Source organism: Ruegeria sp. L12 (assembly GCF_056531745.1).
Map to the genome: position 1 here is coordinate 56,314 of NZ_JBQFMH010000003.1, position 55,630 is coordinate 111,943.

The window sequence follows — 55,630 nt, forward strand, 5'->3', positions numbered from 1 at the left end:
CATCAACAGGCTGGTGATCAGGCGTTTCTGAAAGATATCCGGCCCATCCGGCGGCAGAGGGGTCAGCATCAACTGACACCGGTCGCTGCGCAGCAGATCCGGGTCGGGAACGCCCGAGGGGATGAATTCCAGCCGCAACCGGACGCCCTCGGTACGCGCCTCGCGCAGCAGTTCAGGAAAGATCAGCTCGCGCGGCATGTCGTTTGTGGCGATCTGGATGTCCATCTGTTCGGACAGCGGATCAAACGGGCGGCCCTCGGTCAGGGCGCGCATGTTGTCCAGCACCTGTTGCACGGGCTCTTTCAGCGATAGCGCGCGCTCGGTCGGGGTCAGCCCCTGACCGGACCTGACAAACAGCGGATCACCCAACACCTGCCGCAATTTGCTCAGCGTATGGCTAATGGCCGATTGCGTCACCCCCAGCCGGTCGGCAGCTTTCGAGACCGAGCTTTCTTCGAGTATCGTCAGAAATACCCGCAGGACCTTGCCGTCCAGATCAGTGAAATCGATATTGCTCATATCATCTATGATTATTCATGAATGGTTTTGGTGTCTATGCCGGGGTAGGGGGATGGGCAGCAAGCAGGAGGCGCGCAATGGGGATCCGCTTTTTCTCGGACAAGAACCGACCTGTTCATATGGGTCCTTACCCGCTGGAACGGTTGGCGCGGCAGGACCGGATGCCTGATCTGGCGCAGGTTGGGCCGATGCGCGCGCTCAGCTTTCACCGGCCCGAACAGCCCGAGAGCATCGTCAATGCGATGGGTGAGTTTCAGGCGATGTTAGACGCGATCCGGGATGGGTTTGTGAATCCGATTGCCTCGGAGATCCCTGCCGACTCAGTGGAGCGTGCCAATCATCTGAAGGCATTCGGTTATTTCAACGATGCCTCAATGATGGGTTGTGGGCCGCTGCCGCCCGATGCGATGCTGGCAGAGCCCCGGCGCAACCCGGATATCGACCGGCTGGCCCATGCGCTCAAGACCCGGCAGACCAAGACATTGGCCTCGGGTATCGACGTGATCATGGCAGACCTGAAGGAGAGCATGGAGGCCGCGCCCAAACCCATCGACAGCCATCGCCACGCGATTGTGTTTCTCTATGAGTTCAATCGTGACCCGGAACCGTCGGAACCCGGCGCGGATTGGATTGTCGATGCGCAGGATCACCGCGCCTGTTTGCTGGCCACCGAGAATGCGGTGGTCATCGCCAACTACATTCGCCTGCTGGGGTTCGACGCGCGGGCGCATACGGCGATGTCGTCCGAGGTCGATCTGGGCAAGTTGGCAGTTGCGGCCGGGTTGGCCTCGGTCGAGGGCGGTACGGTTGTTGTGCCGTGGCTGGGCAAACGGTTCGGTCTGGCTGCGGTGACGACCGAGATGGAGATCTCGCATGACATGCCCCTGTGCCCGTTGGCCGATCAGCCGTGGTTCCGTACACAAGGACCCGCGTGGTGGCTGGGTGCGGGTTTTGCCAAGAACGCGCTGAATCGGGATGCTTATGCCAAGCGGCGCTATGTGGACGGGGCGCACCCGTTCGAAAATCTCAATCGGGTCGACAGCCCGACCACCTACATCGACGAAGAAAACGTCGCCCGCGTGCCCAAACGTGCGGATATGTTCGCGCGGGCGCAATTCGGCGACATGGGTAAATCGCTGCAGGATGCGACCAAAGGCGGGCATTACGTGCGCAAATCCGCCCCCAGCTTTGCCCAACGCCGTGCGCTGGGCGCGTTTGTGCTGCTGCAGGATGGCGACAGTTCCGAGGTCGAGCGGCCCACGGATGCGGAACGCAATGCCGCCAACATAAAGGCCGCGACCTATTTCCTTGGGGTCGACGCGGTCGGCCTCAGCCGGTGCCCGGATTGGAGCTGGTATTCCCATGACGCGACCGGGGAAGAGATCGTGCCGCCTCATGATCAGGCGATCAGCATGATCATCGATCAGGGATATGAAACGATGGAAGGCGCCAGCGGCGATGACTGGATCAGCGTGGCACAGTCGATGCGGGCCTATCTGCGGTTTTCTCTGCTGGGCGGCGTGATCGCGCAGCAGATTCGCAATCTCGGCTATAAGGCCAAGGCGCATACGGTGATGGATGGCGAGGTTCTGCAACCACCGCTGTTGTTGCTGTCCGGGCTGGGCGAGGTCAGCCGCATCGGAGAGGTGATCCTGAACCCCTATCTCGGCCCGCGCCTGAAGTCCGGTGTGGTGACCACCGACATGCCAATTGCGCATGACAAACCCATCGATTTCGGCCTGCAGCGTTTTTGCGAGTCCTGCAACAAATGCGCCCGTGAATGCCCTTCGGGGGCGATCACCGCCGGGCCGAAGCTGATGTTCAACGGCTATGAGATATGGAAGTCCGACAGCCAGAAATGCGCCACCTACCGTATTACAACGCCGGGCGGCGCGATGTGCGGGCGCTGCATGAAGACCTGTCCGTGGAATCTGGAAGGGATATTCAAGGAACGCCCCTTTCGCTGGGCTGCGATGAAAATCCCGCAGGCAGCACCCGCACTGGCGAAGCTGGATGACGTGGTGGGCAATGGCGGTCTGAACGATACCAAGAAATGGTGGTGGGATATCGAACTGGACCCCGACGGGGCTTATCGTCCAACCCTGCATCCCTTGAACCGGCGGGACCTGCAAAAGGACCTTGATCTGAAATACGAGGATCAGACGCTTGCCGTCTATCCCGCACCTCTGGCTCCGCATCCCTGGCCTTATCCCTTCGCGATGGACCGCGAAGCCGGAATTGCCGCCTATGAGGCGATGGTCTCGGCGGCAGATTACAAAGCGCGCAAAGCGGCTGGCGATATGTCGGTCATCCACCGCTATCAGGTCGCCGGGGACGCTCCGGTCATGCGTGTGGAACTGACCAAGGTCGACAGAATGACGGCGGATGTGACCAAGTATGAGTTCTCGGCGCTGGATGGCGCGCCGCTGCCGAACTGGACCGCGGGCGCGCATCTGGACGTGTTGGTCTCGCCTGAATTCCTGCGGCAATACTCGATGTCGGGTGACCCCTCTGACCGCGACATCTATCAGATCGGGGTGCTGCGCGAGGATGAAGGGCGTGGCGGTTCAGCTCTGCTGCATCGCATCTTCAATGAGGGGCGCAAGGTTTTCATTTCGAAGCCGATCAACCATTTCGAACTGGACGAGACCGCGACCAAGACTTTTCTTATGGGTGGCGGCATCGGCATCACGCCGATGATTGCGTTCGCCCATCGCCTGCATAGCTTAGGCAAGCCGTTTGAGTTGCACTATTCCGCCAGCACTCGGGCCGGGGCGGGGTATCTGGACGACCTGGCGGTCATGCCATGGGCCGATCACGTACACTATCATTTCTCGGATGAGGGCACCCGCGCTGATCTGGGCGCGATCCTGTCAGGATATCAGGAGGGCTGGCACGTCTATACCTGCGGGCCGGACCGGTTCATGGATGGTGTGATGCAGGCGGCTGAACGGCAGGGTTTCCCCGAAGAGGCGCGGCATCTGGAGTATTTCTCGGTCCCCGAACAGCCCGAATACGAAAATCACCCCTTCACGCTGCGTCTGGCGAAGTCGGGACGCGATCTGCCTGTGCCGGTCGACAAAGACGCAGCGCAGGTGCTGAACGCGGCGGGCTTTCACGTCGATGTGAAATGTTCGGACGGAATTTGCGGGGTCTGCAAATGCGGTGTGGTTTCGGGTGAAATCGAACATCGCGACTTTGTTCTGTCGAACAAACAACGCGAGGGCGCAATCATCCTGTGCCAGAGCCGCGCGGCGGAAAAAGATGGTGTGATCGAGATTGACCTCTGACCAAGGTCTGAAACCGACATATCCGACAGGAAAAATACGTCGCGGCAGCCATGGACGCCGCAGGTTTGCTGCACTAACGTCCGCTGCGAACCCCAGTGAATCCTGATCAACAGGTGCGAGGTATATTCATGGACTATCACAGCCCCGCCAGCTTTGCCGAGGCGTCGGCTCTGGCTGCGAATGCAACGGGCATCACGCGGTTTCTGGCAGGCGGCACCGATGTTCTGGTGCAGCTGCGTTCGGACCTGGTGACACCGAATACGCTGATCGACATCAAGAAGATCGACGGTGTCAGCGACATAACGCGCCATGCCGATGGCAGCTGGACGCTGGGCATCGCCGCCACCGGTGCCGAGATGAGCGAGCACCCCGAACTGGGCCGTGACTGGCCCGGCGTGGTCGAGGCGATGGATCTGATCGGATCGACACAGGTGCAGGGCCGGGCGACGCTGACGGGCAACCTGTGCAACGGCTCTCCGGCGGCGGATTCGGTTCCCGCCATGGTGGCGGCTGGCGTCACCGTTACTGTCACTGGTCCGGCAGGCACGCGAGAAGTTGCGGTTGAGGATATACCCACCGGACCCGGTAAAACCTCGCTGGCCAAAGGTGAACTGATCTCGGCGGTGAACATACCCGCGCGCGGTGACAACGCAGGGGATGCCTATCTGCGTTTCATTCCGCGCACCGAGATGGATATCGCGGTGGTTGGCGTTGGCGTGAACCTGCGTCTGGATGGCGACACCATCACCGAGGCCCGCGTTTCACTGGGGGCCGTGGCACCAACCGTTTTGTTGGTCGAGGACTGCGCTAAAGCGATCATCGGCAGCACGCTGGACGATGCGGCGTTGGATGCGCTGGCTGCTGCGGCATCGGCAGCCTGCAATCCGATCGACGACAAGCGCGGCACCATTGAATTCCGCACTGAGGTCGCCGGCGTGCTGGCCAAACGCGCCGCCAAAATCGCCTATGCCCGTGCCAAGGGAGAGCAAGCATGAGCAAGTTCCACGTATCCACCACCGTCAACGGGGACGCGGTCGAATATCTGTGCGACCCGCGCGAAACCTTGCTGGACTGTCTGCGCGACAAGCTTAACCTGACCGGCGCGAAAGAGGGCTGCGGCACCGGCGATTGCGGCGCCTGTTCGGTCAGCGTTGATGGTCGTCTGGTCTGTTCCTGCCTGATGCTGGGCGTTGAGGCCGAGGGCAAGCAGATCGAAACCGTCGAAGGCATCGCTGACGGGGATGTTCTGCATCCGCTGCAGAAAAAGATGATCGAATATGCCGCCCTGCAATGCGGTATCTGCACGCCGGGCATTCTGGTGGCGGCCAAGTCGCTGCTGGAAAAGAATCCCAACCCGACCGAGGAAGAGACCCGGTATTGGCTGGCAGGCAACCTGTGCCGCTGCACCGGGTATGACAAGATCATTCGCGCCGTGATGGATACGGCGGCTGAGATGCGGGAGGCGTCATAATGGCTCTGGACGATCGCAAATCCGAATTCACATTCGTTGGCACCCGCCCGGATCGCCCTGACGGTCTGGACAAGGTCACCGGCCGCGCCAAGTTCGGTGCGGACGCCTATGCGCCCGGGATGCTGCACGGCGCGGTCTTGCGCTCACCCCATGCACATGCTCGGATCGTCAGGATCGATGCGTCGAAGGCTGAGGCTCACAAAGACGTCAAAGCCGTGGTGACTCGTGCCGATTTTGCCGATGTGCCGTTCTTTCCCGGTCTGGAAGGCGAATTCTGGAACGTGCTGGAAAACGTCATGGCGGGTGAAAAGGCGCTTTATGACGGGCACGCGGTGGCTGCGGTTGCGGCGACCTCCGCCCTGGCGGCGCGCGATGCGCTCAAATTGATCGAGGTTGAATACGAGGTGCTGCCCCATGTGACGGACGTGGACAAGGCGATGGCTCCGGACGCGCCGGTGATCCGCGAAGGCGCTGCGGATTATTCCGTGCCCGAAGGGATGCACCCGAACGTCGTGCGCTATCACGAAAGCGGTCACGGCGATGTCGAGGCCGGGTTTGCGGAGGCCGATCTGGTCATCGAGGACAGCTTTGTCACCGAGGCCACACATCAGGGCTACATCGAACCGCACGCCTGTCTGGGGATGCTGGGCAATGACGGCAAGGGTGAGCTGTGGTGCACCACCCAAGGCCACTGGATCGCGCAGAAAACCTGCGCCGCGCTGCTGGGCATCGAAACTTCGCAACTGCGGGTGACCGCGTCGGAAATCGGCGGAGGGTTCGGCGGCAAGACCACGGTGTTCATCGAACCCGTCGCGCTGGCGCTGAGCCGCAAGGCCAACCGGCCGGTCAAGATCGTGATGACCCGGTCCGAAGTGTTCCGGGCGACCGGTCCGACCTCATCCGCGTCGATGGATATCAAGATCGGCATGAAGAAGGACGGCACCATCACGGCGGCCGAGGGCGTTTTCCGCCTGCAGGGCGGCGCCTTTCCCGGCGCGCCGGGTGATATGACCGCCATGTGTGCCTTTGCGCCCTATAACCTGACCAATGTGCGGCAGGTGGGCTATGACGTGCTGGCCAACCGTCCGAAACAGGCCGCCTATCGTGCGCCGGGCGCGCCGATGGGGGCTTTTGCGGTCGAGTCGGTGATTGATGAGCTGTGCAAAGAACTGGGTCTCGACCCCATCGATGTTCGCCTGAAAAACGCCGCCCATGAAGGAACCAAGGCCAGCTATGGCCCGACCTATGAACGGATCGGCCTTGTCGAAACGCTTGAGGCTGCCAAGGCGCATCCGCATTACGCGGCACCGCTGAAACCGGGGCAGGGGCGCGGGATTTCCTGCGGCTTCTGGTTCAACCATGGCGGTGAGACCAGCGTGTCTTTGGCTCTGTCCGAGGATGGTTCTGCCCAGTTGATGGTCGGCACGCCCGACATCGGTGGCTCGCGCGCGTCGATGGCGCTGATGGCGGCCGAGGTTCTGGGCATCCCGTATGAGAACATCCGTGTCACCGTCGCCGATACGGCCTCGCTGGGATATAACGACGTCAGCCACGGCAGCCGCGTGACCTATGCCTCTGGTCTGGCCACCATCAAGGCGGCGCGCCACGCGGTCGAGAAACTGTGCGAACGCGCAGCGGCCAAATGGGGTATCCCGACTGACGCGGTGAAATGGGAAGACGGCTGCGCCGTGCCCTCGGGCCCCAACGCGGGTGATTTCGACCCGATGCCCTTGGCCGAGATCACGTCTGACATGGGCGCGACCGGCGGTCCGATCTCGGGTCATTTCGAGGCCACCCCCGAAGGTGCGGGCGTGTCATTCGGCACCCATATCGTCGATGCCGAGGTTGACCCGGAAACCGGCAAGACCAGCATTACCCGTTATACGGTCATTCAGGACGCGGGCAAGGCGATCCACCCGACCTATGTGGAAGGGCAATATCAGGGCGGTGCGGCACAGGGCATCGGCTGGGCGCTGAACGAGGAATATATCTATGGCGACGACGGTCGTCTGCAGAACTCGATCTTCCTCGACTACCGCATCCCGGTTGCCAGCGATCTGCCGATGATTGACACGGTGATAGTCGAAGTGCCCAACCCCGGCCACCCGTTTGGGGTGCGCGGTGTGGGCGAGACAGGAATCGTGCCGCCATTGGCCGCCATCGCCAACGCTGTGTCCCATGCGGCGGGCGTTCGGATGCGGCAACTGCCGATGTCTCCGCCGCGCATTCTGGCTGCGCTCAAGGACAATGGTTGAGGTCCACCTCTGGTCTGGTCTCCGGTCACTGACCGGGGGCCAGCAGGTGGTGGAGGTTGAGGCCAAAACCACCGGAGAACTGCTGCGCGAACTGGTCCGGGCGCATCCGCAGCTTCAGGCCCCGATAGACGCGGGCGTATCCATCGCCATCGATGGCCGCGTCATCGCAAGCGGCTTGACCGAACCCATACCCGAAGGCAGCGAAATCTATCTGATGCAACGCCTGCGCGGCGGTTAATACCGCCGGTACCGTTTGGGGGCAAAGCGGTAATACGGTGCGCGATACCCTCTGTGCTTCAGGCGTGGCTTTTGCGCGCGGTACTTATAGTGCTTGTATGCCGGGTGATAATACTGCCTCTTCACTTTTGGTTTCGTGTATATTTTCAATTTGATCTTGGGCTTGTGGCCGCCGACTTTCAGGATCGGAAGGTTTGCCCGCGCGGGGCTGACAGCATCCGTATGAGGGCGGGTGACCGATGTGCTTGCCGAAGCGGCAAAGGCAGAACTGGTTTTGTTGCCTGATGGGTTAAACACGGCGACCCCTTGCGCGCTCGCGGCTTGTCCGGCCAGTAAAACAACAAGCACGGACAGATATGTGTTGATGGGCTGTTTCATCATCTCTCCTATCTCTGCCACCACATGTGGGCCTGACAGGAAGATGTGGTCGCGCAGGCGCTCGACCCAATAAATCCTGCTCACAGCCGGGCGAGAGACTGTGTTCAGCGGCGTCCAGCGATCAGGAGAAGCCGTGTGACAGGATAAACCGGCTGCAAGCCTCGGTAAGAGAAGTGAACCGGGTCCTTTCGCGCACATAAAGATAGACCTGCCGCTTGTCGTGCAGGTTCAGGATGGGGCGGAAGGCGACCTCCAACGGCAAGAACTCGGCTGCGGTCTGAGGCAGAACGGTGACCCACCTGCCGGATCGCACCATCGTGATCAGTGAATGGGTGTTGTGGATGGTGACCTCGGCGGCCTCTGAGACAGGTGCGAAATCAGGCGTCCGGATCAGGTCGCACAGCCTGTTGTGTATGAACGGTGCCCGATGCAATTCCGCGATGGTCGGAGGGGTTTCCTGCGTGATCAACGGATGATCCGAGGCCGCCACAAGGCCAAACGCATCCGCGAACAAGGGAACGGCACGGACCCCATTCAGCGCATGCTGCCCCGAGGCGATGCCGATATCGGCCTGATCGCGGCTCAAGGCGTCCAGCACCTGCTGGGTGTCGGTGTCCCGCAGATCAATTTGCACGCCGGGGAACTGCTTGCTCATATGCTCCAACAGACTTGGAAAGATCAGCGCACCGACCGACGGGACCGAGACGATGCGGATCAGCCCCTGTTCCGCACGGGCTGCGGCCTCGATATTCTGAACCGTCTGATCGAATTGCCGAACCTGCTGCAAGGCCAGATCGAACACTTGCTCTCCCAAAGGGGACAAACGGTTCTTGCGCTCACCTTCAAAGAGTTTCTTGCCCAGATGATCCTCGAGCTGTTTCAGCGTCATCGACAGGGCCGATTGCGTGCGCCCCAGTCGGTCTGCCGCCTCGACCAGATTGCCGGTTTGGGCAACCGTGCAAAAGCAGCGCAGCATTTCGATCTTGAGTGTCACGTTTCAGTTTTCTTGAAGTTAACTTCAATAAATTGAGTTTGACTGATGTTGTCTAAAAAATCCATCCTGTGGCGGACAAATTCTGACATGGGGCGCGCATCGTGACCAAACTGAACCTGATCGCCGGCGAATGGCTGGCAGGCGAAAGCGAAATTGAAAACCGTAACCCTTCGGACCTGAGCGATCTGGTCGGCATGTTCGCGCAAGCCAGCGCGGATCAGCTTGAGGCGACGCTGGATCAGGCGCGCGTCGCGCAGGCCGAATGGGCGGCTTACGGGCTTGAGCGCAAGCAGGCCGTGCTGAACGCCATCGGCAACGAACTGATGGCCCGCGCAGAAGAGCTGGGCACGCTGCTGGCCCGCGAAGAAGGCAAGCCGCTGGCCGAAGGCAAGGGCGAGGTGTTCCGTGCAGGTCAGTTCTTTACCTACTACGCTGCCGAATGCCTGCGTCAGATCGGCGAAAACGCGGATTCGGTCCGCCCTGACATTGAAATTGACGTGCGCCGCGAAGCCGTGGGCGTTGTCGCCATCATCAGCCCATGGAACTTCCCGACCGCGACCGCCTCGTGGAAGATCGCGCCGGCGCTGTGCTATGGCAACGCGGTGGTGTGGAAACCGGCCAACATCACGCCTGCTTCGGCTGTGGCTCTGACCGAGATCATTGAACGTCAGGACATTCCCAAAGGTCTGTTCAGTCTTGTGATGGGCTCGGGCCGTTCGATTGGCCAGCGTCTGGTCGAAAGCCCCAAGCTCAACGCGATTTCCTTCACCGGTTCGGTTCCGGTGGGCAAGGGCATCGCTTCGGCGGCGATCCAGAACTTGACCAAGGTGCAGATGGAGATGGGGTCGAAAAACGCGCTGGCCGTGATGGACGACGCCGATCTGGATCTGGCGGTGACACTGGCGCTGGGTGGCGCGTTTGGCGGCACCGGTCAGAAATGCACCGCCTCGTCGCGGCTGGTGGTTCACGCGGGCATCCACGATGCCTTTGTCGAGAAACTGGTTGCAGGCGCGCAGGCGATGAAGGTCGGCCACGCGCTGGAAGAGGGCACTCAGATGGGTCCCGTTGTCAGCCAGCAGCAGTTGAACGAAAACCTGGCTTATGTCGATCTGGGCAAGTCCGAAGGGGCCGAGCTGGCCTGTGGTGGGCAGCGTCTGGAAATGCCGCATGACGGCTTCTACATGTCGCCGGGCGTGTTCCTGAACACCACCAACGACATGCGCATCAACCGCGAGGAAATGTTCGCGCCTCTGACCAGCGTCATCAAGGTTGGCAGCTATGAAGAGGCGCTGAGCGTGGTCAACGACACCAATTTCGGCCTGACCTCGGGCATCGTGACCAAATCGCTGGCCCGCGCCACCCATTTCCGCCGCAATGCGCGCACCGGTGTGGTGACCGTGAATCTGCCCACCGCAGGCACCGACTATCACGTACCGTTCGGCGGTCGCGGCGACAGTTCGTACGGGCCGCGTGAACAGGGCAAGGCGGCGGCGGAATTCTACACCACCGTCAAGACCGCCTATATCAGCGCAGGCCCGGTCTGATGCTGATCGACGGGCTGCAATATGCCAACTGGTCGGAGAAGATATTCCGCCAACTGCGTGAAGGGGGCGTGGACGCGATCCACGTCACCATCTCGTATCACGAGAATTTCCGCGAAACGGTTCTGAATTTCGAGAAGTGGAACCGCTGGTTCGAGCAATATCCGGATCTGATCATGAAAGGCCGCTGGGCCAGCGACATCGACACCGCGCGGGAAACCGGGCGGACGGCGGTGTTCTTCGGGTTCCAGAACCCCAGCCCCATCGAAGACGATATCGGGCTGGTCGAGATTTTGCATGATCTGGGTGCCCGTTTCATGCAACTGACCTATAACAACCAGTCGCTGCTGGCGACCGGCTGTTACGAGGCCGAAGACACCGGCATCACCCGTATGGGCAAGCAGGTGATCAAGGAAATGAACCGTGTAGGTCTTGTTGTCGACATGAGCCATTCGGCGGACCGGTCGACCATCGAGGCCGCCGAACTGTCCGAGCGTCCCATCGCCATCACTCACGCCAATCCGCACGAATGGTCACCCGCGCTGCGCAACAAGCGCGACGACGTGATCCGTGCGGTAACACAAAACGGTGGGATGCTCGGCTTTTCGGTCTACCCTCATCACCTGAAGGACAAGTCCGACTGCACGCTGGAAAGTTTCTGCGAGATGATTGCCCGCACGGCTGACAAATACGGCGCCCAGCATTTGGGGATCGGCACCGACCTGTGTCAGGATCAACCCGACAGCGTTGTCGAATGGATGCGTGTGGGTCGCTGGACCAAGGAAATCGACTATGGCGAAGGCTCGGCCTCGGCCCCCGGTTTCCCGCCGATGCCGTCGTGGTTCGAAGACAACCGCCATTTTGGCAATATTGAAACAGGGTTACGCGCGACCGGCCTCAGCGACGACGAAGTGGCCGGTATCATGGGCAAGAACTGGTACCGGTTCTTCGCCGAAAACTTCACCCCCCAAGGATAGACCATATGGACAAAACCGCGCAAACGACCATCCCCCGGCGGGACCCAGCGACAGTGATGCGCCTGTCGCGGCTGGGCTCGCTGCATCAATGCCGTCTCAGTTTCATGCGGGTGCTGACGCGCCGCATGGCTGAAGAGAACTGGAGCTTTGCGCGCCCGGTTTTCGACATTGATGAAAACGGGGTTGGTCACGCGGTTTACACGGCGCAAGGGCCGGAACGAGCCTATTCGCTGGTTGCCTTTGCCCATGATCTGCCGCCCGAGATGCGCTCGGACCGGGTGATCGCCACGGCGTGGGATGCCACCTTTACCCTGTTCGACGGCGTGCCCACCAAGGCCGACATCGAACGCTTGTCGCAAAACGTGCCGCTGCAAGAAGCGGGCCGTGTCACCGACAGCGAAATCTCGGTTAGCCGGGCCAACCGCTCGGTCCGTCTGTGGGATCATTTTGTCGAGGCGTTATCTGCAGGCCGTCAGCCCGACGCCGACAAGGCCGATGCGGTCGGTTATCTGATGCGCACCACGGCCGTTTATGGTTCGGGCAAGCTGGGCGCGGCGGATCGGGAACAGATCGCCGATCGCCCCGAGATGCTGGTGCCGTTTCAGGCCGAGATGCTGTCGGTCTATCTGACCCGCTGGTTCGTGCGCGACCTGGTCAACCACATGGCGCGGGCGCGTGGGGGTGACACTGCCGCACAGCTGAGCCCGGATTTGGCTGCGCGACTGGGCATTGGCAACTCCACCGGTCTGGGCATGGCGCCTTATATCGTCAACCATCCGGTGCTGTTCAACAACTGGATCATGGCCCGGGAAGAGGCCATCGCCCGCGTGCGCGCGGTTGAAACCGCCAGCGCAGATGAGGCGGCGCAGTTCCTGTCTCTGCTGGCCCGCAGCGAGGAAAACGTCGCCCGCTGGTCTTCAGAGCATCCGATCCAGATTGACAAGTTGGCCGATCTGAATCGGGACCTGACCGCGCTGCGCGCGCATCTGGGCGACGCTGATTTGCGCGCCGATTACCCATGGGACCGCCTGCTGCGCTGGTCGCAACAGGCGCTGAGCGAGGAGGGGCAGGAAATGCTGGCCTCGCTGATGTTGGAGCCCTATGGCGATCTGGTGGACGGGCTGGCCACCTGCATGGCCGACAGCAACACCGACGCGTTCATCATCGACGGCGCGATGACCATCGCCGCGCTGCGCGATCTGCTGCGCACCAGTTTTGGCTGGGCGCTGGATCGCGACTGGTCGGCGCGCGAAAACTGCGCCCGCGCCTGGTATGTATCCGAAGAAAAGCTGGAGCCGCGTCTGGGCGAGCGGTTCGAGGAACCGATTGCCGAGTACGAGCAGCCGCTGGCCCCGGCTCGCGATGCTGCCGCGCTGTTCGCGGCGCTGGCGGACAGCGATGCCGAAAGCTCGGTCGCCGATTTCCTGTTGCACCATCCCGAACACCGCCACAGCGTGCGCCGCGCCCAGATGAGCCGTATTGCACCCTATGGCGAAATCCACGACAACACGATCAGCGACAAGGTGCTGCCCATCGACATGCTGCGCGCCAAGCTGTCGTTTTTTGGGGTCACGCATTTCGACCCCCGCTCGGACCGTTGGGTGCGGGTCTGCATGTATGCGGGTGCGCCCTATCCGGATGAACTGACATCCGACACCGCCGATCTGTGGGTCTATCCGGAGGCGCAATCATGAGCCGTTTTGCATTGAACGAGGTCGAAGCCACCGCCAAACGCGCCGCACGGGGCGCAGGCTATGGCTGGGGTCTGGCGGAAGAGGCGGCCAAGGCCACGCGCTGGCTGTGCGCGCAGGGTCTGTCGGGCTGTGCGACGCTGGCGCAGGTTCTGCAGGCCGATCTGGCCAAGGCGACCCCGGTCAGCGCGACGCACACGCAGGACTGGCAGGGGGCAGCGGCGCTGTGCCCGCTGGCCACCGGCGCGGCGCTGTCCGACCGGGCGGCGATGCTGAAGGACGGACCACTGCATCTGCACAATGTCGAAGCCCCCTCCATGCTGTTGCCCTTTGCAGGCTATGTGGCGCGGCAGTTGGGTCAATGCGTGGAACTGGATTTTGACGGTGTGACGGCCGCGACCGATGGTTTTCGCCTGAACCTGTCGGGCCCGCCGCCCGAGCGTGCCGACCGAATCACGCTGCAAACGGGTGCCGCGCCGGGCACGGCCCGTCCGTTACATGACCGCGCCACACCAGATCCGAAGGTCTGGGACATACTGAACCAATTCGCCCATCGCACCTATGCCCCCGCCACCGAGGAATCGCGGCGGCTGGGCGCCGGTGCCGGGCTTTCCGATAACGACTGACAAGAGGCCACAATGATTGAAACCAAAACACTGACCCTGGCCGAGATCGAGGATCTGTCCTTCCGCGCATTGGTTGCCGCGGGCACCAGCGCCGAAAACGCACGCCCGCTGGCGGTGGCCACGGCAGCGACCGAGGCAGACGGGGTGGCAAGCCATGGGTTGGCCTATATCCCGATCTATGCCGAGCACGTTCAGTGCGGTAAAGTGGACGGGCAGGCCTCACCGCAGCTGACTCAACCGCGCCCCGGCGTGGTGGCGGTCGATGCGGCGACCGGGTTTGCCCATGCGGCGATTGACGCAGGTTTCGAGGCGCTGATTCCTGCGGCGCGCGCGCAGGGTGTCGCGGTGCTGGCAATCCGGAACAGCTATAATTGCGGCGTGCTGGGGTATCACACCTATCGGCTGGCGCAGGCGGGCCTTGTGGGACTTGGATTCACCAACGCACCTGCCTCGATTGCGCCGTCCGGTGGTGCCAAGCCAGTAGTGGGGACCAACCCGTTCTCGCTCGCCGTTCCCGGAGACGACGGCCAGCCTGCCCTTCTGATCGACCAAAGTGCCAGCACCATCGCCAAGAGCGAGGTCATGAAACACGCCCGCGAAGGCAAACCGATCCCGGTGGGCTGGGCTTTGGATGCCGACGGCAATCCGACCACTGATCCGAATGTGGGCCTCAAGGGGTCGATGGCACCGTCCGGCGGCTATAAAGGCGTCGGCGTCGCGTTGCTGACCGAGGTTTTGGCCGCTGCCCTGACCGGGGCAACGCTGGGCATCCATGCCTCGCCCTTCTCGGGAACGGCGGGTGGACCGCCAAAGACCGGACAGTTCTTCATCGCGATCGATCCCGAGGCGACGGGAACGGGCGACTTCGCTGAAGGAATATCCCAGCTCGTCTCGGCGATCCGGGTGCAGGAAGGTGCGCATCTGCCCGGTGATGGGCGTCGCGGCAGCCGCGAGCAGGCCGCTGAACAGGGGGTTGCGGTCAATGTGGCCACGCTTGCCCGGATCGAGGCTTTGCTGGGGTAGGAAACAGGGCGACGTGCCGCCGATGGCGGCACGTTGACGTGCAGTTGCGGCCCAGGAGTGAATCAAGTCTCAGTCTGAGTTTGTTCTTAAGCAACATTTTCGTGAATGCTGCATTTCGGTCTCTTTTCTGCCCATTTTAACGTTGATAAACAGGTCGCGTTATAAGTGGGATGAGTAAAAGTGCGGGCGGGCAGATGAGAGCCGGTGACAGCGGTCGAATAGCTATATCTTGGACTCAGACGGAAGTTGACGGTCTGGAGGCGGCGCCTCTTGACCTGTTGTCTGTTGGGTCAGCGTGGTCCTGGCGTGGACGCGCACTTCAATTGACTGAAGCGCTTGTCGAGATGGCTGAGCGGACGGTAGCAACCAACGTTGTTGCCGAGCTGTTGGCATGGTCGCAGGACAGCGCTGGTCAGACCGGTTTGGAGAGCGACAGGATTGAACTGTCCAACGGGGCCCAGACTTTCGAGGCCAGGCTGGTGATGATCGTTGGTGAGGTCGCCCCTGTTTTGGTCTTCGAGAACGGATGCCCGGAACCGGGACAGGAGTTCTGGATCAGCGCCGCCGCCGATCAGGTTGAGCCTGCATCGATCAGTCAGGCCGGTGATGGCGCGGTTGTCGCCTTTCCGTCGATGCCGCCATCCGCACGGAGCGCTATGCCCAACGTGGCGGCCTTCGCGGCAGAATAACCCTGATTTTGACTAAGCCGGAATTTGCGCCTTTAGGTCGCCGGGACGTGTTGACTCTGCCGATGCTGCAGATATAAGCGCGGCTTCATTGGTGTTGGTGGCCCCCGCAAGGGGATGCCTGTCATGGGGGAGACCCCAAGAGGACAACGCCCTTCATAGTGGCCCGCAGGGCCTCGACCAAAACGAAGGAGATCAGCCGTGACCAAACGCACGTCTGCCAAGTACAAAATCGACCGCCGGATGGGCGAAAACATCTGGGGTCGTCCGAAATCCCCGGTCAACCGCCGCGAATACGGCCCCGGCCAGCACGGTCAGCGCCGCAAGGGTAAACTGTCGGACTTCGGTCTGCAGTTGCGCGCCAAGCAGAAGCTGAAAGGCTACTATGGCGACCTGACCGAAAAGCAGTTCCGCCGCATCTACGCAGAAGCTGTGCGTGTGAACGGTGACACCGGTGAAAACCTGATCGGTCTGTTGGAACGTCGCCTGGACGCTGTCGTCTATCGCGCCAAGTTTGTTGCAACTGTATTTGCCGCACGTCAGTTCGTGAACCACGGCCACGTCAAGGTGAACGGCAAGCGGGTGAACATCCCCAGCTACCGCGTCAAAGAAGGCGACGTGATCGAAGTGCGTGACAAGTCCAAGCAACTGGCTGTTGTTCTGGAAGCTGTCGCGCTGGCCGAGCGTGATGTGCCTGATTACATCGACGCCGACCACTCGAAAATGACCGCGACCTTCGTGCGCGCACCGGGTCTGGGCGATGTGCCGTACCCGGTTGTCATGGAACCGAACCTGGTCGTCGAATTCTACGCGAAGAACTAATCTTCGCCGATCTGATGAATTCAAAGGCCGCGCTTTCAGCGCGGTCTTTTTTTGTTTGTTTGGGGGGGCTCTGCCCCCGTCGCTGCGCGACACCCCCGAGATATTTTTGGCCAGATGAAGAACCGGATCAGATAGGCAGGGGGCGGCTTTCGGCGATCGCTTCCATTGCGAAATATGATGTAACGCTGTCCAGTTCGACCTTTTCGATCAGTCGCTGGTAGACCTTGTCATATGAGGCCATGTCCTGCGTGACGACTTTGAGCTGATAGTCGTAGTCGCCGCCGATCCGATGAAAATCCACCACTTCCGGTATGGTCAGCACGTGGCGGCGAAAGGCTTGCAACCATTCGGCCGAGTGATGGCGGGTGCGCAGCATGACGAAGACCACGAGGTTCAGGCCCAGTTTCTCTCGTGCGATCCGCGCGGTGGAGCCCTGTAGGACGCCGTTTTCGTTCAACGCTTTCAGGCGACGCCAGCAGGCATTCTGGGACTGGCCGACCCGATCTGCCAGCTCTCGTTGGGACAAGGTGGCATCCTTTTGAAGCTCTTTCAGGATGTTTGTGTCAATTTGATCTAAATTATTGGTCATATGTAATCATATGACACAAATATTGGCTCTCAAAGGCAAAAATAGGGGAAGTTTTTGCATCACCGCTCAATCACATTGGATGTAGCAATACGGAGCTTATGCAATGACCTTGTCCATCTTTCGCACAGAGATTCAATCTGCCGCTCACGGGAACGCTCTGCGCGACGGGCTGATTGGTGAGGGGGTACTCATCCCGGGTCTGCATCAGGAGGTGCCGCTTGTATATGCGGATTACGTTGCCTCGGGTCGCGCGTTGCGGCAGGTTGAGGATTTTGTGGCTGCACATGTGTTGCCGTTTTATGCCAACAGCCACACCGAAGCCTCCTATTGCGGTTCATACATGACCCGTCTACGCCGCGAGGCGCGGGCCGAGATCGCCCGCATCGTTGGCGCCGGGGAAGAGGATGCGGTGATCTTCACCGGGTCTGGCGCCACTGCGGGTCTCAACCGGTTGGTCAGCCTGATGGGAGTGCAAGAGGCTGATCAACCGGTTGTGCTGATCGGTCCGTATGAACATCATTCGAACATCTTGCCGTGGCGTGAGAGCAAGGCGGAGGTGATTGAAATTCCCGAAGCCGCCGAAGGCGGGCCGGACATGCAAGCGCTGGAAGCCGCGTTGCTGAAACATGCCTGCGCCGATCTGGTGATCGGATCTTTCTCGGCGGCGTCCAACGTCACTGGTATCATCACCGATCCTGATCCGGTGACCCGGCTGTTGAAAGCACATGGGGCGCTGGCCGTTTGGGATTATGCGGGGGGTGGTCCATACCTGCCAATGGATATGGGGCCGGAGGATGCGCGCAAGGATGCGATCGTGGTCTCTCCGCACAAGTTTCCGGGTGGGCCGGGGGCCTCTGGCGTGCTGGTGGTCAATCAGGCAGCGGTTCAGCGTTCATGCCCAAGCTGGCCGGGTGGGGGAACTGTCAGTTTTGTCTCGCCCTGGCGGCATGATTACAGCGTGGACCTTGCGACGCGGGAAGAGGCCGGAACACCCAATGTCATCGGCGATATCCGCGCAGCGCTGGCGTTCATGGTCAAGGATGCGGTCGGAACCGACGAGATCACGCGTCGTGAGGCGCTGTACAACCGGATGGCGCTTGAGGGGTGGTCGGACAATCCGCATCTGACCTTGCTGGGAACGGAGAACACGCATCGTCTGCCGATCTTCTCGTTCCTTGTGCGGGACCGCGCCGGGAAGCCGGTGCATCAGCAACTGTTCACGCGGATGCTCAGCGATATCTACGGGATACAGGCGCGGGGCGGCTGCGCTTGCGCGGGGCCTTATGCGCACCGTTTGCTGGGCATCGACCGGGAAACCTCGGACCAGTTGCATGCGGCTTTGTCGGCGGGGGAAGAGATGAAGAAACCCGGCTGGGTGCGCCTGAACTTCTCGTATCTGATGAGCGAAGAGACGGTTCAGTTCATCATCGACAGCGTCAATGAGTTGTCGCGTCGGACCGAAGATTATGTGCCGTTCTACGACGCTGATCCGGCGACGGCCCGCTTCAAGGCGGCCTGAGGGAATTGCCACTTTTCTCAAACCGTTGAGACAGGTATGAGGGGCGCAAGTAACGGAGCCCCTCATGACCAAACTCATCCCACAACCCGGCATTATGGACATCGCGCTGTATCAGGGCGGTCAGTCCCATGTGCCGGGGGTGGCCGAGGTCATCAAGCTGAGTTCTAACGAGAACCCGTTTGGACCCAGCCCCAAGGCGATTGAGGCAGTGCGCGACAGTGCCGCAACCCTGCATCGTTATCCCAGCACCGATCATGCCAGCCTGCGCGCAGCGATTTCTCAGCGGCATGGGCTGGACGCTGATCGGATCATTTGCGGTGTCGGCAGCGACGAGGTGCTGCAATTCGTTGCACAGGCCTATACCGGGCCGGGGGATGAGGTGATCTATACCGAGCACGGATTCTCGATGTACCCGATCATCGCGCGGATGGCCGGGGCAACGCCCGTGATGGTGGCCGAGCGTGATCGGTATGTGGATGTCGATAACATCCTTGCCGCCGTAACCGACATGACCCGGATCGTGTTCGTGACCAACCCGGGCAATCCGACGTCGACCATGATCCCCGAGGTCGAGTTGGAACGTCTGACCGAGGGGCTGCCTGGCAACTGTCTGATGGTGCTGGATGGGGCCTATGCCGAATTTGTCGACGGGTTCGACGGCGGGGCGGCTTTGGTTGATCGCTTTGAGAATGTGATCATGACCCGGACCTTCTCGAAGGTCTACGGGCTGGGTGGAATGCGTGTGGGCTGGGGCTATGCCGCCAAAGACATCATTGATGTGCTGAACCGGGTGCGCCAGCCCTTTAACCTGTCGCTGACTGCTTTGGCTGCGGCCGAGGCTGCGGTGCATGACGTGGAATATTTGCGCTTTTGCCAGTCAGAAAACGCCCGTCTGCGGGTCTGGCTGTCCGATGAGTTGGCAAAAATTGGCGTAGCCTCTGACCCGTCCTGCACCAATTTCATCCTCGCCCGGTTCACGGATCGGGCCGAGGCCGAAGCCTGCGATGATTACCTGAAAACTCAGGGTTTGATCGTGCGGCGTGTTGCGGGATACAACCTGCCAAACGCGCTGCGGATTACCGTGGGCGATGAAGTGGCCTGCCGCCGAGTGGTTGCAGCTATCACCGCATTCAAAGGGGGCGCTGCATGAGCCAGATATACGACCGAGTGGCGCTGATCGGGCTGGGCCTGATCGCCTCATCCATGTTCTGGGCCATGAAGCGCGCAGGGTTGGCGGGCGAGGTGACCGGCTATGCCCGTTCAGACGCGACCCGCGAGACGGCTCGGCAGATCGGGCTGTGCGACCGCGTCTGTGACACGGTTGAAGAGGCCGTTGATGGGGCTGATCTGGTTGTGCTGTGCATCCCGGTCGGTGCAATGGGCGCGGTTGCGGCGCAGATCGGACCGCTTCTGAAGCCGGGGGCGACCGTCTCGGATGTCGGCTCGGTGAAACGTCACGTGATCGAGGCTGTCTCGCCTCATATTCCGGAAGATGTGCATTTCATTCCTGCCCACCCGCTGGCCGGGACGGAGCATTCCGGGCCGGAATCCGGCTTTGCCGAGCTGTTCGACAATCGCTGGTCCTTGCTGGTCCCGGTCGAAGGAACGGACCCGGACGCGATCGCTCGCTTGCGGGCGCTGTGGGAAGGGATGGGATCGAATGTCGACGAAATGGATGCCGATCACCACGATCTGGTATTGGCGGTGACCTCGCATGCGCCGCATCTGATTGCTTACACCATGGTTGGCGTGGCTGATGATCTGCGGCGGGTGACGGATAGTGAGGTCATCAAATATTCGGCTGCCGGTTTTCGGGATTTTACCCGCATCGCAGCATCGGATCCGACGATGTGGCGTGATGTCTTCCTGACCAACAAGGATGCGACGCTGGAAATTCTGGGACGCTTTACCGAGGAACTCTTTGCACTGCAACGGGCGATCCGAACGGGTGACGGAGAGCAGCTGTTCGACTATTTTACCCGCACTCGCGCAATCCGGCGTGGCATCATTGATGCCGGGCAGGACACGGACGCGCCGGATTTCGGACGAGGGAAAGCATCGACATGAGAGGGTTGCGGGGAGGTTTGTGGATAAGTCTCGCCGCATTGCTGGCGACGCAGGCACAGGCTGCAGCGCCCGAAACCTCTCTGGTCCCGATCACCCGTCCGACGCTTGCGTCTGCGGCTCCCATCATCGCGCATGCAAAGATACGCCCGGTGCTGCGACCGAATTCGCCACAGGTGATGGCGGCGGCGGCGCGCCCGGCAGAGTTGCCGCTGCTGGGGCCCGAAGACTCGATCCGGCCTTATGTGCGACCCAAGGAGTTAGAGCAGCAAGTATTCCTGAAGAAACGCAAGCTGCGCAAATCGTCGGTTTGTGGGGATATTGAAATTCAGGGTAAGCCGGTGGGCCGTGTGAACGGCAAGATCAAGGCCTGCGGGATCAAGGATGCGGTGCAAATTACTTCGGTCGCCGGGGTAAAGCTCAGCCGCCCGTCGACCATGGATTGCGGCACGGCGCAGGCGTTGAACAAATGGGTCGACAAAACCGTCAAGCCCACCTTCAAACGTCGCGGGCCGGTGGTTGAGCTACAGGTCGCCGCACATTACGCCTGCCGGACCCGAAACAACCAAAAAGGCGGGCGGATTTCCGAACATGGCAAGGGGCGGGCCATCGATATCTCAGGGTTCCGAATGGCGGATGGTGAGGTGGTGACCGTGCTGAACGGGTGGCGCAAGAACCCGTCGCAGAAACAACTGATCAAAGTCTGGCGCGGGGCCTGTGGGCCGTTCGGAACGGTGTTGGGGCCGAACTCGGACCGATATCACCGCGACCACTTCCATCTGGACACGGCGCGTTATCGTAGCGGCCCTTACTGCCGTTAACGCAGGATCAGTCGCGGGGCAGGACCCAGAGGCAATGGCCCCAGAGCCACAAATCCATCGCGGAAATTCAGCTGCATATCCAGCGCGTTGGGATTGCCACCAAGGCCCGCCATGAACCCCAGCGCCCGCGTCACCGGATCAACCGCCTGATCGGGCAGGGCACCCGCGGCGTTGGCCATCGCGACCATATCCCGCCAATTCTCGGCCTTGACCGCGATTTCGCCGGTCGGAATGCCCTGAGCGTCGACATCCAGCTCTCCGGTGGCGAACAGGCGCAGTTCGCCCCATTTGATCTCGGCCAACCTCAGGTCAATCGCCACGGGCTGAGGGCGTCGTTCCTCCAATGCGCTGCGATCCCAGGGCTTGTCGAATGTGATGAACGTGTCGAGTTCCAGCGTCTCGAAGGATTGCGGCAGAGACGAGGCCGACCGCATCAGGCGCCGCAACTCTTCGCCCGGTGTAAAGCCGTCGACCTTCGCCGATATGTTGTAGCTTTCCGGCGCGCCCGTTTGCGCCATGATCAGGCTCAGGCTTTGCCCGCCGGCCTGAGGGGCCTGTTCATCCGACAGCAGCCAGCGCCCGGCGGCCAATGCCATCCTCTCGAGTACCAGCGCGACGCCGGGTTGCAGGTACAGTTCGGCCTGAAGACCTTCGGCCTGAACGGTCGTGGTCTGATCGAAATAGGACAGACGCTGCGGCGTGCTGGCAAAGCGCAACACCTGACGACCCGGCCAGATGGCGGGGCTGTCAAACTCGATCCAGTCCGCACTCCAGGCTGTGCCATTCACCGGATCGGCGAGGGCTGGGTTGTTCAGGCGGGTCATGTGTCGCAATGGATAGCCCGCTGTTGCAACATCCGAGAAATCAGCCTGCCAGCCGCGTTCCTGCTGATGGTCGAACCAGCCGGTGATGGCATTGCGCAGCCCGTAACCCGCGACATACCAATAGGCACTCCACACCAGGGCCACGAAAACAAGAACGCGTATCAGACGACGCATGATGATTGGCCCTTTTTCCTGCCTCGGATTTGATGTTTATAGGGCCAAACGGGCAAGGACCAGAGCAATGACGATGTGGGTTTTCGGATATGGATCACTTCTGTGGAACCCCGGCTTTCCGGTGGCCCGCAGCGAACATGCCACGTTGCATGGCTATGCCCGGTCCTTCTGCATGCGATCGATTCACCACCGCGGCACCGAAGAGGATCCGGGTCTGGTGCTGGCGCTGGATGAGCAGCCGGATGCGAACTGCTCGGGTCTGGCGCTGGCCGTCGAAGCCGGGCACGAAGAACGCACCTTGGCAGAGCTGCGCGAGCGCGAGCTGATTTCATCCGCCTATCTGGAAAGGATGCTGGACGTGCATCTGCATAGCGGTGAGGTCGTCAACGCCGTGACCTATGTCATCGATGCGCATCACGTGCAGTATTGCGGTGGGCTGCCGCTTGAGGAGCAGGCCCAGATCATCGCCCATGCCGTGGGCGGGCGCGGCCCGAACGACGAATACCTGTACAACACCGCCGCGCACCTGACTGAGATCGGGCTGCACGACCCCGACCTTGAGTGGTTGTCGCAACGGGTGCGCACAATCCGCGCATAAACCCTTGGCGTCGCGCCCGGAACTTCGATAGGTTCAGCCCAGAGCAGACAATACCGGGAGCCACGCGCATGGCGCAGGCACAACAGGGCGTGAGACCTCATTTCTCGCAACCAATCCGCCAAATCCTTATGATGCTGATCGCAATCGGGCTGTCGGGCCTTGGCGTGTTCGCGGCGCTGCCTTACGTGCTGCCGGTCATTCAGGCCAACCTGTATCTGAACGGTTTCATCCTTCTGGTCTTTGTCATCGGCGTGGCCGCCTGTTTCCTGCAGGTGACTCAGCTGATCGGCTCGGTACGCTGGATCGAGGCCTTTGTCGGTGGGGTCGAACGTGATGACGTGCGCCCGCCACAATTGCTGGCGCCCCTGGCCTCGCTGCTTCGCGCGCGGGGCGCGCGATCACAGATCAGTTCCAGCTCCACCCGGTCGATTCTCGATTCTGTGGCCGAGCGGGTCGAGGAAGAGCGCGAGATCACGCGCTATATCACCAACGTCCTGATCTATCTGGGCCTTTTGGGCACGTTCTTTGGTCTGGCGACAACCGTGCCTGCCATCGTCGATACGATCCGCAGCCTGAACCCGCAGGAAGGTGAGGAAGGTCTGGCCGTCTTCAATCGCCTGATGACGGGGCTGGAATCGCAACTACAGGGGATGGGCGTTGCCTTCGGTTCATCTCTGCTGGGGCTTGCCGGATCGCTGATCGTCGGTTTGCTGGAACTGTTCGCGGGCCACGGCCAGAACCGGTTTTATCGTGAGTTAGAGGAATGGTTGTCCTCGATCACCCGCGTCGGGTTTACGGCAGGGGACGAGGGTGGCGCGGAACTGGCGGTGCTGACACCGGTGCTCGATGCCATGTCGGAACAGATGGATGCGCTGCAGGATCTGTTCGCGGCACAGGACGAGGACCGGACACAGGTTTCGGCAAAGCTGGGGCATCTGGTCGACGCGATCAGCGATATGAACCAGCGTCAGGCGCAGTCCGAGGGGGTGACCGCAGCTTTGGAGCGTGTGGCACTTGGGCAGGATGCACTGCTGGATCACATGCGCGAACATGGCTCGGGCGAAGGGATCGATGCCGAAAGCCGCATGCGCCTGCGGTCGATGGATGTGCAACTGCTGCGCATTCTTGAAGAGATTTCAGCCGGTCGGCAGGACAGCATGAATGAACTGCGCAAGGATTTCGAACTGCTGGTCAAGGCGCTGACATTGCCGCGCGGCGCTGTGCGCACGCCTTCGGACGGGGAATAGAAGATGGCCCTGTCGCGTCGCACCGGTCATCGATTTTCGGGCTCGGTCTGGCCCGGCTTCGTCGATGCCATGACGGGGCTTTTGATGGTTCTGACATTTGTGCTGACCATCTTCATGATCGTCCAGTTCGTGCTGCGCGAAACCATCTCGGGGCAAGAGGATGAACTGACCGCGCTGTCGGACGAGGTCGCGGCGCTGGCTGGGGCGCTGGGATTGGAAGAGCGCGAAAACAGCCGTCTGCAGGCACGTTTGGGTACCTTGAACACAACGCTCGGGCAGGTCGAGGACGAACTGTCCGAGGCTCAATCCCAGATCACGAGCTTTGAGGCACAGGTTGCCGCGCTGCTGGCAGATCAGGAACGGGCGCGGGCCGACATAGCCGACTTGGTGGACCAGCAGGATGCGTTATTGCAGCAGCGCGATGAGTTGCTGAGCGAGCAGGAAGCCCTGAACCTCGCCCTTGCCCAAAGCCGCAGCGAGATCGACGTCCAAACCGAAGCCGCGCGTCTGGCTGCCGCGCGCCGCGAAGCGCTCGAGGCGCTGGTGGCCGAACTGGAAGCCAGCGAAGCGGCGCAGGCAGGTCAGATCGCCGATCTTACGCAGCAATTGACAGATGAAGAGGCGGCGCGTCTGGCCGAAGCCGCCGCCGCCGAAACCCTGCGCAACCGCCTGCAGGATGCAGATGCCGAACTGACCGCGATGACACTGGCGCTGGAGGCGCAACGCAAGGAAGCCGAGGAAACTCTGACCCTGCTGGCCGCAGCCCAGGCAGCGCGAACCGAACTTGAGCGCCAATTTGGCGAGCTGAACCCGGACGAGTTGAAGGCCCAACTGCAGGCGGCTTTGGACGCGCAAACGCAGGCCCAAGCGCAGGCGGATGAGCAGAGATCGCTGGCAGATGAACGCGCGGCATTGCTGGCGGTGGCGCAAGGGGCGCTTGCGTCGGAAAAGGAAATCTCGACCGATGCGCAGCGCCAGACTGCACTTTTGAACCAGCAAATGTCGGCCTTGCGCAGTCAGTTGGGCTCGTTGCAGGCGCTGCTGGATGATTATGAAGAGCGGAATGCCGCCGCTGAGATCCAGATCCAGACGCTGGGTCAGGACCTGAACGCAGCCCTCGCCCGTGCGGCCTCGGAAGAGCGTCGCCGCCGGTTGCTGGAAGAGGCAGAGCGGATCAGGCTTGAGGCCGAGGCGGAAAGACTGGCTGGGCAAAATCAGGAGCTGACGGCACAGGCGGAAGATCTGCAACGCTACCGGTCTGAGTTCTTCGGACGGCTGCGCGATGTGCTGGGCGATCAGGAAGGCGTGCGCATTGAAGGCGACCGTTTTGTGTTCTCGTCCGAGGTGCTGTTTGATACGGGCTCTGCCGTTTTGTCCGCAGAGGGCCGTCAGGAAGTCGCCAAGGTGGCCGAGATTCTTCGGACTGTGGCGGCTGAAATCCCCGAGGGTCTGAATTGGGTCATCCGCGTCGACGGACACACCGACAACGTGCCGCTGGCGGGTAGCGGACGGTATCGCGATAACTGGGAGCTCAGCCAGGGCCGCGCGTTGTCTGTGGTGCGGTTCATGGTCGAAGCGCTGGGCATTCCGCCCAACCGTCTGGCGGCCAACGGGTTTGGCGAATTCCAGCCGGTCAATCCCGCCGACACGTCTGAGGCGCGCGCGCAGAACCGTCGGATCGAGTTGAAGCTGACCGAACGGTAAATGAAAACGCCCGCCGAAAGGGCGGGCGCTGTTTGTCTCTGAGCTGTCGATATCAGTCCGCAGTCAGCAACGGCGGCTTATCTCCCGGAATGCGCGGCTGATCGGGGCCGAGGATTTCCAGATCCAGCTCACCTTTCTTGACCGAGACGCGGACCACGCCGCCTTTGGCCAGTTTGCCGAACAGAAGCTCTTCGGCCAGCGGTTTCTTGATGTGCTCCTGGATCACACGGCCCAGCGGACGCGCGCCCATCTTGTCGTCATAACCCTTGTCCGCCAGCCACTCGGCGGCTTTGGGCGTCAGATCGATGGTCACATTGCGATCCAGCAATTGCGCCTCCAACTGCAGGACGAATTTCTCGACCACCTGCAGGATGACCTCTTTCGGAAGCGGCGCGAAGGAAATCACGGCGTCCAGACGGTTGCGGAATTCCGGCGTGAACATGCGCTCAATGGCGGCGGTGTCCTCACCTTCACGACGATCGCGGCCGAAACCAATAGCCGACTTCGCCTGTTCGGCAGCACCAGCATTCGAGGTCATGATCAGCACCACGTTGCGGAAATTCACCGTGCGGCCGTTGTGATCGGTCAGCTCACCATGGTCCATCACCTGCAGAAGGATGTTGAACACGTCCGGATGCGCCTTTTCGATCTCGTCCAGCAGCAGCACGCAATGTGGATGCTGGTCGACACCATCGGTCAGCAAACCGCCCTGATCGAACCCGACATATCCCGGAGGCGCACCGATCAGACGGGAAACCGCATGTTTCTCCATGTATTCCGACATGTCGAAGCGCAGCAGTTCTACACCCAGCGTATCGGCCAGCTGTTTCGCCACCTCGGTTTTGCCCACACCGGTCGGGCCGGCGAACAGATAGTTACCAATGGGCTTTTCGGGTTCACGCAATCCGGCGCGGGCCAGTTTGATTGCGCTCGACAGCGCTTCGATAGCTTCGTCCTGACCGAACACAACCCGTTTCAGCGAGGTTTCAAGATCTTTCAACACCTCGGCATCGTCTTTGGTGACGTTCTTGGGCGGAATGCGCGCGATTTTGGCGACGACGGCCTCGATCTCTTTGACGCCAATGGTCTTGCGGCGTTTGCTTTCGGCCAGCAGATGCTGCGCCGCTCCGGCCTCGTCGATCACGTCGATGGCTTTGTCGGGCAGCTTGCGGTCGTTTATATAGCGGGCCGACAATTCCACGGCGGTCTTGATGGCGTCCGCAGTGTATTTGATCGCATGATGCTCTTCAAAATAGGGCTTGAGGCCGCGCAGGATTTTCACGCTGTCCTCGACCGAGGGCTCGTTCACGTCGATCTTCTGGAACCGGCGGCTCAGCGCGCGGTCCTTTTCGAAATGCTGACGGAATTCTTTGTACGTGGTCGATCCCATGGTGCGCAGCTTGCCACCCTGCAGGGCAGGTTTCAGAAGGTTCGACGCATCCATAGCGCCGCCCGAGGTGGCCCCGGCGCCGATCACGGTGTGAATCTCGTCAATGAACAAGACTGCATCGGGGTGTTCTTCCAGCTCGGCCACAACCGCCTTCAGACGTTCCTCAAAATCGCCGCGATAGCGGGTACCGGCAAGCAGTGCGCCCATGTCCAGCGAATAGATCGTGGTTTCGGACAGAACATCTGGCGCTTCTCCGGCGATGATTTTGTGCGCCAGACCTTCGGCAATGGCGGTTTTGCCAACACCCGGGTCACCCACCAGCAGCGGGTTGTTCTTGCGACGGCGGCAGAGCACCTGAATGCAGCGTTCCACTTCATCCGAGCGACCGATCAGCGGATCGACGTCACCTGCGCGCGATTTGGCGTTCAGGTCGATGCAATACTTGCCCAGTGCGCTTTCTTTCTGATCCGCTTCGCCCGGGGCTGCCTGCACCTCATCTTCGGACTCATCCGCGCCGGTTACCGGGCGATTTTCACCATAGGCCGGATCTTTGGCGACGCCATGGGCGATGAAGTTCACCGCGTCATAGCGCGTCATATCCTGTTCCTGCAGGAAATAGGCCGCGTTGCTTTCGCGTTCGGCGAAGATAGCGACCAGCACATTGGCCCCGGTGACCTCGGTCCGGCCCGAGCTTTGGACGTGGATCGCGGCGCGCTGGATGACACGCTGGAAGGCGGCGGTGGGTACGGCTTCGGACCCGTCGATATCGGTGACGAGGTTTGACAGGTCTTCGTCGATGAATTCGACCAAGGTGCTGCGCAGCTCGTCAAGATCGACGCTGCACGCTTTCATCACGCGCACCGCATCGGGCTCTTCCAGCAGCGCCAGCAGCAGATGCTCCAGCGTTGCAAATTCATGTCGCCGTTCATTCGCCGCCGCAAGGGCCGCGTGGATGGCTTGTTCCAGTGTGCTCGAGAATGAAGGCACGCGGGTGCTCCTCTATATTGGGCCGGAAGGGGGGTCGAGTATCGGCAGGATCCCCATCCCAACCATGTCCTCATACTATTAGAGTTTGGTTGATCGTGCCCCGGCTTCAAGGGTTTTCTTGCTCTTGACAGTCACATTTCCTGTGACCGTGGCCGTGAAGAGGGGTTGAAACGCCCTAAAAGCGGTCTTTTCGGGCACGAATTTCAGCAAAAACTGACGCCGGGTCAGAATTTTCCATGCCCAGATGCGCCTGAATCGCCGGGTCTGCGGCCCTCAGAAACGGATTTGTGGCCTTTTCCAGTGCCAGAAGCGACGGCACGGTGGGCTCTCCGGCGGCGCGGGCGCGGTTGATATCGGCAACGCGATCCTGCAGGGCGGCGTTGTCGGGATCGATTGTCAGGGCGAATTTGGCGTTTGATTGGGTATATTCGTGGCCGGAACACACGATTGTTTCGTCGGGCAGGGCAGCCAGCTTGCTGAGAGAGGCCCACATTTGCGCAGGCTCCCCCTCGAACAGCCGCCCGCATCCCAGCGCCATCAGGCTGTCTGCGGTGAATACGACACCGCTTTGTGGCATGTAGAATGCGATATGTCCCACAGTGTGGCCCGAAACATCCAGAACCTCGACCGGTTCGCCGCCTATATAGAACGTGTCGCCCTCAACCACCGCCTGATCGAGTTTCGGCAGGCGGTATTCGTCGGCTTTGGCCCCGATCACCCGTGCGGGCTGCGCTTCCAGAATTCCGGGTAGGCCGTCCACATGATCCCAATGATGATGCGTCAGCAGAACGTGACTCAGCCGCCAGCCGCGCGCATTCAGCTCGGCCAGAACCGGAGCGGCCTCGGGCGCGTCGACCAGTGCGGTCTCGCCGCTGGCCGGGTCATGGGCGAGAAAGGCGTAATTGTCGCTGAGGCAGGGGACGGTAACGATCTCAAGAGGCATGGCCTTTTGCCCTTTCATTGCTAGACTGCGCCCAGCTAAGCCGATTGACCGGGTGTCCGCAATGCATCTTGATGTGCAGGATCTGAGGAATTTTTATTATCGCAGCACGCTGGGCCGTGCGGCACAGGCGGCCATCCGTGGCCGGTTGCTGGAGCTGTGGCCCGAAGCCAAGGGTCAGACCGTGGTCGGGTTTGGTTTTGCGGTCCCCTTGTTGCGCCCCTACCTGGCGGACGCGCGTCGGGTGATCGGGTTGATGCCGGGACCGCAAGGGGTGATGCCCTGGCCTGCTGGGATGCCCAATGTCTCGGTTCTGACGGAAGAGACGAGATGGCCCATTGAGACCGGCCATGTGGACAAGCTGGTGGTGATGCATGGGCTTGAAACTTCAAACCGGCCCAGCCGCTTGCTGGAGGAATGCTGGCGTGTGCTGGGCCCGGGTGGGCGGGTCTTGTTTGTGGTGCCGAACCGGGCCGGGCTTTGGTCGCGGACCGACAAGACGCCTTTTGGTTTCGGGCGGCCTTATTCTGCGACGCAGCTTGAGAATCAATTAAGGGCGCATCACTTCGTGCCTGAAAACCATTGTTCGGCGCTCTACCTGCCGCCCTCTTTCCGGCGGTTCTGGCTGAAATCCGGAAGCCTGATCGAAAAAACCGGGCAGCGCCTGCCGACGGTCATGGCCGGGGGGGTGTTGATGGTCGAAGCCAGCAAACTCATACGTCCGCCCAGTGGAACTGTGACCAAGGACTCGGTCAAGCGCCCGATCAAAGCGCTGGACGGTTTGTTGAAGCCTGCGTGACAATCGGCAAGCCTGTGTGACCGCCAATATTGCGGAAAAAAAGTCACAGGAATCGCAAAAACCTGCATATTCGTAACATTTTTCAACCGGGTGAGGGGGTCCAAACGGTCGCACTTACGATAAGTGTCTGAAATTTAACATTTTGTGGATAAATCTGTTACCGCTATAGTATATTGCTTGGTTGGAACACCTCTGCTACATCCCCGGTGATTTTGATCCCCGCCCTAAAAGGACGGGGTTTCTTCACGCCCCCGGGGTAGCCACTCCAGCAAATTCGGGGCCTCAAATATCGAAAGGGTGGACGTGTCCGAACCAGCTTCGATCTCCACAGGCATCGCCGAGCGCTATGCCACCGCGATCTTCGAGATCGCAAAAGAGAACAATGACCTCGCAGGTCTGGAATCCGGCATCAATGATCTGGCATCCGCACTGGGCGACAGCGCCGAACTGCGCGACCTGATCGCCTCGCCGCTGGTGTCCCGCGCCGAGCAGGAAGGCGCAATCACTGCGATTGCAGACAAGATGGGCCTGAACGCCATCCTGCGCAACACGCTGGGTTTGATGGCGCAGAAACGCCGCCTGTTCGTGGTGCCGCAACTGGTTCAGGTTCTGCGCGACATGCTGGCCGAAGAGCGTGGCGAAGTGACCGCCGATGTCGCCTCGGCCAAGGCGCTGACCAAGACACAACTGGATAAACTGTCCAAGACGCTGTCCGAGCGTGTGGGCAAGACCGTGACAATAAATGCGACCGTTGATGAAAGCCTCATCGGCGGTCTTGTCGTTAAAGTGGGCTCGAAAATGATCGATAGCTCGATCCGTTCGAAGCTCAACTCCCTACAGAATGCAATGAAAGAGGTCGGATAAATGGGAATCCAAGCTGCAGAGATTTCTGCAATCCTGAAGGACCAGATCAAGAATTTTGGTCAGGAAGCCGAAGTGGCCGAGATCGGCCGCGTGCTGAGCGTCGGTGACGGGATTGCCCGTGTATACGGCCTGGACAACGTGCAAGCGGGCGAAATGGTCGAATTCCCCGGTGGCATCATGGGCATGGCGCTGAACCTGGAAAGCGACAACGTCGGTGTCGTTATCTTCGGTTCCGACCGTGACATCAAAGAAGGTGACACTGTTAAGCGCACCAACTCGATCGTGGACGTTCCGATCGGTGACGAGCTGCTGGGCCGCGTTGTTGACGGTCTGGGCAACCCGCTGGACGGCAAAGGCCCGATCAACGCCTCCAAGCGTGGCGTTGCAGACGTCAAGGCCCCCGGCATCATCCCGCGTAAATCGGTGCACGAGCCGATGGCAACCGGCCTGAAATCGGTCGACGCGATGATCCCGATTGGCCGTGGCCAGCGGGAACTGATCATTGGTGACCGTCAGACCGGTAAGACCGCCGTTGCTCTGGACGCGATCCTGAACCAGAAAACCTATAACGACGCAGCAGGCGACGACGAGTCGAAGAAACTGTACTGCGTTTATGTTGCCATCGGTCAGAAGCGTTCGACCGTTGCGCAGCTGGTGAAGAAGCTGGAAGAGTCCGGCGCGATCGATTACTCGATCGTTGTGGCTGCAACTGCGTCCGACCCGGCACCGATGCAGTTCCTGGCACCTTACGCCGCAACCGCGATGGCTGAATACTTCCGTGACAACGGCCGCCACGCGCTGATCATCTATGATGACCTGTCGAAACAGGCTGTGTCTTATCGCCAGATGTCGCTGCTGCTGCGTCGTCCGCCCGGACGTGAAGCCTATCCTGGCGACGTTTTCTACCTCCACTCGCGTCTGCTGGAGCGTTCGGCGAAGCTGAACGAAGACTTCGGTGCAGGCTCGCTGACGGCTCTGCCGGTTATCGAAACTCAGGGTGGTGACGTTTCGGCGTTTATTCCGACCAACGTGATTTCGATCACCGACGGTCAGATCTTCCTGGAAACCGAACTGTTCTACCAAGGTATCCGTCCTGCTGTGAACACCGGTCTGTCGGTTTCGCGTGTGGGCTCTTCGGCTCAGACCGATGCGATGAAATCGGTTGCTGGTCCGGTTAAACTGGAACTGGCGCAGTACCGCGAAATGGCGGCCTTTGCGCAGTTTGGTTCGGACCTCGACGCCGCAACTCAGCAGCTGCTGAACCGTGGTGCGCGTCTGACCGAGCTGATGAAACAGCCGCAGTACTCGCCGCTGACCAACGCGGAAATCGTCTGCGTCATCTTCGCAGGCACCAACGGTTACCTCGACAAAATCGAAGTTTCTGACGTTGGCCGCTATGAGGCCGGTCTGCTGTCACACCTGCGCGGCAAACATGCTGACCTGCTGAAGTGGATCACCGACGAAGATCCGAAGATCAAAGGTGAGGCTGCAGACAAACTCAAGGCAGCGATCGACGAATACGCCGCGACCTTCGCTTGATAGGGGGTTCCGATGCCTAGTCTGAAGGACCTTAAAAACAGGATCGAGTCGGTCAAATCGACCCGCAAGATCACCAAGGCCATGCAGATGGTCGCGGCAGCAAAACTGCGCCGCGCCCAGGAATCTGCCGAAGCCTCGCGTCCCTATGCCGAGCGGTTCAATGCCGTGATGGCCGGGCTGGCGGTTTCGGTCGGGGGCAGCGACAGCGCCCCCAAGCTGCTCCGGGGTACGGGCAGTGATGATGTCCATCTGCTGGTTGTCATGACAGCTGAACGCGGCCTGTGCGGCGGCTTCAACTCGAACATCGCCAAGCTGGCCCGTCAAAAGGCGGACGAGCTGCGTGCCAAAGGCAAGACGGTCAAGGCTCTGACCGTCGGCAAAAAAGGCCGCGACGCGCTCAAGCGTGATTTTGGCGATCTGTTCGTTGGACATATCGACCTGAGCGAGGTCAAGCGTCTGGGGTATTCCAACGCGCAAGACATCGCCAAGGACGTCCTGTCTCGTTTCGACGGGGGTGAGTTCGACGTTGCCACGATCTTCTACTCGAAGTTCGTCAACGTTGTGACCCAGATACCGACGGCACAGCAGGTCATCCCCGCCTCGTTCGAAGACGAAGCGGCAGGTGACGACAGCGGTGCGGTATTCGACTACGAGCCCAGCGAAGAGGCCATTCTGGCCGATCTGCTGCCCAAGGGGGTTGCCACCGCGATCTTCTCGGCTCTGCTCGAAAACGGAGCGTCTGAACAGGGTGCACGGATGTCCGCAATGGACAACGCGACACGCAATGCGGGTGAAATGATCGACAAGCTGACGATCCAGTTCAACCGCTCGCGTCAGGCCGTGATCACCAACGAGCTGATTGAAATTATTTCCGGCGCCGAAGCGCTGTAGAGACATACCGGAGACGAAACATGGCGAATGCAAAAGGCAAAGTCACACAGATCATCGGGGCCGTCGTCGACGTGCACTTCGAAGATCAGCTGCCTGAAATTCTGAACGCGCTGGAAACCACCAACAACGGCAAGCGCCTGGTGTTGGAAGTTGCTCAGCACCTGGGTGAAAACACCGTCCGCACCATCGCGATGGACGCGACCGAAGGTCTGGTCCGTGGCGAGGAAGTAACCGACACCGGCGCACCGATCTCGGTTCCGGTCGGTAATGCTACTCTGGGCCGCATCCTGAACGTCGTCGGCGAGCCGATCGACGAAAAAGGCCCGGTTGAAGCGTCTGAGGCCCGCGCGATCCACCAGCCTGCACCGACCTTCGACGAACAGTCGACCGAGTCGGAAGTTCTGGTCACCGGCATCAAGGTCGTTGACCTGCTGGCCCCCTACGCCAAAGGCGGTAAAATTGGCCTGTTCGGCGGCGCCGGCGTTGGCAAAACCGTTCTGATCATGGAACTGATCAACAACATCGCAAAAGTGCACTCGGGCTTCTCGGTGTTCGCGGGCGTTGGTGAACGGACCCGTGAAGGCAACGACCTGTACCACGAGATGATCGAATCGAACGTTATCAAGCCGGACAACCTGTCGGAATCGCAGGTGGCCCTGGTTTACGGTCAGATGAACGAACCTCCGGGTGCGCGTGCGCGTGTTGCTCTGACCGGTCTGACTCTGGCCGAGCAGTTCCGCGACCAGTCCGGTACCGACGTTCTGTTCTTTGTCGACAACATCTTCCGCTTCACGCAGGCGGGCTCCGAGGTTTCGGCTCTGCTGGGTCGTATTCCTTCGGCGGTGGGCTACCAGCCGACGCTGGCCACCGACATGGGCGCTCTGCAGGAACGCATCACCTCGACCAAATCGGGCTCGATCACCTCGGTGCAGGCGATCTACGTGCCTGCGGACGACCTTACCGACCCTGCGCCGGCAACTTCGTTTGCTCACTTGGACGCGACCACCGTTCTTAACCGTGCGATCTCGGAAAAGGGTATTTACCCGGCCGTTGACCCGCTCGACTCGACCTCGCGTCTGCTCGACCCGGCCATCGTTGGTGAAGAGCACTACAAGGTTGCGACCGACGTTCAGCAGATCCTCCAGCGCTACAAGTCGCTGCAGGACATCATCGCCATCCTCGGCATGGACGAACTGTCGGAAGAAGACAAACTGACCGTGGCCCGTGCCCGTAAGATCGAACGCTTCCTGTCGCAGCCGTTCGACGTGGCCGAAGTCTTCACCGGTTCGCCGGGCGTTCAGGTTCCTCTGGACGTGACCATCGCCTCGTTCAAAGCGGTTGTCGCTGGCGAATACGATCACCTGCCCGAAGCGGCCTTCCTGATGGTTGGCGGCATCGAAGAAGTGATCGCCAAAGCCGAGAAGATGGCAGCAGAAGCCGCCTAAGGAGTATCCCTGATGGCAAACACGATGCAATTCGACCTCGTCAGCCCCGAGCGGAGCCTTGCTTCGCTCGCGGCCACCGCGGTCCAGATTCCCGGCGCGGACGGGGACATGACGGCAATGCCCGATCATGCCCCCACTATCACCACGCTGCGCCCCGGTCTGCTGAAGGTTGAGGCACCCGAAGGGTCCAGCGAATACCTGGTCACCGGCGGGTTTGCCCAGATCAACGGCGACAGCCTGTCGGTTCTGGCCGAAAAGGCCATTCCGGTGGCGGAAGTGACACGGACGCATCTGGACGACCTGATCGCCGAGGCTCGCGCCTCGCACGAGGCTGCCAAAGCCGGTGACGATCAGACCATCGTCGACGACGCGGCCAAGCTACTGGCCGATATGGAAGCGCTTGGGACGCATATGAGCCTGTAATAGGCACAACAGTTCAAGATTTGAACGGCCTCGCATCTGCGGGGCCGTTTTTTTGTCGTGATTTTGTCGGAAAGCCGGGATAACCTGCGGAAATTGAAGAACAATGATGACAGAATGAAGAAATTTCTAACCCACCCCATTGGCATCGATCAGGGCGAAGAGGTGCTGTTTTCCGAGTTCGCCGACGGCGGCGATATGTGGACCGGTGAAGGCCCACGCGAACGTCGCACGCAGGTTCGGTTCAGTGACACATTCTGCACGCCCCCCATCGTTCAGGTGGGTATTTCCCTGTGGGATGTGGATACCTCATCCGCGCTGCGCGCCGAGGTGAGTGCCGAGCACATCACACCCGAGGGGTTTACAGCCGTGTTCCGAACCTGGTCTGATACCCGCATTGCCCGTATCCGCGTGGCCTGGACGGCCATCGGTGAGGTCGCCCACGCGGATGACTGGACGATTTCCTGAGCGGCATCAGGACGGTATCTAACCGTCCTGCGCCTCGATCATGTCGACCCGTGTCGCGTGGCGGCCGCCTTCAAACTCGGCCCCCAGAAACGCATCCACGATGTCCAGTGCCTGACCCTCGCCCACGACGCGCGCGCCGATGGACAGCATGTTGGCGTTGTTGTGCTGGCGGATCATCCGGGCCGAGAATGCGTCCGAGCATACGCCACAACGGATACCCGGCACCTTGTTGGCGGCCATCATGATGCCCTGTCCTGTGCCACAAAGGATGATACCCAACTGGCAATCGCCCGAAGCAACCGCCTCGGCCGCGGCCTTGCCGTGCAGCGGGTAGTGCGTGCTTTCGGGTGTCGTCGGGCCGATATCGACAACTTCCCAGCCTAGCCCGGAAAGCCGGTTGGCGATGGTCTGCCGCAATTCAATCGCGGCATGGTCGCTGGACAGTACGATGCGTGTTTGTTTGGTCACGTTAATTGGTCTCCGTAACGCTTAGTCCATATGGTAGAGCGACTCGTAGATCGGCGTCAGTGTCTTGTCCTCGAACAGAGATGACACGCTGGTCCCGTTCCAGATGTTCAGGATCGCCTGAGTAAAGATCGGTGCGGTAGGCACGATCCGGATATTCGGCGCTTTTTCGATTTCGGCCGTGGGCTGGATCGTATCGGACAGGACCAGAGATTTCATGACTGAATTGGTTACACGCTCAACTGCAGGGCCGCTCATGACGCCATGCGTGATGTAGGAATGCACTTCCTTAGCGCCGTTGTCGATCAACACCTGAGCCGCCTTGCAGAGCGTACCGGCGGTGTCGCAGATGTCGTCGACGATCAGACAGATTTTGTCCTTCACGTCGCCGATCACGGTCATCTCGGCGACTTCTCCGGCCTTTTCGCGGCGTTTGTCGACGATCGACAACGGTGCGTTGATGCGCTTGGCCAGTTCGCGGGCGCGGGCCACACCGCCGACATCGGGCGAGACCACCATCAGATCGTCCATCTGATCCTTGAACTGCTTCTTCACATCCAGTGCAAAGATCGGCGAGGCATAGAGGTTGTCGACAGGCATATCAAAGAAGCCCTGAATCTGCGCCGCGTGCAGATCCATGGTCAGGATACGTTCGATCCCTGCCCCGGTCAGCATGTTGGCCACCAGCTTGGCAGAAATCGGCGTCCGCGCCTTGGTACGGCGGTCCTGGCGGGCATAGCCGAAATAGGGGATTACCGCAGTGATCCGCTGCGCCGAAGACCGGCGCAGGGCGTCTGCAATGATCAACAGCTCCATCAGATTGTCATTGGCCGGGTTCGAGGTCGGCTGGATGATAAACATATCCTCGCCGCGCACATTCTCGAAGACTTCGACAAAAATCTCGCCGTCATTGAACCGTTCGACCCGGGCCTCGACCAGACCCTGATCGACACCGCGATGCAGGCTCATACGGCGGGCGATGGTTTGGGCAAGCGGAAGGTTCGCGTTCCCAGCGATAAGCTTGGGTTCGTGCAGTGTCGGCATCGGCTGATTTTCCCCGGGCAGCAATGGCAATGTGACAGATTCGTGATGTTGACACCGCTTAGCATGGCCTTACCGTCCCGCCTAGATAACGCAGCGGAGAAAGTGCACATGACCCAGATTGACTACTATTTTGCGACAATTTCGCCCTATTCCTATCTGGCGGGCACACGGCTTGAGGAGGTCGCCACCAAACATGGCGCAACGATCAACTACAAACCGCTCGATATCATCGCATTGTTTGGCAGAACCGGGGGCACCCCGCCCAAGGATCGCCATATCTCGCGCATCGAATACCGCGCGCAGGAACTGCTGCGCCAGTCCGGCAATCTTGGCATGGAGTTCAACCTGCAACCGGCGCATTGGCCAACCAACGCAGCGCCGTCCTCTTACGCGATCATCGCGGCGGCACAGGACGGGCAGGGTGATCTGGGTCAACTTTGCCACTCTTTCCTGCGTGCCTGCTGGGCGGAAGAGAAAGACATCGCCGAAGACAGCGTGATCCGAGAATGCCTATCCCAAGCCGGGTTTGACCCGAAGCTGGCCGATACCGGCCTACTGGCCGGTGCAGAAACCTATTCGGCAAACCTGGAGGAAGCTGTGGATCGCGGCGTCTTCGGCGCCCCATTCTACATCACACCGGACGACCAAAGATTCTGGGGCCAGGACCGCCTCGAAGACCTCGACCGCCATCTCGCAACGCTAAAGGGTTAAACCAAACCCGCCTGCTTCATATGGCCCAAAATATCCCGGGGGAGGCGCAGCTTGCTGCGCCGGGGGCAGAGTCCCCCAACCCCCTATAATAATGACAGAAACTGGTCGATCTGATCCGGCGAGGTGGACCAGTCGCATACAAGGCGGCACGCCAGCATTTCGTCCTCATTGGTGCCATCCAGCGTATCGCCCCACAAGTGATACACTGCCCCCGCATCGTGCAATCTGCGATGCAGGCCGCGCGGGAAGCTTGCAAAGATCATGTTGGCCTGCGGTTCATGCAGAAACGCAGCCCCAGCCGCCCGCAACCCATTCGCAAGACGCGCGCAGTTGGCGTTCGCCTGACGCGCCGAGCGCAGCCACAGATCATCCCGCAGATAAGCGGCCATCTGCGCCGACAGGTAACGGTGTTTGGAAAACAGATGCGCCCCGCGCTTACGGCGCAGCTCGAATTCCCAGGCTTTGCTTTCGTCGAAGAACACCACGGCCTCGACCCCCATCAACCCGTTCTTGGTGCCGCCAAAGCTGACCGCATCCACACCGGCTTTCCATGTCATCTCGGCCGGGGAACAGTTCAGCGCGACCAGAGCATTGGTGAACCGGGCGCCATCCATATGAACAGGAAGGCCATAGCCCTTGGCGACACCACACAGCGCATCCAGTTCTTCCAGCGAATAGACCGACCCGCGCTCGGTCACCTGAGTGATCGAAACTGGCCCGCGCTGTGGCCCATGCACGCCACGGGTTTCTTCACCTTCGATGGATTGCCGCAAAGCCTCGGGCGTCATCTTGTCGCCGCCGGGCACGAGGGTCAGCTTGGCGCCGCTGTAAAACTCGGGCGCATTGCATTCGTCTTCGTGGATATGCGCCACAGGCGAACAGAACACCGTCTGCCACGGCTGCGAAAGCGTGGCCAGAGCCAATGAATTCGCCGCTGTTCCCGTCGCCACCAGATACACCGCCGCACCGGGGGCCTCGAAGATACCCCGGATGCGGTCGCGCACCTCATTCATCAGCACATCAGCGCCATAGGCCATCTGATAGCCCTGATTGGCCTCGGTCAACGCGGCCAGAACCTCCGGGTGAACAGGCCCGGAATTGTCAGAGGCAAAATGCATCAGCTCGGCTCCTCAATGATGTAATCTTCCCACTCTTCCAAGGGGGTTTCGAATTCGGACACGGTACGTCCCTGCACGGATACGCCTGCGGCATGAACGCTATCGGGCGTACCAGACAGCAACGGGTGCCAGCCGAAAAGAGGTTTGCCTTCCCACAGCAGCCGATAGGCGCAGGTCTGAGGCAACCAATAGGCGTGGCTGTCGATGTTATCGGGGCGCATCACGATACATTCGGGCACGAACTGATGCCGAATGTCGTACTGCGTGCAGCGGCAGGATTCGTCATCCAGCAGACGGCAGGCAACGCAGGTCAGGGCGACCTCACCCGTATCTTCGTCCTCAAGCTTGTTGAGGCAGCATTTACCGCAACCGTCGCACAGCGCTTCCCACTCGCGCGGGTTCATCTTCTGCAGCGGCTTGCGTTCCCAGAAACGCGGGGTCAGCCCGTTTCGATCGATAGGGTCTTTGGTCATTGAGCGGCCAGAATCTCTCGGGCGCGGGCGCAATCGTCGTTCATCTGAGCGATCAGCCCGTCAAGGCCATCGAACGTCATCTCGGGACGCAGATAATCCACCAACCCGACCGAGAGGGTTGCGCCATAAAGATCGCCCGAAAAATCAAACAGGAAAGTTTCGATATTGGGAACTTCCCCATGGAACATTGGACGCGTCCCCACTGATGCAGCACCGCGATAGCTGCCCTGATGCGGGCCATCCAGAACATCGACCAACACCGCATAGACCCCGAACCTTGGCGGGTGCAGCCCTTCGATCGACATATTGGCGGTTGGGAAGCCCAGTTCGCGACCGCGTTGTTCACCTCCGACAACTTCGCCTTCGATGCGATGCCAATGACCCAGCATTGCAGCGGCATCCCGAGGGCGGCCTTCGGTCAAGGCTGTCCGGATCGCGGTGGATGAGACCACATTCTCTGACCGCTCCATCAAGGGGGCAATCGTGACGCCAAATCCCATCTCATCGCCGAACCGCTGCAGGTCCTGCGGCGTACCACTGCGCCCTTTGCCAAAGCAGAAATCAGCACCGACGACCACATGCGCCAGCGCCAGCCCGTCGCAGATTACATTGCGCGCAAACTCTTCCGGTGTCAGCCCGGCCAGGGCCGCGTTGAACGGCAACTCATACAGCTTCCGTACCCCCAGCTTCTGCAGCCGGTGCGCGCGCGCGTTACCCCGCATCAGGCGAAAGGGTGGGGCGTCCGGTGCGAAATATTCACGCGGATGCGGTTCGAACGTCATGACGCCCAGCGGAGCCTCGGGTTCAGCACTGCGTGCCAATTCAATGACGGATTGGTGTCCAAGATGGACCCCGTCAAAGTTCCCAATCGCGACACTGGCGCCACGGTCTTCTGGCTCGACAAACTGAAAGTCACGTATGATCTGCATGAAGAGTGCCTAGCGGGACTGCCCGGCAGGTTCAAGCGGCAGATCGGAGTCGGATGTGGATCAGTCGAACTTCCGGCTTGGGGCAAGCACCATCGCTTCACCCACCAGCACCTTCTTGCCATCGACCGCGCAATGGCAATCCAGTTTCACACGGCGCTTGGCAAAATCGATGTCGGTCACCTTGACTTCGGCATAGACCATGTCTCCGGGGCGTACCGGGGCGAGGAATTTCAGCGATTGCCCCATGTAGACGGTGCCATGGCCGGGCAGTTGCTCACCAATCACGGCAGAGATCAGGCCAGCGGTCAGCATGCCATGCGCAATGCGCCCCTCGAAGATCGTGTCGCGGGCATAGTCGTCGTCCAGATGCACCGGATTGCGATCCGTCGACACCTGGGCAAACATCTCGATATCCTCGTCCGTCACCACTTTGCGCAGGTGCCGGGTCATGCCCATTTCGATGTCTTCGATACAAATCGTTCCGCGCGGAAGGTTATCCAACATGCTGCCCTCGTTCGAATCGCTTGGGCAACAAAAGATCATCTAAAGCAGCCCTGTGGCAACTTTATTACTTCGCAACTGCAGAAAATCAAGCTTTTTCTGATCAGCGCAAGCGGCCAATCGAGAAGGTTGGGCTGATATTTTCTTTTTCGTTATGCGATCTTAGGGCATCTTCATCCGGGTGGTGCGACGTTTTGGTCTCTGCCGCTGCCAATCCGCCAGTGATGAACAGCGTATCTATACCTTCACCCATCCCGCCTGCGATATCGGTTTGAGGCCCATCGCCGATGGCCAGAATCTCGGAATCGCCGATGTCGACGCCAAGTTCGATCAGTCTGCGGCGCGCCAGATCATAGATCGGGGGGTGGGGTTTTCCGAAATAAAGGCTCTCGCCCCCCATCTCGGTATAAAGCTGCGCCAATGCGCCCGCACACCATTCACGTACCTCGCCCCGGTCAACGACGATATCGGGATTGGCGCAGAGCAATTTCATGCCCTTTTGCTTGGCAAAGAGGAAATCGGGCCGATTTACCGCCGGATCGGCCATCGTATCAAATGGGCCGCAGCATACGATGCCTTCGGCTTCATCCAGAGGGACCCGTTCAATATGAATAGGGTGGTCCAGAATTTTTAGCGGCTCGAAAAATCCGGCATCCCGGTCCCATTCTCCCATGAAATAGACCTTTTCCCCGACCGCGCCGCGATACATCGCCGAGCGGGCCGAGTCTCCGCTGGTCGCAATCGTGTCATAGGCGTCTCGTGGAACATTGAATTGCGACAGTTGCTCACCCACCCCTGCGCGCGGCTTGGGAGAGTTCGTGACCAACACCACAACACCACCCTTCTGCCGATAGGCCTGCAAAGCTGCCACCGCCTCGGGATAGGCGGTGATGCCATTGTGTACGCACCCCCACAAATCGACGAACAGGGCCTTGTAGCGGTCAGAGATTTCGGCAAGGGAAGAGATGATTTGGGTCATGGGCCCCTCATGTGACAGGGATGGCGAGTTACCCAAGCCTATGGCAGAGCTGGCCTTGAATGGCCAGAGGGGGCGCTGCCCCCGCCGCCCTTCGGGCGACTCCCCCGAGATATTTAGAGCCAGATGAAGTTGGGAGCCCCTGCTTCATCTGGCTCTAAATATCCCGGAGCGCGAGGCAGAGCCTCGCAAAGAGAAAGGCGCCCGCTTGGGGCGCCTTAAGGGTATGGATCAAACCTTGAGGTTTGGGATGATCTGCTTTTTCCGGCTCATGATGCCGGGCAGGACCACCGAGTCTCCGTCGACCGATGCGCCAAAGCTCTTTTCAGCGACGCCTTTTACCAGATCGTTGGGAACCAGCAGCGTGGCCTCTTCATTCAAAATGTCGACGACGAAGAGAAGAACCTGATCGACACCGTCTTCTCCGGCTACGTCTACCATCGAGGCTGCGAGGCTGTCCTTGCGATCCAGAACGACACCCGGGGCAGTGGTTTCAAGCACAGAGACACGGAACTTGGTGCCGTCGACCTCGTATTCCTTACTGTCCATGCGGATCAGTTCCGCGTCCGAGAACGACGAGACATCCGATTTCGCCGCGAACATGTCGGCGGCATAGGCCGAGACGTCGAGACCCAGATCGGCGGCCAGTTTCTCGGCCACAGCGCGGTCGTGCGGGGTGGTGGTGGGCGAGCGGAATTCGAGCGTATCCGACAGGATGCAGGTCAGCGCCGCGCCTTTGACAGCGTCGGGCATTTTGGCGGCATCGTCACCGATCAGGTCGATCATGATGGTCGCTGTACAGGCCAGCGGGCGCACGGTGATGTCGATCGGGCCCTTGGTTTCCAGTCCGCCAACCAGCTTGTGGTGGTCGATAATGGCGCGGATGTCGGCGCCGTTGATGCTGGCGGGCAGTTCGGCCGGGTTGTTGGTGTCCACGATTACGACCGGAGCACCCTCGGCCACGTCCTCGATGATCTGCGGCTTGGGCAGGTCCCAGCGCTGCAGCATGAAGTTGGCTTCGGTGTTGGGTTCCCCCAACAGCACGGCCTCGGCCTTTTCGCCTTTGACTTCGTTCAGGTACCAGGCCCACAGGATGGGCGAGCCGGTTGAATCGGTATCGGGGGATTTGTGGCCAAAAACTTGGATTGTCATGTCAGCGTCCTGAGGAATGTGGATTTGCGCGCCTTATAGGGCGGTGTTTGTGGCTTGTCACCCGCAAGCGGGCCTGCTGCGACCCTTGGTCTGAAATATCAAAACGGCGCACGTTCCAATGTGTATCCGGCTTCCTGTAGCTGGTTCAGCAAGCCGTAGTGATTGTTCAGATGGCCAGCCCCGACGGCAATGACGGCCGTCTGATCTTTCAATTCCAGAATCTTCTGCATCCAGTTGGCGTTGCGCTGCACCAGAAGCTGGTCTTCGAAGCTTTCCCATTCGGCATCGAATTCTTCGCGCGACAGTCCCGAGGCTTCAAGCCCTTCAAGCTTGGCAAACTCGATGACCCATGCGTGCTGCTCTTCGAAATAGGCATTGGCCATTGTGATCATCTGATCATCTCCGGCCTGCAGCGCACCAGCGAGCCGGGAGAGTGAGGCAACCTGTTCTTCCAGTGAGTGGCTGTCGAACATGGCAATCAAGTCTTCAATCCGCTCCAGCGAGTATTGCGGGATGCCGCGCGCTTCGGCCAGTTCTGTCAGGCGGGTGTCCATTCCGCGATCAAAATCCGGTGTGGACATTAGGCAGGGCGGAACGCCCAGCATCATGCTCAGAAACCAGGGGCGCATCTTGGCGGCCATCCAACTGGGGATGCCGCGCTCGGCCAGGGTGGCGGAGAGAGCGGCCCAGTCTTCTTCGGGCATCAAATCGACTAACGTGGGGCCCGAGGTAATCAGCACCGGGCTGAAATCATTGGCCAGATCCCGCTCGAACGCGTCCATTTCGGATTTGGTGATCTCAAAGTAAAACGCATCTGCGGTGCTGAGGATTGGTGTCAGCCGTTCAACAACCGGCCCCATGCGAGGGTCGTTGGTGTGCAAGGTGCCGATCAGATGCAGCACCGTGTCGCCTTTGCGGGCGATCCAGTGATTGCCATCGGGAAAGGGAATGGTGCTGAGGCTCTGTTCCAGCGCGGCTTTGGTTTCCGGCGCGAGATCGAGCCTCAGATCGCGCCCTTCACAGGCCGCGTGGGCCGTGATTGGCAGCAAGAGGCAAAGGCAGAGGCTGAACAGGCGCATTGAATCTCTTTCTTAAGTCTATCAACGCAAGACTTATCCTTGTGTCTCGTGGAGACGCAATGCGCTTGTACGTTGACGGCTGGCAATCCGCGCGAAACTGCATAGCATGGCGGCATGAAGCGCGAGCAGGATCTTTATCCCCCAATCAAAGCGATGCTGGAACGGCAGGGTTATGCCGTGAAAGGAGAGGTGGGCGCTGCGGATATCGTCGCGGTGCGCGATGGCGAGGAGCCTGTGATCGTCGAACTCAAGCTGCGGTTCAGCCTTGCGCTGTTCCATCAGGCGGTTGCCCGGCTGAAATTGACAGATCAGGTGTATATGGGGGTCTGCAAGCCGACCGGGCGCAGCGCGCGTCGGGCTTTGAAGGACAATCTTGCGCTTTGTCGGCGTCTGGGGCTGGGGCTGATCACCGTGCGCGCGGATGGTGCGGTCGAAATTCAATGTGACCCGGGCCCCTACGCGCCGCGCAAGAACAAGGTCAAGGTGGCACGTCTGCTGCGCGAATTCGATCGGCTGCAGGGCGATCCGAATGCGGGTGGGGCCACGCGACATGGGATCGTCACGGCCTATCGTCAGGATGCGCTGAAATGTGCCGCGCATCTGGCGGAAAACGGTGCCACGAAGGGGGCTGAGGTCGCGAAGGCGACCGGAGTGCCCTCGGCCACTCGTCTGATGCGGGAAAACCATTATGGCTGGTTCGGCAAGGTCGAGAAAGGCGTCTATTGCCTGTCCAAGGCCGGGCAAGAGGGTTTGAAACACTGGGCCTATAGCTGGGATCAGCCCGATTGAGTGTGCGAGTTAAAAAATCCATCACAGCTTGTTGACTCGGGGTTTTGAACTCCCTAGCTATGCGTCGTTATCACTCGGGTGACCTGAGTGCTAATGCCTCGTCACAGGGCGGGGGAAGGATAAACAAACTTTGAGCCCAAGGAGCTGCAAAGATGGCATTGAAACCGCTTCATGACCGTGTGCTGGTCCGTCGCGTAGAAAGCGAAGAGAAAACCGCAGGCGGCCTGATCATTCCCGACAGCGCAAAAGAAAAGCCCAGCGAAGGCGAAGTCGTCGCAACCGGCGAAGGCGCGCGCAAGGACAGCGGCGAGCTGATCGCGATGGCTGTAAAAGCTGGCGACAAGATCCTGTTCGGCAAATGGTCGGGCACCGAGGTCCAGGTCAACGGCGAAGAGCTGCTGATGATGAAAGAAAGCGACATCATGGGGATCATCGAGTAAGCGCCTGCTTTCTCTGATCTTCATTCCAATACATTTTCTCAAGGAGAAACGACATGGCTGCAAAGGACGTCAAGTTCGACACCGATGCCCGTAACCGCATGCTGGCAGGTGTGAACATCCTGGCCGATGCTGTTAAAGTGACCCTGGGCCCCAAAGGCCGCAACGTGGTTCTGGACAAATCCTTCGGCGCGCCGCGCATCACCAAAGACGGTGTTTCGGTTGCCAAGGAAATCGAACTGGAAGACAAGTTCGAAAACATGGGCGCGCAGATGGTGAAAGAAGTCGCCAGCCGCACCAATGACGAAGCCGGCGACGGCACTACCACCGCAACCGTTCTGGCTCAGGCCATCGTTCGCGAAGGCCTGAAGCAGGTTGCAGCGGGCCTGAACCCGATGGACCTGAAGCGCGGCATCGACCTGGCAACCGCTAAGGTTGTTGAAGGCATCAAGTCGGCTTCGCGCGAAGTCAAAGACTCGGCAGAAGTTGCTCAGGTCGGCACCATCTCGGCCAACGGCGAAGCCGAGATTGGCCAGCAGATCGCAGACGCGATGCAGAAGGTTGGCAACGAAGGCGTTATCACCGTCGAAGAAAACAAAGGTCTGGAAACCGAGACCGATGTTGTCGAAGGTATGCAGTTCGACCGTGGCTACCTGTCGCCTTACTTCGTGACCAACGCAGACAAGATGATCGCAGAACTCGACGACTGCATGATCCTGCTGCACGAAAAGAAACTGTCCTCGCTGCAGCCGATGGTTCCGCTGCTCGAGCAGGTGATCCAGTCGCAAAAGCCGCTGCTGATCATCGCGGAAGACGTTGAAGGCGAAGCGCTGGCGACCCTCGTGGTCAACAAACTGCGCGGCGGCCTGAAAATTGCTGCTGTCAAAGCACCGGGCTTCGGCGATCGCCGCAAAGCCATGCTGCAGGACATCGCAATCCTGACCGGCGGTCAGGTCATCAGCGAAGATCTGGGCATGAAGCTCGAGTCCGTCACCATGGACATGCTGGGCACCGCCAAGAAAATCGAAATCACCAAAGATGAAACCACCATCGTCGACGGTGCTGGCGAGAAAGCCGAGATCGAAGCACGTGTTGCTCAGATCCGTACCCAGATCGAAGAAACCTCGTCGGATTACGACCGTGAGAAGCTGCAAGAGCGCGTTGCCAAACTGGCAGGCGGTGTTGCCGTGATCCGCGTCGGCGGCATGACCGAAGTTGAAGTGAAAGAGCGTAAGGACCGTGTGGACGATGCTCTGAACGCAACACGCGCTGCTGTTCAGGAAGGCGTTGTTGTGGGCGGCGGTGTTGCTCTGGTTCAGGCCGGTAAAGCACTGGAATCGCTGGAAGGTGCAAACGCTGACCAGAACGCCGGTATTAACATCGTTCGCAAAGCTATCGAAGCGCCGCTGCGCCAGATCGCCGAGAACGCAGGTGTTGACGGCGCGGTTGTTGCGGGCAAGGTCCGTGAATCCGCTGACGCAGCATTCGGCTTCAACGCACAGACCGAAGAATATGGCGACATGTTCTCGTTCGGCGTCATCGACCCGGCCAAAGTTGTCCGTACTGCTCTGGAAGACGCGGCATCGGTTGCTGGTCTGCTGGTCACCACCGAAGCGATGGTTGCTGACAAGCCGCAGAAAGACGCACCTGCCGCAGGCGGCATGCCCGACATGGGCGGCATGGGCGGCATGATGTAAGCTGCTCGAGCCCGTGTGCTTATCGACGGGGTCGCCTTCGGGCGGCCCCGTTTCGTTTTGAATGCCGGATTTACGGACACGCCTCTGGTAGAATTATTTTTGAATAGAGGAAACTCGGGCATTACAGCATTCGGGAATGTGAGTGTGCAAGTGGCCGGGGAATCGTTATGCCGTTGATATGCGACTGTTTCTGCTAACTGCCTTGACCATGTGCGCCTTTGCGGCGAATTCGATCCTGAACCGGCTGGCGGTCGACAGCGGTGCCGGTGATCCCGCAGGGTTCGCTGTGGTTCGGGTGTTGTCTGGTGCCGCGGTGCTGGCTGCATTGGTGTGGCTCAGAGGCGGCTCGATCCCGATCCTTAGTCGCCGGCGATTGGCTGGGGCAGGGTCGCTGTCGCTGTATATGATCGGGTTTTCAGTCGCGTATTTGACGCTTGATGCAGGGTTGGGGGCGCTGATCCTGTTCGGCGTGGTTCAGATCACCATGTTCACGATCGGGACCGTTTCCGGTGCGGCACCCACAAACCGGCAGGTTTTGGGGGCGGTCATTGCGCTGGGTGGGTTGGCCTATGTGCTTTGGCCCGCTGGTGCCGTACGGGTCGATCCTTTGGGCGCTGGCCTGATGGCCGCTGCCGGGATCGGCTGGGCGATTTACACGATCATCGGGCGATCCGAACCGGATGCTTTGTCCGGAACGGCAGCCAACTTCGTGGTGGCGCTGCCGATCACCGGGGTGTCTCTGCTTGTTTTGGGGGGTGGGTGGCACATGACGGCAGTGGGCTATGGTCTTGCTGCGCTGTCGGGTGGCGTGACCTCTGGCATGGGCTACGCGCTGTGGTACCGCGTGTTGCCGCAACTGGCCCCCGCAGTGGCCGCCATCGTGCAACTGAGCGTTCCCATCATCGCCATCGCTGCGGGCGTAGCGTTGTTGGGCGAAGTGGCCAGCTTGCGCTTGGTGCTGGGTGCGGGCCTTGTTCTGGGCGGTATTGCGCTGGCCGTGGTGCGCCTGAACCGGGGCTAGGGGTTCCCTCAACCCGCGATAGCGCTTATCTGGCGGGTCATGAAGTTTCTGATTGCCCTCCTGCTATGCCTCGTACCCGCCATTGTGCAGGCCAAATGCGTTGTGCTGCTGCACGGTCTGGCGCGTACCGAGGCGTCATTCACGGTGATGGAGCAGCTGTTCAAGGCTCATGACTACACTGTGGTCAGGCCCGGGTACCCGTCGACGGACCTGCCTATTCCCGAACTTGCCAAGCAAACTCTGCCGGATGCTTTTGCGGCCTGTGGGGAAGACACGGTGAACGTGGTGGCGCATTCGATGGGTGGTATCCTGTTGCGCTATTGGCTTCAGGATCACACGCCGGAAAATCTTGGCCGCGTGGTGATGCTCGGGCCGCCCAATCAGGGCAGTCAGCTGGTGGATGAGCTTGGGGCCTGGGAAGTTTTCGGGCTGTTAAATGGCCCGGCCGGGCTGGCCCTGGGAACCGGCCCCGAAGGGATTCCGCGCCGCCTGCCACCGGTGAATTTCGATCTTGGGGTAATTGCCGGTGAAAACTCTCTGAACCCGGTGTTTTCGTCCCTGATTGACGGCCGGGACGACGGCAAGGTTTCGATCGAGACCACAAAGGTTGAAGGCATGGCCGATCATATCGTTTTGCCGGTGACCCATACTTTCATGATGAACAACCCGCAGGTCATGGCGCAGTCTCTTCACTTTATCGAATTCGGACAATTCGACCCCGAGATCACGTGGCTCGACGGGGTCGAGGACATCATTGATCAGATCTGTATCGGGCAGGATTGCTCGGAACCCGACTCGGAGACCACCCGATGACTTCATTGGAACTGACGTTCACCGGGACAGAGGTCTTGTTGCCGGGCGCAGGATTGTCACGTGCTGATCTGGCGATTGCAGATGGCGTTGTACAAGGTGGCGGGGCAGGGCGACGGATCGACCTGTCTGGATATCTTGTGTTGCCGGGTATCATCGATCTGCACGGTGACGGATTCGAACGGCATATTGCCCCGCGGCGCGGCGCGATGAAGCAGATGAACGAAGGCATCCTTGCAGCCGAGGCAGAGCTTGCTGCCAACGGGATAACAACCGCCGTGATGGCGCAGTTTTACAGCTGGGAAGGCGGGGTGCGTGGACCTGAATTTGCAGCGCAGGTCTTTGCGGCAATCGCGTCGGTGAACGGGAATGCCGTTACCGAGCTGATCCCTCAGCTTCGGTTCGAAACACACATGCTGGACGATTACGAAAATCTGCCCACTCGGATCGCGGAATGGCGCGTTCCTTACGTGGTCTTCAATGACCACCTCCCGCATGACCGGCTGGCGCAGGGGCGCACTCCGCCGCGTTTGACGGGGCAGGCGTTGAAAGCGGGGCGCAGCCCCGAGATACATCTGGAAATGCTGCAATCCATGCACAGGCGCGGGCCGGAAGTGCCTGCTGCGCTGGACAGCATATGCGCCACTCTTTCTGAACGTGGTATTCGCATGGGCAGCCATGACGATGCCACAACGCAAGACCGACTTGGTTGGCGCGCGCGCGGAGTTGGTATTGCCGAGTTCCCGGAAACGCTCGAGGCCGCCGAGGCGGCTCGTGCGGGCGGTGACCATATCATACTGGGGTCACCCAATGTCGTGCGCGGAGGGTCCCATAAGGGCAATGCCAGCGCGTTGGATCTGATTGCCATGGGGCTGTGCGATGCGCTGGCCTCGGATTATCACTACCCAAGTCCGCGCCGTGCCGCGCTGATGCTGGCCAAATCCGGCCTGCTGGATATTGAGAGCGCTTGGGGGCTGGTATCGTCCGGCCCGGCGCGGGTGATGGGATTAACGGATCGAGGCACGCTGGAGCCCGGAAAACGCGCCGATCTGGTCATTTTGGAGGCAGAAACCCATCGCGTCGCCGCCACCATGACGAACGGGCGCGTCAGCCATATGGCCGGCGATATCGCCGCTCGCTTCATCGGCTAAGCGACCCCAGCGCAAAAAATACTTCTGCCGGAGGCATCGCGCAGAATGCGCGATTACCATCAGCGCATCACCCGGTTGAAATGACCCATCTTCCGGCCCGCCTTCACCTCGGCTTTGCCATAAAGATGCAGCGCCACATCGCGCTCGCGTGCCAGATCGGGCACGCGGTCCATATCGTGTCCGATCAGGTTTTCCATCACCACGTCAGAATGGCGCTGGCCATCACCCAGAGGCCAGCCCGCGACAGCGCGAATATGTTGCTCGAACTGGCCCACGGCGCAACCATTCTGCGTCCAGTGGCCCGAGTTATGCACCCGTGGTGCGATTTCGTTGACGATCAGACCTTGCGGCGTCACGAACAGCTCAACCCCCATCACGCCCACATAATCCAGCGCATTCAGAATATTGGCCGCCAGCAAGACTGCATCCGTCCGCTGGGCCGGAGACAGGCGCGCCGGAACCGTGGTTGTGTGCAGGATGCCGTCGCGATGGACATTCTCACCCGGATCGAAGCAGGCAACCTGACCGTCCAGACCACGCGCCGCGATGACCGAGACCTCATGGCTGAAGTCGACGAACCCTTCCAGTATGGACGGCGCACCGGCCATGTCGGCCAAGGCCGTCTCGGCGCCTTCGGGCGCGCGCAGCCGGGCCTGACCCTTGCCGTCATAGCCAAAGCGACGGGTTTTCAGGATGGCGGGGGTGCCGATCTCATCAATCGCGCCGCGCAGACTGTTCAGATCGGTAATGTCGGCGAAGGGTGCGGTTTTCAACCCCAGCCCTTGCAGAAACGTCTTTTCAGTCAGCCGGTCCTGACTGACCCGCAGCGCCTCACGACCGGGGCGGATTGGGCGGTGTGCCTCCAGCAGATCCAGCGCTTCGGTCGGGATGTTTTCGAACTCATAGGTGATCACGTCCGCTGAATCGGCAAAGGCCTTCAGCGCGTCTTCATCGTCATAGGCAGCGGTTGTAACGCGGTCCGCCACCTGACCGGCGGGCGGGTTGGCGCCGGGCTCGAAGATATGGGTCTTGAACCCCAGCCGCGCTGCTGCGACCGACAGCATGCGGCCCAGCTGGCCACCGCCCAAGATCCCGATCGTTGCACCGGGGGTGAGCATATCTGCCATCGTCACGTCTCCAATCGTTTGCCAATCGCGGTCAGAGCGGTGCGCAATGCATCATGCGCCCCCTCGGACTGCAAGGTGTCTGTCATCTGAAGGCTCAGCGTGCCGTCAGTCGCAAGGGCGTCACGCTCGGTCGCCAACTGGCCCGCTTGCCCTTTGTGCATGGTTGCAAGAAAGCCCGACATGAGCTGCGTGGTGTAGAATTCAGCCCCGTCCTTGTCACCGGTCTGATCGGCCAGCCAATCTGCCCCGGTTGCCAACAGGTCCAGAAGTCCCGGCACCATGGCGCAAATGGCGAAATGAGCGTTCAGCGCTGCCTCGTCAGCGACTTTCACAACGGGGTTTTCAGGCGCGAACAGATCAGCCAGCAAGCGGTCGTTGCCATAAGCTGCCAACGGGCATCCGCCAGTTTGCAGGAACCCCAGCGGGATGGTTTGCACGAAATCTGATGCAGGTGCGCAGAGCGTGGCGAGCTGAACCTCGGACACGGCTGCCATTACCGAAACGATCTGCTGATCTGCGCGAAAATTCAGCGGGGCCAGAACGTCTGCCGCAATCTGCGGACGCAGGCAGAGGAACACGATGTCGGACGCGTCAATCACCTCTTGCGGGGTGCGAACGCCGACCCCAAGCTCGGCCTGCAGGGCCGAGGAGACCTGCGCATTGCGCTCGGTGACGTGAAGCTCATGCCCTTTCGCGGCCATCAGCCGCGCGATTGGTGCCGCTATGTGACCCGTGCCGATGATGCCGATGCGGCTCATCTTTCAGGCTCTTCCGGGATCGAGGCGGACAGCACGTCGCGCCAGGCATCCAGCCGATCCGCCAGGGCCGAATCCTGTAGCGCCAGAATGCCCGCCGCCATCAGCCCCGCATTGGCCCCGCCGGCCGAACCGATGGCCATCGTCGCGACGGGAAAGCCCTTGGGCATCTGCACGATGGAATAAAGCGAATCCACACCCGAAAGGGCGCGTGTCTGCACCGGAACACCAATCACCGGCACGCGGGTTTTCGAGGCCATCATGCCGGGCAAATGCGCAGCGCCACCCGCGCCTGCGATGATCACCTGCAGACCCCGTGATACAGCAGTCTTGCCGTAGTCCCACAAGCGGTCCGGCGTACGGTGGGCCGAGACGATGCGCGCCTCATAGGCGATACCCAGTTCATCCAGAATATCGGCGGCCTCTTTCATCGTAGGCCAGTCTGACTGGCTGCCCATGATGATCCCCACTTTCACATCGCTCATCCGCTTACGCCCCTGCCTTCGGAAAGAGCGCGCACTATAGCCAAATCCGCTTATGTGGCAATGCGGTACACACGCCTCAGGCGATGATATCGGGGGTCAGGCGGTCTTCGATCAGGCGGATGATGTCTTTGAGGCGCAGTTTCTGCTTTTTCAGCCGTTTGATCGTCAACTGATCCGAGGTGCCCTTGGCCTGCAACGCCTCGATCGCCTCGTCCAGATCGCGGTGCTGGCGGCGAAAAACCTCTAACTCTACCCGCAGGACTTCATCGGTTTTCATCGAAAGATCGGTGGGCGCGTTCATGGGCGACTCAGTGTTTCAAGTGGTGCTTTTGACACAAGATAGTGTGTCAGGGTTTATCCGGCCAGACCTTGTGGACATCCCTGTATCTTCCCATATTCTATAACACGCGGTTGCCAGAACGGGGCCGCAGAATACGTCGCTTTGACAATGAAGGACGAAACTACGTGTCGAAACTTACCTTAGGCTCATACCCGCATCTTTTGGGGTTCGAGCAGTTGGAACGCCTTCTGGAACGGTCTGCAAAGGCCGGAAACGAAGGGTACCCGCCCTATAACATCGAACAGACCTCGGATTTTTCCTATCGCATCACCCTGGCCGTGGCCGGGTTCGCGGAAGAGGACCTGTCGATTACCATCGAGGATCGCCAGCTGGTGATCCGGGGCCGTCAACGCGACGACAGCGAGGGGCGCATATTCCTGCACCGCGGCATCGCGGCGCGTCAGTTCCAGCGCATGTTTGTGCTGGCCGATGGCGTCGAGGTGGGCGAGGCGATCATGGAAAACGGTCTGCTGCATGTGGACCTGACCCGTGCCGTGCCCGAAACCGTGGTGCAAACGATCAACATTAGGAAGGGGTAAGAGCAATGAATACGCCGATTGAGATCAACACCGAAGGGGATCGGATCGTTTATGTAAAAACGGTCGAAGTGGCCGACCTGCCGCGCGATCTGCGCGAACAGGCGGGCGATCTGGATCAGCTTTATGCAGTCCACGATTCCGACGGGCAGCAACTGGCGCTGGTCGCCGACCGCAAGCTGGCCTTTGTGCTGGCGCGTGAACACGACCTGTCCCCGGTGGCCGTGCACTGATACGCCACAACATTCAGCCAAAATGACGTGACATTTGCTGTCTCTGCAGTAATCGTGCCGCAGACGGCAAAGCAGGAGTGTGCATGATGGGCTGGTATGATTTTGACTGGGTGGACGCCTTCACCGACCGCGCGTTTGGTGGCAACGGATGTGCGGTCGTGCATGGCGGGGCGGAGCTGTCGGATGATGTCTGCATGGCCTATGTGCGCGAGACCTCGTTGGTGGAATGCACCTTCACTGGCCCGTCCGATGTGGCAGACGTCAAGGTGCGCTATTTCCTTGCCAGCCGCGAAATCCCCTTTGCCGGGCACCCAACCATTGCCACCGTCGCCGCGATGCGGTCGCGTGATCTGTTTCAGGGCGATGCGCTGACGCTGGAAACCGGGGCAGGGGTGGTGTCGATCAAGCTGAGCGGCGATGAGATTGAGATGACACAGGTCGCCCCGCAGTTTGGCGATTATGTTCCAATCGATCTGGTCGCCGCCGCCATAAGCCTGCCTGAAGAGGCGATCATCTCACCACCGCAATTTGTTTCAACCGGGCTGCCCTTTTGCATCACGGTCCTGCGCGACCACACGGCGTTACGTGCGGCGAAACTGGACCTGACGGTGCTGGGCAAGATTGCCGAAAAGGCCGGTTTTTCGGGCAACGACATGGCGGAACCGTTTCTTGTCACGCTCGAGGGGGCAACGGCGACGGGCGATACGTTCTCACGCTTGCTGATGGCTCCGCCCAGCCCGCCCGAGGACCCGTTCACCGGATCGGCAACGGGTGCGATGGCGGCCTATCTGTGGAAACATGGCCTGATGAGCAAAGAGACATTTATTGCCGAACAGGGTCACGACATGGGCCGCCCCGGGCAGGCACGAGTGACACGTGTGGGGCCTGCAGATGCGATGACCGGGATCAGGGTCGCCGGGCAGGGCTATGTTCTGATGCGAGGTCAGGTGGATTTACCGGGTTAAGCTGCCGGGTCACGGCTTTGGCTTCATCCAATCCAACTGCTTCATCGGATAATCGGCAGGTTCAATCTCATGCCTTTGGCAAAGCCGGTGCAGATAGGAACCCGGCAGCGGCAGCCCGGCCCTTTGCATGGCCAGCCATTTTTTCTGATGGCCGTAAATGTGAACGGAATGAACGCCGTCCCGCTCGATCTCGTCCAATCGGACCCTTGGGTCGTGCAGCTTCCACAGCTCGTCGACCGCAAGCGGATAGAGGGCCTCGGAAGGCAGGCTGTGTTGGTCTTCGCCGGTTTTCCTGAGGAAATGGCTCAGCGCGCGGGGGCCTGAACAGCCCCATGACAACGCCTCGATCCCCCAGCTTTCCCCGTTTTGAATGCGCGCCTGATTGATCCGGTGCAGCCTAGGTCCCCGCCAGGGCTGGGTGGGGTTTGCCGAAGTGATGAAATCCAGCATCTGATGCAAAGTTTGTGATTCAGGCGGCAGCCGCAGAACCCCGTTTGGGTACGAATCGTCGGTCGGAGCAAAGACATAGGGGGTCGTGAAATCAAAGGGTTTGACGCAATAGGCGTCCAGATCGACCCAGATGAAGCTGGTTTTCTGCAGCATCCGCAGGCGAAATATGTCCGAGAAAACGGCGACCCTCAGCCGGGTGTTTTCCCGCAAATCGAAGGGCGGCGGCCAGAGGATGTCCGAGGCGTGGCGGATATCGACCCCCTCGGGAACACCCTCCACCGGCTCGGTGGTATAGAGAACGAATGTATGCCCGTTGTCGAGAAAGGAACGGATGCACAGCACCTCAAGCCAGGACAAGTCCGATCCGTACCAGAACCCCGCAATTGTAGGCAAAGACTGCCGCATGTTCTGACCAAACCCGACTAGACCGTGACGCAATCTATAGCCGTAATCAGCGGGTTGCAGCAATGCACCTGGCTGTCGGAAATGAAAACAGCCCCCGGATATCCGAGGGCTGCCTTGTCGATTCCCAATGAATTAGTTTCCAGCGATCAGGCCCATGCTTTCGAGCTTGAGCAGCACCTGATGGGCGC

58 protein-coding genes (2 of these 58 running past the window's edge) are annotated in these 55,630 nt (G+C 60.3%); 36 read left to right on the forward strand and 22 right to left on the reverse strand.

Annotated elements, in window-relative coordinates; genetic code table 11:
- Positions 1-519, reverse strand: the 5' portion of a protein-coding gene (locus tag ACR0K9_RS05710; RefSeq protein ID WP_480821458.1) for a LysR family transcriptional regulator. Its footprint begins 384 nt before the window's first position; 519 of the gene's 903 nt are visible here — the first part of the coding sequence; it begins with the start codon at positions 517-519; its stop codon lies beyond the left edge, outside the window.
- A gap of 77 nt (positions 520-596) precedes the next feature.
- On the opposite strand from ACR0K9_RS05710, the gene ACR0K9_RS05715 reads away from it, so the two are divergent.
- The 5 genes from ACR0K9_RS05715 (at position 597) to ACR0K9_RS05735 (ending at position 7,773) form a co-directional block, all read left to right on the forward strand.
- Complete coding sequence (locus tag ACR0K9_RS05715) at positions 597-3,809, forward strand: reductive dehalogenase (protein WP_480821460.1); 3,213 nt, start codon at positions 597-599, stop codon at positions 3,807-3,809.
- A gap of 128 nt (positions 3,810-3,937) precedes the next feature.
- On the forward strand, positions 3,938-4,804 hold the full coding sequence (locus ACR0K9_RS05720; RefSeq protein WP_480821462.1) for an FAD binding domain-containing protein: 867 nt from the start codon (positions 3,938-3,940) through the stop codon (positions 4,802-4,804).
- Positions 4,801-5,280 carry a (2Fe-2S)-binding protein gene (locus ACR0K9_RS05725; protein ID WP_170408211.1) on the forward strand — a complete coding sequence of 160 codons (480 nt, stop codon included), beginning with the start codon at positions 4,801-4,803 and terminating at the stop codon, positions 5,278-5,280. The genes ACR0K9_RS05720 and ACR0K9_RS05725 overlap by 4 nt, the downstream gene beginning before the upstream one ends.
- Positions 5,280-7,535, forward strand: a complete 2,256-nt coding sequence (locus ACR0K9_RS05730) for a xanthine dehydrogenase family protein molybdopterin-binding subunit (protein ID WP_480821464.1) — start codon at positions 5,280-5,282, stop codon at positions 7,533-7,535. Before ACR0K9_RS05725 ends, ACR0K9_RS05730 begins: the two co-directional genes overlap by 1 nt.
- Positions 7,528-7,773: a MoaD/ThiS family protein gene (locus ACR0K9_RS05735; protein ID WP_480530469.1), complete on the forward strand. Its 246-nt coding sequence runs from the start codon at positions 7,528-7,530 to the stop codon at positions 7,771-7,773. The genes ACR0K9_RS05730 and ACR0K9_RS05735 overlap by 8 nt, the downstream gene beginning before the upstream one ends.
- Here the strand turns inward: ACR0K9_RS05735 and ACR0K9_RS05740 are convergent.
- A complete protein-coding gene (locus ACR0K9_RS05740; RefSeq protein WP_480821466.1) occupies positions 7,770-8,150 on the reverse strand; it encodes a hypothetical protein in 381 nt (126 codons plus the stop codon). The two genes, ACR0K9_RS05735 and ACR0K9_RS05740, sit on opposite strands and share 4 nt — an antisense overlap.
- 121 nt (positions 8,151-8,271) lie before the next feature.
- Positions 8,272-9,144, reverse strand: a complete 873-nt coding sequence (locus tag ACR0K9_RS05745) for a LysR family transcriptional regulator (RefSeq protein WP_480821468.1) — start codon at positions 9,142-9,144, stop codon at positions 8,272-8,274.
- Between the two features lie 101 nt (positions 9,145-9,245).
- On the opposite strand from ACR0K9_RS05745, the gene ACR0K9_RS05750 reads away from it, so the two are divergent.
- The 7 genes from ACR0K9_RS05750 to rpsD all read left to right on the forward strand — a co-directional run bounded on the left by ACR0K9_RS05750 (position 9,246) and on the right by rpsD (position 16,510).
- The gene (locus tag ACR0K9_RS05750; RefSeq protein ID WP_480821470.1) at positions 9,246-10,688 is read left to right on the forward strand and encodes an aldehyde dehydrogenase family protein; all 1,443 of its coding nucleotides are present in this window, start codon (positions 9,246-9,248) and stop codon (positions 10,686-10,688) included.
- Positions 10,688-11,662, forward strand: coding sequence for a membrane dipeptidase (locus tag ACR0K9_RS05755; protein WP_480821472.1), 975 nt, complete (start codon positions 10,688-10,690; stop codon positions 11,660-11,662). The genes ACR0K9_RS05750 and ACR0K9_RS05755 overlap by 1 nt, the downstream gene beginning before the upstream one ends.
- A 5-nt stretch (positions 11,663-11,667) precedes the next feature.
- Entirely contained in the window at positions 11,668-13,356 is a 1,689-nt protein-coding gene (locus ACR0K9_RS05760; RefSeq protein ID WP_480821474.1) for a hypothetical protein, read from the forward strand.
- On the forward strand, positions 13,353-13,979 hold the full coding sequence (locus ACR0K9_RS05765; protein ID WP_480821476.1) for a DUF3726 domain-containing protein: 627 nt from the start codon (positions 13,353-13,355) through the stop codon (positions 13,977-13,979). Before ACR0K9_RS05760 ends, ACR0K9_RS05765 begins: the two co-directional genes overlap by 4 nt.
- A 12-nt stretch (positions 13,980-13,991) precedes the next feature.
- Positions 13,992-15,002, forward strand: a complete 1,011-nt coding sequence (locus tag ACR0K9_RS05770; protein WP_480821478.1) for an Ldh family oxidoreductase — start codon at positions 13,992-13,994, stop codon at positions 15,000-15,002.
- A 323-nt stretch (positions 15,003-15,325) separates the two neighbouring features.
- On the forward strand, positions 15,326-15,691 hold the full coding sequence (locus ACR0K9_RS05775; RefSeq protein WP_480821480.1) for a hypothetical protein: 366 nt from the start codon (positions 15,326-15,328) through the stop codon (positions 15,689-15,691).
- Positions 15,692-15,889: 198 nt separating this feature from the next.
- Positions 15,890-16,510, forward strand: a complete 621-nt coding sequence (gene rpsD, locus ACR0K9_RS05780; RefSeq protein ID WP_480821482.1) for a 30S ribosomal protein S4 — start codon at positions 15,890-15,892, stop codon at positions 16,508-16,510.
- Between the two features lie 127 nt (positions 16,511-16,637).
- Here the strand turns inward: rpsD and ACR0K9_RS05785 are convergent, their stop codons facing one another.
- Positions 16,638-17,099 carry an Lrp/AsnC family transcriptional regulator gene (locus tag ACR0K9_RS05785; RefSeq protein ID WP_480821484.1) on the reverse strand — a complete coding sequence of 154 codons (462 nt, stop codon included), beginning with the start codon at positions 17,097-17,099 and terminating at the stop codon, positions 16,638-16,640.
- A 103-nt stretch (positions 17,100-17,202) separates the two neighbouring features.
- Between ACR0K9_RS05785 and ACR0K9_RS05790 the strand changes: the two genes are divergently transcribed.
- The 4 genes from ACR0K9_RS05790 (at position 17,203) to ACR0K9_RS05805 (ending at position 21,503) form a co-directional block, all read left to right on the forward strand.
- The gene (locus ACR0K9_RS05790) at positions 17,203-18,618 is read left to right on the forward strand and encodes an aminotransferase class V-fold PLP-dependent enzyme (RefSeq protein ID WP_480821486.1); all 1,416 of its coding nucleotides are present in this window, start codon (positions 17,203-17,205) and stop codon (positions 18,616-18,618) included.
- A gap of 64 nt (positions 18,619-18,682) precedes the next feature.
- The gene (gene hisC / locus ACR0K9_RS05795) at positions 18,683-19,768 is read left to right on the forward strand and encodes a histidinol-phosphate transaminase (RefSeq protein WP_480821488.1); all 1,086 of its coding nucleotides are present in this window, start codon (positions 18,683-18,685) and stop codon (positions 19,766-19,768) included.
- Complete coding sequence (locus ACR0K9_RS05800; protein ID WP_480821490.1) at positions 19,765-20,685, forward strand: prephenate/arogenate dehydrogenase family protein; 921 nt, start codon at positions 19,765-19,767, stop codon at positions 20,683-20,685. The genes hisC and ACR0K9_RS05800 overlap by 4 nt, the downstream gene beginning before the upstream one ends.
- Positions 20,682-21,503: an extensin-like domain-containing protein gene (locus ACR0K9_RS05805; protein ID WP_480821492.1), complete on the forward strand. Its 822-nt coding sequence runs from the start codon at positions 20,682-20,684 to the stop codon at positions 21,501-21,503. The genes ACR0K9_RS05800 and ACR0K9_RS05805 overlap by 4 nt, the downstream gene beginning before the upstream one ends.
- On the opposite strand, the gene ACR0K9_RS05810 is transcribed toward ACR0K9_RS05805, so the two are convergent.
- Entirely contained in the window at positions 21,500-22,501 is a 1,002-nt protein-coding gene (locus ACR0K9_RS05810) for a DUF2125 domain-containing protein (protein WP_480821494.1), read from the reverse strand. The genes ACR0K9_RS05805 and ACR0K9_RS05810 overlap by 4 nt on opposite strands.
- A gap of 67 nt (positions 22,502-22,568) precedes the next feature.
- Here ACR0K9_RS05810 and ACR0K9_RS05815 point away from each other — a divergent pair, with 67 nt between their 5' ends.
- The 3 genes from ACR0K9_RS05815 (at position 22,569) to ACR0K9_RS05825 (ending at position 26,050) form a co-directional block, all read left to right on the forward strand.
- Positions 22,569-23,099 carry a gamma-glutamylcyclotransferase gene (locus ACR0K9_RS05815; protein ID WP_480821496.1) on the forward strand — a complete coding sequence of 177 codons (531 nt, stop codon included), beginning with the start codon at positions 22,569-22,571 and terminating at the stop codon, positions 23,097-23,099.
- 68 nt (positions 23,100-23,167) lie between these two features.
- A complete protein-coding gene (locus tag ACR0K9_RS05820) occupies positions 23,168-24,346 on the forward strand; it encodes a biopolymer transporter ExbB (RefSeq protein WP_480530437.1) in 1,179 nt (392 codons plus the stop codon).
- A 3-nt stretch (positions 24,347-24,349) separates the two neighbouring features.
- Complete coding sequence (locus ACR0K9_RS05825; protein WP_480821498.1) at positions 24,350-26,050, forward strand: peptidoglycan -binding protein; 1,701 nt, start codon at positions 24,350-24,352, stop codon at positions 26,048-26,050.
- Positions 26,051-26,102: 52 nt separating this feature from the next.
- Here ACR0K9_RS05825 and clpA read toward each other — a convergent pair whose 3' ends face one another.
- Together clpA and gloB are read right to left on the reverse strand one after the other, a co-directional pair.
- Positions 26,103-28,427: an ATP-dependent Clp protease ATP-binding subunit ClpA gene (gene clpA, locus ACR0K9_RS05830; protein WP_480821500.1), complete on the reverse strand. Its 2,325-nt coding sequence runs from the start codon at positions 28,425-28,427 to the stop codon at positions 26,103-26,105.
- A 175-nt stretch (positions 28,428-28,602) separates the two neighbouring features.
- A complete protein-coding gene (gene gloB, locus ACR0K9_RS05835) occupies positions 28,603-29,370 on the reverse strand; it encodes a hydroxyacylglutathione hydrolase (protein ID WP_480821502.1) in 768 nt (255 codons plus the stop codon).
- 61 nt (positions 29,371-29,431) lie between these two features.
- Between gloB and ACR0K9_RS05840 the strand changes: the two genes are divergently transcribed.
- The 7 genes from ACR0K9_RS05840 to ACR0K9_RS05870 all read left to right on the forward strand — a co-directional run bounded on the left by ACR0K9_RS05840 (position 29,432) and on the right by ACR0K9_RS05870 (position 35,793).
- The gene (locus ACR0K9_RS05840) at positions 29,432-30,166 is read left to right on the forward strand and encodes a class I SAM-dependent methyltransferase (RefSeq protein WP_480821504.1); all 735 of its coding nucleotides are present in this window, start codon (positions 29,432-29,434) and stop codon (positions 30,164-30,166) included.
- A gap of 303 nt (positions 30,167-30,469) precedes the next feature.
- A complete protein-coding gene (locus ACR0K9_RS05845; RefSeq protein ID WP_480530427.1) occupies positions 30,470-31,030 on the forward strand; it encodes a F0F1 ATP synthase subunit delta in 561 nt (186 codons plus the stop codon).
- Positions 31,031-32,569 (forward strand): F0F1 ATP synthase subunit alpha, encoded by a 1,539-nt coding sequence (gene atpA, locus ACR0K9_RS05850; RefSeq protein ID WP_480821506.1) that lies wholly within the window; start codon positions 31,031-31,033, stop codon positions 32,567-32,569.
- Between the two features lie 12 nt (positions 32,570-32,581).
- Positions 32,582-33,460: a F0F1 ATP synthase subunit gamma gene (locus ACR0K9_RS05855; protein ID WP_480821508.1), complete on the forward strand. Its 879-nt coding sequence runs from the start codon at positions 32,582-32,584 to the stop codon at positions 33,458-33,460.
- Positions 33,461-33,480: 20 nt separating this feature from the next.
- Complete coding sequence (atpD, locus tag ACR0K9_RS05860) at positions 33,481-34,905, forward strand: F0F1 ATP synthase subunit beta (protein ID WP_480821510.1); 1,425 nt, start codon at positions 33,481-33,483, stop codon at positions 34,903-34,905.
- A 12-nt stretch (positions 34,906-34,917) separates the two neighbouring features.
- Complete coding sequence (locus ACR0K9_RS05865) at positions 34,918-35,328, forward strand: F0F1 ATP synthase subunit epsilon (RefSeq protein ID WP_480530419.1); 411 nt, start codon at positions 34,918-34,920, stop codon at positions 35,326-35,328.
- Positions 35,329-35,442: 114 nt separating this feature from the next.
- Positions 35,443-35,793: an H-type lectin domain-containing protein gene (locus ACR0K9_RS05870; RefSeq protein WP_480821512.1), complete on the forward strand. Its 351-nt coding sequence runs from the start codon at positions 35,443-35,445 to the stop codon at positions 35,791-35,793.
- A gap of 18 nt (positions 35,794-35,811) precedes the next feature.
- Here ACR0K9_RS05870 and rpiB read toward each other — a convergent pair whose 3' ends face one another.
- Positions 35,812-36,261, reverse strand: a complete 450-nt coding sequence (rpiB, locus tag ACR0K9_RS05875; RefSeq protein ID WP_480530415.1) for a ribose 5-phosphate isomerase B — start codon at positions 36,259-36,261, stop codon at positions 35,812-35,814.
- A gap of 21 nt (positions 36,262-36,282) precedes the next feature.
- Positions 36,283-37,302, reverse strand: coding sequence for a ribose-phosphate pyrophosphokinase (locus tag ACR0K9_RS05880; protein WP_480530413.1), 1,020 nt, complete (start codon positions 37,300-37,302; stop codon positions 36,283-36,285).
- Between the two features lie 108 nt (positions 37,303-37,410).
- Between ACR0K9_RS05880 and ACR0K9_RS05885 the strand changes: the two genes are divergently transcribed.
- The gene (locus ACR0K9_RS05885; protein WP_480530411.1) at positions 37,411-38,013 is read left to right on the forward strand and encodes a DsbA family protein; all 603 of its coding nucleotides are present in this window, start codon (positions 37,411-37,413) and stop codon (positions 38,011-38,013) included.
- A gap of 83 nt (positions 38,014-38,096) precedes the next feature.
- On the opposite strand, the gene ACR0K9_RS05890 is transcribed toward ACR0K9_RS05885, so the two are convergent.
- From ACR0K9_RS05890 to ACR0K9_RS05920, 7 genes are all read right to left on the reverse strand, one after another.
- Positions 38,097-39,131 (reverse strand): threonine aldolase family protein, encoded by a 1,035-nt coding sequence (locus ACR0K9_RS05890; RefSeq protein WP_480530409.1) that lies wholly within the window; start codon positions 39,129-39,131, stop codon positions 38,097-38,099.
- A complete protein-coding gene (locus ACR0K9_RS05895) occupies positions 39,131-39,604 on the reverse strand; it encodes a YcgN family cysteine cluster protein (protein WP_480821514.1) in 474 nt (157 codons plus the stop codon). The genes ACR0K9_RS05890 and ACR0K9_RS05895 overlap by 1 nt, the downstream gene beginning before the upstream one ends.
- Positions 39,601-40,533, reverse strand: coding sequence for a bifunctional riboflavin kinase/FAD synthetase (locus tag ACR0K9_RS05900; RefSeq protein WP_480821516.1), 933 nt, complete (start codon positions 40,531-40,533; stop codon positions 39,601-39,603). Before ACR0K9_RS05900 ends, ACR0K9_RS05895 begins: the two co-directional genes overlap by 4 nt.
- A 60-nt stretch (positions 40,534-40,593) precedes the next feature.
- Entirely contained in the window at positions 40,594-41,037 is a 444-nt protein-coding gene (locus ACR0K9_RS05905; RefSeq protein WP_480530403.1) for a MaoC family dehydratase, read from the reverse strand.
- Positions 41,038-41,137: 100 nt separating this feature from the next.
- Positions 41,138-42,013, reverse strand: coding sequence for a TIGR01459 family HAD-type hydrolase (locus ACR0K9_RS05910; RefSeq protein WP_480821518.1), 876 nt, complete (start codon positions 42,011-42,013; stop codon positions 41,138-41,140).
- Between the two features lie 228 nt (positions 42,014-42,241).
- On the reverse strand, positions 42,242-43,162 hold the full coding sequence (locus tag ACR0K9_RS05915) for a manganese-dependent inorganic pyrophosphatase (protein ID WP_480821520.1): 921 nt from the start codon (positions 43,160-43,162) through the stop codon (positions 42,242-42,244).
- 98 nt (positions 43,163-43,260) lie between these two features.
- Complete coding sequence (locus ACR0K9_RS05920; protein ID WP_480821522.1) at positions 43,261-44,241, reverse strand: TraB/GumN family protein; 981 nt, start codon at positions 44,239-44,241, stop codon at positions 43,261-43,263.
- A 114-nt stretch (positions 44,242-44,355) separates the two neighbouring features.
- On the opposite strand from ACR0K9_RS05920, the gene ACR0K9_RS05925 reads away from it, so the two are divergent.
- From ACR0K9_RS05925 to ACR0K9_RS05950, 6 genes are all read left to right on the forward strand, one after another.
- Positions 44,356-45,030, forward strand: a complete 675-nt coding sequence (locus ACR0K9_RS05925) for a DUF2161 domain-containing phosphodiesterase (protein ID WP_480821524.1) — start codon at positions 44,356-44,358, stop codon at positions 45,028-45,030.
- Positions 45,031-45,182: 152 nt separating this feature from the next.
- Complete coding sequence (groES, locus tag ACR0K9_RS05930) at positions 45,183-45,470, forward strand: co-chaperone GroES (protein WP_010441779.1); 288 nt, start codon at positions 45,183-45,185, stop codon at positions 45,468-45,470.
- 53 nt (positions 45,471-45,523) lie between these two features.
- A complete protein-coding gene (gene groL / locus ACR0K9_RS05935) occupies positions 45,524-47,164 on the forward strand; it encodes a chaperonin GroEL (protein ID WP_480821526.1) in 1,641 nt (546 codons plus the stop codon).
- Positions 47,165-47,342: 178 nt separating this feature from the next.
- Entirely contained in the window at positions 47,343-48,185 is an 843-nt protein-coding gene (locus tag ACR0K9_RS05940) for a DMT family transporter (protein ID WP_480821528.1), read from the forward strand.
- 39 nt (positions 48,186-48,224) lie between these two features.
- Complete coding sequence (locus tag ACR0K9_RS05945) at positions 48,225-48,998, forward strand: alpha/beta fold hydrolase (RefSeq protein ID WP_480821530.1); 774 nt, start codon at positions 48,225-48,227, stop codon at positions 48,996-48,998.
- Positions 48,995-50,146 carry an alpha-D-ribose 1-methylphosphonate 5-triphosphate diphosphatase gene (locus ACR0K9_RS05950; protein ID WP_480821532.1) on the forward strand — a complete coding sequence of 384 codons (1,152 nt, stop codon included), beginning with the start codon at positions 48,995-48,997 and terminating at the stop codon, positions 50,144-50,146. The genes ACR0K9_RS05945 and ACR0K9_RS05950 overlap by 4 nt, the downstream gene beginning before the upstream one ends.
- A 59-nt stretch (positions 50,147-50,205) precedes the next feature.
- Here the strand turns inward: ACR0K9_RS05950 and ACR0K9_RS05955 are convergent, their stop codons facing one another.
- From ACR0K9_RS05955 to ACR0K9_RS05970, 4 genes are all read right to left on the reverse strand, one after another.
- Positions 50,206-51,273, reverse strand: a complete 1,068-nt coding sequence (locus ACR0K9_RS05955) for a 5-(carboxyamino)imidazole ribonucleotide synthase (RefSeq protein ID WP_480821534.1) — start codon at positions 51,271-51,273, stop codon at positions 50,206-50,208.
- Between the two features lie 2 nt (positions 51,274-51,275).
- Positions 51,276-52,031, reverse strand: a complete 756-nt coding sequence (locus ACR0K9_RS05960) for an NAD(P)-binding domain-containing protein (protein WP_480821536.1) — start codon at positions 52,029-52,031, stop codon at positions 51,276-51,278.
- Entirely contained in the window at positions 52,028-52,513 is a 486-nt protein-coding gene (gene purE, locus ACR0K9_RS05965) for a 5-(carboxyamino)imidazole ribonucleotide mutase (protein ID WP_480821538.1), read from the reverse strand. The genes ACR0K9_RS05960 and purE overlap by 4 nt, the downstream gene beginning before the upstream one ends.
- Before the next feature lie 76 nt (positions 52,514-52,589).
- Positions 52,590-52,814 (reverse strand): YdcH family protein, encoded by a 225-nt coding sequence (locus tag ACR0K9_RS05970; RefSeq protein ID WP_010441787.1) that lies wholly within the window; start codon positions 52,812-52,814, stop codon positions 52,590-52,592.
- A 164-nt stretch (positions 52,815-52,978) separates the two neighbouring features.
- On the opposite strand from ACR0K9_RS05970, the gene ACR0K9_RS05975 reads away from it, so the two are divergent.
- The 3 genes from ACR0K9_RS05975 (at position 52,979) to ACR0K9_RS05985 (ending at position 54,587) form a co-directional block, all read left to right on the forward strand.
- On the forward strand, positions 52,979-53,392 hold the full coding sequence (locus ACR0K9_RS05975) for an Hsp20 family protein (RefSeq protein ID WP_058275530.1): 414 nt from the start codon (positions 52,979-52,981) through the stop codon (positions 53,390-53,392).
- Positions 53,393-53,397: 5 nt separating this feature from the next.
- Positions 53,398-53,622 (forward strand): DUF1150 family protein, encoded by a 225-nt coding sequence (locus ACR0K9_RS05980; RefSeq protein WP_480530379.1) that lies wholly within the window; start codon positions 53,398-53,400, stop codon positions 53,620-53,622.
- Between the two features lie 86 nt (positions 53,623-53,708).
- Positions 53,709-54,587 carry a PhzF family phenazine biosynthesis protein gene (locus ACR0K9_RS05985; protein WP_480822073.1) on the forward strand — a complete coding sequence of 293 codons (879 nt, stop codon included), beginning with the start codon at positions 53,709-53,711 and terminating at the stop codon, positions 54,585-54,587.
- A 9-nt stretch (positions 54,588-54,596) separates the two neighbouring features.
- Here ACR0K9_RS05985 and ACR0K9_RS05990 read toward each other — a convergent pair whose 3' ends face one another.
- Entirely contained in the window at positions 54,597-55,442 is an 846-nt protein-coding gene (locus ACR0K9_RS05990; protein ID WP_480821540.1) for a hypothetical protein, read from the reverse strand.
- Positions 55,443-55,574: 132 nt separating this feature from the next.
- Positions 55,575-55,630, reverse strand: the end of a protein-coding gene (locus ACR0K9_RS05995) for a bifunctional sulfate adenylyltransferase/adenylylsulfate kinase (protein ID WP_480821542.1). It continues 1,663 nt past the right edge of the window; only the last 56 of its 1,719 coding nucleotides appear in the window; its start codon lies beyond the right edge, outside the window; it ends in the stop codon at positions 55,575-55,577.

Excerpts from the sequence above, each read along its gene's own strand:
- ACR0K9_RS05715 (WP_480821460.1), top strand. The coding sequence starts at position 597 with ATGGGGATCCGCTTTTTCTCGGACAAGAACCGACCTGTTCATATGGGT.
- ACR0K9_RS05720 (WP_480821462.1), top strand. The coding sequence starts at position 3,938 with ATGGACTATCACAGCCCCGCCAGCTTTGCCGAGGCGTCGGCTCTGGCT.
- ACR0K9_RS05725 (WP_170408211.1), top strand. The coding sequence starts at position 4,801 with ATGAGCAAGTTCCACGTATCCACCACCGTCAACGGGGACGCGGTCGAA.
- ACR0K9_RS05730 (WP_480821464.1), top strand. The coding sequence starts at position 5,280 with ATGGCTCTGGACGATCGCAAATCCGAATTCACATTCGTTGGCACCCGC.
- ACR0K9_RS05735 (WP_480530469.1), top strand. The coding sequence starts at position 7,528 with ATGGTTGAGGTCCACCTCTGGTCTGGTCTCCGGTCACTGACCGGGGGC.
- ACR0K9_RS05740 (WP_480821466.1), bottom strand. The coding sequence starts at position 8,150 with ATGAAACAGCCCATCAACACATATCTGTCCGTGCTTGTTGTTTTACTG.
- ACR0K9_RS05755 (WP_480821472.1), top strand. The coding sequence starts at position 10,688 with ATGCTGATCGACGGGCTGCAATATGCCAACTGGTCGGAGAAGATATTC.
- ACR0K9_RS05760 (WP_480821474.1), top strand. The coding sequence starts at position 11,668 with ATGGACAAAACCGCGCAAACGACCATCCCCCGGCGGGACCCAGCGACA.
- ACR0K9_RS05765 (WP_480821476.1), top strand. The coding sequence starts at position 13,353 with ATGAGCCGTTTTGCATTGAACGAGGTCGAAGCCACCGCCAAACGCGCC.
- ACR0K9_RS05770 (WP_480821478.1), top strand. The coding sequence starts at position 13,992 with ATGATTGAAACCAAAACACTGACCCTGGCCGAGATCGAGGATCTGTCC.
- ACR0K9_RS05785 (WP_480821484.1), bottom strand. The coding sequence starts at position 17,099 with ATGACCAATAATTTAGATCAAATTGACACAAACATCCTGAAAGAGCTT.
- ACR0K9_RS05790 (WP_480821486.1), top strand. The coding sequence starts at position 17,203 with ATGACCTTGTCCATCTTTCGCACAGAGATTCAATCTGCCGCTCACGGG.
- hisC (WP_480821488.1), top strand. The coding sequence starts at position 18,683 with ATGACCAAACTCATCCCACAACCCGGCATTATGGACATCGCGCTGTAT.
- ACR0K9_RS05800 (WP_480821490.1), top strand. The coding sequence starts at position 19,765 with ATGAGCCAGATATACGACCGAGTGGCGCTGATCGGGCTGGGCCTGATC.
- ACR0K9_RS05805 (WP_480821492.1), top strand. The coding sequence starts at position 20,682 with ATGAGAGGGTTGCGGGGAGGTTTGTGGATAAGTCTCGCCGCATTGCTG.
- ACR0K9_RS05810 (WP_480821494.1), bottom strand. The coding sequence starts at position 22,501 with ATGCGTCGTCTGATACGCGTTCTTGTTTTCGTGGCCCTGGTGTGGAGT.
- ACR0K9_RS05815 (WP_480821496.1), top strand. The coding sequence starts at position 22,569 with ATGACGATGTGGGTTTTCGGATATGGATCACTTCTGTGGAACCCCGGC.
- ACR0K9_RS05820 (WP_480530437.1), top strand. The coding sequence starts at position 23,168 with ATGGCGCAGGCACAACAGGGCGTGAGACCTCATTTCTCGCAACCAATC.
- ACR0K9_RS05825 (WP_480821498.1), top strand. The coding sequence starts at position 24,350 with ATGGCCCTGTCGCGTCGCACCGGTCATCGATTTTCGGGCTCGGTCTGG.
- gloB (WP_480821502.1), bottom strand. The coding sequence starts at position 29,370 with ATGCCTCTTGAGATCGTTACCGTCCCCTGCCTCAGCGACAATTACGCC.
- ACR0K9_RS05840 (WP_480821504.1), top strand. The coding sequence starts at position 29,432 with ATGCATCTTGATGTGCAGGATCTGAGGAATTTTTATTATCGCAGCACG.
- atpA (WP_480821506.1), top strand. The coding sequence starts at position 31,031 with ATGGGAATCCAAGCTGCAGAGATTTCTGCAATCCTGAAGGACCAGATC.
- ACR0K9_RS05855 (WP_480821508.1), top strand. The coding sequence starts at position 32,582 with ATGCCTAGTCTGAAGGACCTTAAAAACAGGATCGAGTCGGTCAAATCG.
- atpD (WP_480821510.1), top strand. The coding sequence starts at position 33,481 with ATGGCGAATGCAAAAGGCAAAGTCACACAGATCATCGGGGCCGTCGTC.
- ACR0K9_RS05865 (WP_480530419.1), top strand. The coding sequence starts at position 34,918 with ATGGCAAACACGATGCAATTCGACCTCGTCAGCCCCGAGCGGAGCCTT.
- ACR0K9_RS05870 (WP_480821512.1), top strand. The coding sequence starts at position 35,443 with ATGAAGAAATTTCTAACCCACCCCATTGGCATCGATCAGGGCGAAGAG.
- ACR0K9_RS05880 (WP_480530413.1), bottom strand. The coding sequence starts at position 37,302 with ATGCCGACACTGCACGAACCCAAGCTTATCGCTGGGAACGCGAACCTT.
- ACR0K9_RS05885 (WP_480530411.1), top strand. The coding sequence starts at position 37,411 with ATGACCCAGATTGACTACTATTTTGCGACAATTTCGCCCTATTCCTAT.
- ACR0K9_RS05890 (WP_480530409.1), bottom strand. The coding sequence starts at position 39,131 with ATGCATTTTGCCTCTGACAATTCCGGGCCTGTTCACCCGGAGGTTCTG.
- ACR0K9_RS05895 (WP_480821514.1), bottom strand. The coding sequence starts at position 39,604 with ATGACCAAAGACCCTATCGATCGAAACGGGCTGACCCCGCGTTTCTGG.
- ACR0K9_RS05900 (WP_480821516.1), bottom strand. The coding sequence starts at position 40,533 with ATGCAGATCATACGTGACTTTCAGTTTGTCGAGCCAGAAGACCGTGGC.
- ACR0K9_RS05905 (WP_480530403.1), bottom strand. The coding sequence starts at position 41,037 with ATGTTGGATAACCTTCCGCGCGGAACGATTTGTATCGAAGACATCGAA.
- ACR0K9_RS05910 (WP_480821518.1), bottom strand. The coding sequence starts at position 42,013 with ATGACCCAAATCATCTCTTCCCTTGCCGAAATCTCTGACCGCTACAAG.
- ACR0K9_RS05915 (WP_480821520.1), bottom strand. The coding sequence starts at position 43,162 with ATGACAATCCAAGTTTTTGGCCACAAATCCCCCGATACCGATTCAACC.
- ACR0K9_RS05920 (WP_480821522.1), bottom strand. The coding sequence starts at position 44,241 with ATGCGCCTGTTCAGCCTCTGCCTTTGCCTCTTGCTGCCAATCACGGCC.
- ACR0K9_RS05925 (WP_480821524.1), top strand. The coding sequence starts at position 44,356 with ATGAAGCGCGAGCAGGATCTTTATCCCCCAATCAAAGCGATGCTGGAA.
- groES (WP_010441779.1), top strand. The coding sequence starts at position 45,183 with ATGGCATTGAAACCGCTTCATGACCGTGTGCTGGTCCGTCGCGTAGAA.
- groL (WP_480821526.1), top strand. The coding sequence starts at position 45,524 with ATGGCTGCAAAGGACGTCAAGTTCGACACCGATGCCCGTAACCGCATG.
- ACR0K9_RS05940 (WP_480821528.1), top strand. The coding sequence starts at position 47,343 with ATGCGACTGTTTCTGCTAACTGCCTTGACCATGTGCGCCTTTGCGGCG.
- ACR0K9_RS05945 (WP_480821530.1), top strand. The coding sequence starts at position 48,225 with ATGAAGTTTCTGATTGCCCTCCTGCTATGCCTCGTACCCGCCATTGTG.
- ACR0K9_RS05950 (WP_480821532.1), top strand. The coding sequence starts at position 48,995 with ATGACTTCATTGGAACTGACGTTCACCGGGACAGAGGTCTTGTTGCCG.
- ACR0K9_RS05955 (WP_480821534.1), bottom strand. The coding sequence starts at position 51,273 with ATGGCAGATATGCTCACCCCCGGTGCAACGATCGGGATCTTGGGCGGT.
- ACR0K9_RS05960 (WP_480821536.1), bottom strand. The coding sequence starts at position 52,031 with ATGAGCCGCATCGGCATCATCGGCACGGGTCACATAGCGGCACCAATC.
- purE (WP_480821538.1), bottom strand. The coding sequence starts at position 52,513 with ATGAGCGATGTGAAAGTGGGGATCATCATGGGCAGCCAGTCAGACTGG.
- ACR0K9_RS05970 (WP_010441787.1), bottom strand. The coding sequence starts at position 52,814 with ATGAACGCGCCCACCGATCTTTCGATGAAAACCGATGAAGTCCTGCGG.
- ACR0K9_RS05980 (WP_480530379.1), top strand. The coding sequence starts at position 53,398 with ATGAATACGCCGATTGAGATCAACACCGAAGGGGATCGGATCGTTTAT.
- ACR0K9_RS05985 (WP_480822073.1), top strand. The coding sequence starts at position 53,709 with ATGGGCTGGTATGATTTTGACTGGGTGGACGCCTTCACCGACCGCGCG.
- ACR0K9_RS05990 (WP_480821540.1), bottom strand. The coding sequence starts at position 55,442 with ATGCGGCAGTCTTTGCCTACAATTGCGGGGTTCTGGTACGGATCGGAC.